General features: G+C 39.7%; 49 protein-coding genes and 2 pseudogenes (2 of these 51 cut by a window edge). 9 read left to right on the top strand and 42 right to left on the bottom strand.

What is annotated here, in order from left to right; all coding sequences use genetic code 11:
• The 9 genes and pseudogenes from NIES593_RS00755 to NIES593_RS00715 all read right to left on the bottom strand — a co-directional run.
• Positions 1 to 548 carry the 5' portion of a hypothetical protein gene (locus tag NIES593_RS00755; protein WP_139253596.1) on the bottom strand. It extends 121 nt beyond the left edge of the window, so the window shows 548 of its 669 coding nt (coding positions 1-548); it begins with the start codon at positions 546 to 548; the stop codon falls past the left edge of the window.
• A gap of 220 nt (positions 549 to 768) precedes the next feature.
• A pseudogene (locus NIES593_RS00750) lies at positions 769 to 1,266 on the bottom strand (transposase family protein); the annotation flags it as partial.
• Between the two features lie 179 nt (positions 1,267 to 1,445).
• A pseudogene (locus tag NIES593_RS24745) lies at positions 1,446 to 1,868 on the bottom strand (recombinase family protein); the annotation flags it as partial.
• A 393-nt stretch (positions 1,869 to 2,261) separates the two neighbouring features.
• Complete coding sequence (locus tag NIES593_RS00740) at positions 2,262 to 2,735, bottom strand: DUF2808 domain-containing protein (RefSeq protein WP_073597764.1); 474 nt, start codon at positions 2,733 to 2,735, stop codon at positions 2,262 to 2,264.
• Positions 2,736 to 3,087: 352 nt separating this feature from the next.
• On the bottom strand, positions 3,088 to 3,603 hold the full coding sequence (locus NIES593_RS00735; RefSeq protein ID WP_083602248.1) for a DUF2808 domain-containing protein: 516 nt from the start codon (positions 3,601 to 3,603) through the stop codon (positions 3,088 to 3,090).
• Positions 3,604 to 3,837: 234 nt separating this feature from the next.
• Positions 3,838 to 4,323, bottom strand: coding sequence for a DUF2808 domain-containing protein (locus NIES593_RS00730; protein WP_217651770.1), 486 nt, complete (start codon positions 4,321 to 4,323; stop codon positions 3,838 to 3,840).
• A 369-nt stretch (positions 4,324 to 4,692) separates the two neighbouring features.
• The gene (locus tag NIES593_RS00725) at positions 4,693 to 5,622 is read right to left on the bottom strand and encodes a hypothetical protein (RefSeq protein WP_073597763.1); all 930 of its coding nucleotides are present in this window, start codon (positions 5,620 to 5,622) and stop codon (positions 4,693 to 4,695) included.
• Between the two features lie 379 nt (positions 5,623 to 6,001).
• Complete coding sequence (locus tag NIES593_RS00720) at positions 6,002 to 6,505, bottom strand: hypothetical protein (protein ID WP_073597762.1); 504 nt, start codon at positions 6,503 to 6,505, stop codon at positions 6,002 to 6,004.
• A 160-nt stretch (positions 6,506 to 6,665) separates the two neighbouring features.
• Positions 6,666 to 9,797, bottom strand: a complete 3,132-nt coding sequence (locus NIES593_RS00715) for an efflux RND transporter permease subunit (protein ID WP_073597761.1) — start codon at positions 9,795 to 9,797, stop codon at positions 6,666 to 6,668.
• A gap of 222 nt (positions 9,798 to 10,019) precedes the next feature.
• On the opposite strand from NIES593_RS00715, the gene NIES593_RS00710 reads away from it, so the two are divergent.
• Positions 10,020 to 11,162: an acyltransferase family protein gene (locus NIES593_RS00710; protein ID WP_073597760.1), complete on the top strand. Its 1,143-nt coding sequence runs from the start codon at positions 10,020 to 10,022 to the stop codon at positions 11,160 to 11,162.
• A 110-nt stretch (positions 11,163 to 11,272) separates the two neighbouring features.
• Here NIES593_RS00710 and NIES593_RS00705 read toward each other — a convergent pair whose 3' ends face one another.
• The 4 genes from NIES593_RS00705 to rppA all read right to left on the bottom strand — a co-directional run bounded on the left by NIES593_RS00705 (position 11,273) and on the right by rppA (position 15,680).
• On the bottom strand, positions 11,273 to 11,950 hold the full coding sequence (locus NIES593_RS00705) for a tetratricopeptide repeat protein (RefSeq protein WP_073597759.1): 678 nt from the start codon (positions 11,948 to 11,950) through the stop codon (positions 11,273 to 11,275).
• A 60-nt stretch (positions 11,951 to 12,010) separates the two neighbouring features.
• Entirely contained in the window at positions 12,011 to 13,339 is a 1,329-nt protein-coding gene (locus NIES593_RS00700) for an Nramp family divalent metal transporter (protein ID WP_073597758.1), read from the bottom strand.
• A gap of 225 nt (positions 13,340 to 13,564) precedes the next feature.
• A complete protein-coding gene (rppB, locus tag NIES593_RS00695) occupies positions 13,565 to 14,965 on the bottom strand; it encodes a two-component system sensor histidine kinase RppB (protein WP_073597757.1) in 1,401 nt (466 codons plus the stop codon).
• Positions 14,943 to 15,680 carry a two-component system response regulator RppA gene (rppA, locus tag NIES593_RS00690; protein ID WP_073597756.1) on the bottom strand — a complete coding sequence of 246 codons (738 nt, stop codon included), beginning with the start codon at positions 15,678 to 15,680 and terminating at the stop codon, positions 14,943 to 14,945. Before rppA ends, rppB begins: the two co-directional genes overlap by 23 nt.
• 338 nt (positions 15,681 to 16,018) lie before the next feature.
• On the opposite strand from rppA, the gene NIES593_RS00685 reads away from it, so the two are divergent.
• The gene (locus NIES593_RS00685; RefSeq protein ID WP_073597755.1) at positions 16,019 to 16,504 is read left to right on the top strand and encodes a DUF2808 domain-containing protein; all 486 of its coding nucleotides are present in this window, start codon (positions 16,019 to 16,021) and stop codon (positions 16,502 to 16,504) included.
• 311 nt (positions 16,505 to 16,815) lie between these two features.
• On the opposite strand, the gene NIES593_RS00680 is transcribed toward NIES593_RS00685, so the two are convergent.
• From NIES593_RS00680 to NIES593_RS00665, 4 genes are read right to left on the bottom strand one after another with little or no spacing between them, the layout of a single operon-like run.
• Positions 16,816 to 17,730, bottom strand: coding sequence for a cation diffusion facilitator family transporter (locus NIES593_RS00680; RefSeq protein WP_073597754.1), 915 nt, complete (start codon positions 17,728 to 17,730; stop codon positions 16,816 to 16,818).
• 11 nt (positions 17,731 to 17,741) lie between these two features.
• Positions 17,742 to 18,101 carry a DUF190 domain-containing protein gene (locus NIES593_RS00675; RefSeq protein ID WP_073597753.1) on the bottom strand — a complete coding sequence of 120 codons (360 nt, stop codon included), beginning with the start codon at positions 18,099 to 18,101 and terminating at the stop codon, positions 17,742 to 17,744.
• 33 nt (positions 18,102 to 18,134) lie between these two features.
• Entirely contained in the window at positions 18,135 to 18,677 is a 543-nt protein-coding gene (locus tag NIES593_RS00670; RefSeq protein WP_073597752.1) for a hypothetical protein, read from the bottom strand.
• Positions 18,678 to 18,712: 35 nt separating this feature from the next.
• Positions 18,713 to 21,832: an efflux RND transporter permease subunit gene (locus NIES593_RS00665; RefSeq protein WP_073597751.1), complete on the bottom strand. Its 3,120-nt coding sequence runs from the start codon at positions 21,830 to 21,832 to the stop codon at positions 18,713 to 18,715.
• Positions 21,833 to 22,126: 294 nt separating this feature from the next.
• Here NIES593_RS00665 and NIES593_RS00660 point away from each other — a divergent pair, with 294 nt between their 5' ends.
• Both NIES593_RS00660 and NIES593_RS00655 read left to right on the top strand, forming a co-directional pair.
• Positions 22,127 to 22,771, top strand: a complete 645-nt coding sequence (locus NIES593_RS00660) for a hypothetical protein (RefSeq protein ID WP_073597750.1) — start codon at positions 22,127 to 22,129, stop codon at positions 22,769 to 22,771.
• Positions 22,772 to 22,796: 25 nt separating this feature from the next.
• Entirely contained in the window at positions 22,797 to 23,597 is an 801-nt protein-coding gene (locus NIES593_RS00655; RefSeq protein ID WP_073597749.1) for a hypothetical protein, read from the top strand.
• A 155-nt stretch (positions 23,598 to 23,752) separates the two neighbouring features.
• Here NIES593_RS00655 and NIES593_RS00650 read toward each other — a convergent pair whose 3' ends face one another.
• The 6 genes from NIES593_RS00650 to NIES593_RS00625 form a co-directional block, all read right to left on the bottom strand.
• Positions 23,753 to 25,399 (bottom strand): iron uptake porin, encoded by a 1,647-nt coding sequence (locus tag NIES593_RS00650; protein ID WP_073597748.1) that lies wholly within the window; start codon positions 25,397 to 25,399, stop codon positions 23,753 to 23,755.
• 305 nt (positions 25,400 to 25,704) lie between these two features.
• Entirely contained in the window at positions 25,705 to 26,703 is a 999-nt protein-coding gene (gene sigB, locus NIES593_RS00645) for a sigma-70 family RNA polymerase sigma factor SigB (RefSeq protein WP_073597747.1), read from the bottom strand.
• 91 nt (positions 26,704 to 26,794) lie between these two features.
• Positions 26,795 to 27,481: a SanA/YdcF family protein gene (locus NIES593_RS00640; RefSeq protein WP_073597746.1), complete on the bottom strand. Its 687-nt coding sequence runs from the start codon at positions 27,479 to 27,481 to the stop codon at positions 26,795 to 26,797.
• A 162-nt stretch (positions 27,482 to 27,643) separates the two neighbouring features.
• On the bottom strand, positions 27,644 to 30,835 hold the full coding sequence (locus NIES593_RS00635; RefSeq protein WP_073597745.1) for an efflux RND transporter permease subunit: 3,192 nt from the start codon (positions 30,833 to 30,835) through the stop codon (positions 27,644 to 27,646).
• Between the two features lie 280 nt (positions 30,836 to 31,115).
• Positions 31,116 to 32,795, bottom strand: a complete 1,680-nt coding sequence (locus NIES593_RS00630; RefSeq protein ID WP_073597744.1) for an efflux RND transporter periplasmic adaptor subunit — start codon at positions 32,793 to 32,795, stop codon at positions 31,116 to 31,118.
• A gap of 400 nt (positions 32,796 to 33,195) precedes the next feature.
• Complete coding sequence (locus tag NIES593_RS00625) at positions 33,196 to 33,588, bottom strand: ArsR/SmtB family transcription factor (RefSeq protein ID WP_073597743.1); 393 nt, start codon at positions 33,586 to 33,588, stop codon at positions 33,196 to 33,198.
• A gap of 133 nt (positions 33,589 to 33,721) precedes the next feature.
• On the opposite strand from NIES593_RS00625, the gene NIES593_RS00620 reads away from it, so the two are divergent.
• A complete protein-coding gene (locus NIES593_RS00620) occupies positions 33,722 to 36,232 on the top strand; it encodes a heavy metal translocating P-type ATPase (protein ID WP_073598027.1) in 2,511 nt (836 codons plus the stop codon).
• A gap of 57 nt (positions 36,233 to 36,289) precedes the next feature.
• On the opposite strand, the gene NIES593_RS00615 is transcribed toward NIES593_RS00620, so the two are convergent.
• From NIES593_RS00615 to lepB, 10 genes are all read right to left on the bottom strand, one after another.
• On the bottom strand, positions 36,290 to 36,988 hold the full coding sequence (locus NIES593_RS00615) for a phosphatase PAP2 family protein (protein WP_073597742.1): 699 nt from the start codon (positions 36,986 to 36,988) through the stop codon (positions 36,290 to 36,292).
• A 108-nt stretch (positions 36,989 to 37,096) separates the two neighbouring features.
• Positions 37,097 to 38,764 carry a bifunctional lysylphosphatidylglycerol flippase/synthetase MprF gene (locus NIES593_RS00610; protein ID WP_073597741.1) on the bottom strand — a complete coding sequence of 556 codons (1,668 nt, stop codon included), beginning with the start codon at positions 38,762 to 38,764 and terminating at the stop codon, positions 37,097 to 37,099.
• Positions 38,765 to 38,845: 81 nt separating this feature from the next.
• Positions 38,846 to 39,787, bottom strand: coding sequence for a lysylphosphatidylglycerol synthase domain-containing protein (locus NIES593_RS00605; RefSeq protein ID WP_073597740.1), 942 nt, complete (start codon positions 39,785 to 39,787; stop codon positions 38,846 to 38,848).
• 209 nt (positions 39,788 to 39,996) lie between these two features.
• Positions 39,997 to 41,832 carry an APC family permease gene (locus NIES593_RS00600; RefSeq protein ID WP_073597739.1) on the bottom strand — a complete coding sequence of 612 codons (1,836 nt, stop codon included), beginning with the start codon at positions 41,830 to 41,832 and terminating at the stop codon, positions 39,997 to 39,999.
• 48 nt (positions 41,833 to 41,880) lie between these two features.
• Positions 41,881 to 42,798 carry an alpha/beta hydrolase gene (locus tag NIES593_RS00595; RefSeq protein WP_073597738.1) on the bottom strand — a complete coding sequence of 306 codons (918 nt, stop codon included), beginning with the start codon at positions 42,796 to 42,798 and terminating at the stop codon, positions 41,881 to 41,883.
• An 89-nt stretch (positions 42,799 to 42,887) separates the two neighbouring features.
• The gene (locus tag NIES593_RS00590; RefSeq protein WP_073597737.1) at positions 42,888 to 43,271 is read right to left on the bottom strand and encodes a DUF1634 domain-containing protein; all 384 of its coding nucleotides are present in this window, start codon (positions 43,269 to 43,271) and stop codon (positions 42,888 to 42,890) included.
• Position 43,272: 1 nt separating this feature from the next.
• The gene (locus NIES593_RS00585; protein ID WP_083602245.1) at positions 43,273 to 44,145 is read right to left on the bottom strand and encodes a sulfite exporter TauE/SafE family protein; all 873 of its coding nucleotides are present in this window, start codon (positions 44,143 to 44,145) and stop codon (positions 43,273 to 43,275) included.
• Between the two features lie 85 nt (positions 44,146 to 44,230).
• Positions 44,231 to 44,608, bottom strand: coding sequence for a sulfite exporter TauE/SafE family protein (locus NIES593_RS00580; protein ID WP_073597736.1), 378 nt, complete (start codon positions 44,606 to 44,608; stop codon positions 44,231 to 44,233).
• Between the two features lie 95 nt (positions 44,609 to 44,703).
• A complete protein-coding gene (locus NIES593_RS00575; protein ID WP_073597735.1) occupies positions 44,704 to 45,702 on the bottom strand; it encodes an RNA polymerase sigma factor, RpoD/SigA family in 999 nt (332 codons plus the stop codon).
• Positions 45,703 to 45,824: 122 nt separating this feature from the next.
• Positions 45,825 to 46,385 carry a signal peptidase I gene (lepB, locus tag NIES593_RS00570; protein WP_073598025.1) on the bottom strand — a complete coding sequence of 187 codons (561 nt, stop codon included), beginning with the start codon at positions 46,383 to 46,385 and terminating at the stop codon, positions 45,825 to 45,827.
• Positions 46,386 to 46,777: 392 nt separating this feature from the next.
• Here lepB and NIES593_RS00565 point away from each other — a divergent pair, with 392 nt between their 5' ends.
• Both NIES593_RS00565 and NIES593_RS00560 read left to right on the top strand, forming a co-directional pair.
• Positions 46,778 to 47,545: a sulfite exporter TauE/SafE family protein gene (locus tag NIES593_RS00565; protein WP_073597734.1), complete on the top strand. Its 768-nt coding sequence runs from the start codon at positions 46,778 to 46,780 to the stop codon at positions 47,543 to 47,545.
• 142 nt (positions 47,546 to 47,687) lie between these two features.
• Positions 47,688 to 48,416 (top strand): PrsW family intramembrane metalloprotease, encoded by a 729-nt coding sequence (locus NIES593_RS00560; protein WP_217651768.1) that lies wholly within the window; start codon positions 47,688 to 47,690, stop codon positions 48,414 to 48,416.
• 44 nt (positions 48,417 to 48,460) lie between these two features.
• Here the strand turns inward: NIES593_RS00560 and NIES593_RS00555 are convergent, their stop codons facing one another.
• The 9 genes from NIES593_RS00555 to NIES593_RS00515 form a co-directional block, all read right to left on the bottom strand.
• A complete protein-coding gene (locus NIES593_RS00555) occupies positions 48,461 to 49,156 on the bottom strand; it encodes a VIT1/CCC1 transporter family protein (protein ID WP_073597732.1) in 696 nt (231 codons plus the stop codon).
• Positions 49,157 to 49,321: 165 nt separating this feature from the next.
• Positions 49,322 to 50,083, bottom strand: coding sequence for a COG4705 family protein (locus NIES593_RS00550; RefSeq protein WP_073597731.1), 762 nt, complete (start codon positions 50,081 to 50,083; stop codon positions 49,322 to 49,324).
• Positions 50,084 to 50,275: 192 nt separating this feature from the next.
• Entirely contained in the window at positions 50,276 to 50,755 is a 480-nt protein-coding gene (locus tag NIES593_RS00545; protein WP_073597730.1) for a universal stress protein, read from the bottom strand.
• A 247-nt stretch (positions 50,756 to 51,002) separates the two neighbouring features.
• Positions 51,003 to 51,515, bottom strand: coding sequence for a DUF1269 domain-containing protein (locus NIES593_RS00540; RefSeq protein WP_073598024.1), 513 nt, complete (start codon positions 51,513 to 51,515; stop codon positions 51,003 to 51,005).
• A 71-nt stretch (positions 51,516 to 51,586) separates the two neighbouring features.
• Positions 51,587 to 51,868: a peptidase gene (locus tag NIES593_RS00535; protein WP_073597729.1), complete on the bottom strand. Its 282-nt coding sequence runs from the start codon at positions 51,866 to 51,868 to the stop codon at positions 51,587 to 51,589.
• Positions 51,869 to 51,906: 38 nt separating this feature from the next.
• Positions 51,907 to 52,332, bottom strand: coding sequence for a DUF4363 family protein (locus NIES593_RS00530; RefSeq protein WP_062243144.1), 426 nt, complete (start codon positions 52,330 to 52,332; stop codon positions 51,907 to 51,909).
• 44 nt (positions 52,333 to 52,376) lie between these two features.
• Positions 52,377 to 52,952 (bottom strand): DUF3611 family protein, encoded by a 576-nt coding sequence (locus NIES593_RS00525; RefSeq protein WP_073597728.1) that lies wholly within the window; start codon positions 52,950 to 52,952, stop codon positions 52,377 to 52,379.
• Positions 52,953 to 53,144: 192 nt separating this feature from the next.
• Complete coding sequence (locus NIES593_RS00520; RefSeq protein WP_073597727.1) at positions 53,145 to 53,693, bottom strand: DUF1003 domain-containing protein; 549 nt, start codon at positions 53,691 to 53,693, stop codon at positions 53,145 to 53,147.
• Between the two features lie 233 nt (positions 53,694 to 53,926).
• Positions 53,927 to 54,727 carry a hypothetical protein gene (locus NIES593_RS00515; RefSeq protein WP_073597726.1) on the bottom strand — a complete coding sequence of 267 codons (801 nt, stop codon included), beginning with the start codon at positions 54,725 to 54,727 and terminating at the stop codon, positions 53,927 to 53,929.
• Positions 54,728 to 55,009: 282 nt separating this feature from the next.
• Here NIES593_RS00515 and NIES593_RS00510 point away from each other — a divergent pair, with 282 nt between their 5' ends.
• Both NIES593_RS00510 and NIES593_RS00505 read left to right on the top strand, forming a co-directional pair.
• Positions 55,010 to 55,558: a PepSY domain-containing protein gene (locus NIES593_RS00510; protein ID WP_073597725.1), complete on the top strand. Its 549-nt coding sequence runs from the start codon at positions 55,010 to 55,012 to the stop codon at positions 55,556 to 55,558.
• Between the two features lie 480 nt (positions 55,559 to 56,038).
• Positions 56,039 to 57,671, top strand: partial view of a BamA/TamA family outer membrane protein gene (locus NIES593_RS00505; protein WP_073597724.1) — the 5' portion only. It continues 452 nt past the right edge of the window; 1,633 of the gene's 2,085 nt are visible here — the first part of the coding sequence; it begins with the start codon at positions 56,039 to 56,041; its stop codon lies beyond the right edge, outside the window.

The following is a 57,671-nucleotide window of genomic DNA, read 5'->3' as shown; positions in this document are numbered from 1 at the left end:
GCAAGGGCGATCGCAGCTTCTATTTGTTTGCTTGCTTGATAAGCTTTAACAAGATAAGTCTGTCCTAGAAAATAATTTTTGGTACTAGAATCAGTGCCGCGATAAAATTCTTCGAGATCTCTAATTGCATCTACATAGCGTCCGCCTTTGAATGCTTTAGTACCATTGGCTAATAGTTCTTCTGACTGTTCTGGGGTTAAATAAGGCTGAGGTGATTCTAGCTCTGTAGGTTCTTCGGCCCGTGCTTCTGAGGACTTGGTTTCTTCAGCTTTCTCTGTCTGGTTCATAGAGTCTAGCATTTGTTGCGCCCAGGTTTGAACTTCTGGATCTTTATTGGCAACCAATTGTTGGCAAAGCCAGAAAGCTTTTTTTTGGTTTCCAGTACGATGATAAGCTTCGATTAACCCCTTTCGCACTTGTATGTACTGCTCGGATTGAGGATTACACATCAGTTGTTCATACATTTCGAGCACTTCAACGGCTTCGGTGTAGTGTCCTTGCTCGATCGCTTCTAGAGCAGATGTCAATGAGTCTGAACGGGGTGGCATAAACATCTCCGATGATGGCGAGCCGTCAAATTCTTTAGAAATCTAATCGAAGACCGCTCTATTCTATATGATTTATCGATTATTTTATACGCCTTGGTTCCTGAATTGAGAAACATCTCAAAAAATAGCAAAAATCTAATTTGCAAAATTGTTTCCCTGGGGTAGCTCCTATTGCATCTCCCGATACATGTTGGCAATAGTAAACCTTTACTCAAATAATGTACGGTCTTTCTACCTTCCCCTTAGAACGAGCTGTCACCCGTCGTCCATCCTTGCCATTCGGTAAATGGGTACGTACTTCAATCCCCAAATAACCCATAACTTTTTGAAATACTAAGCTCTTAGCAATGGGGCCATTGTCCATATACAGCATTTGGGGAATGCCTTCAAAAGGAAAGTCCGTCTCTTTTTTGGGTGACATGGCAGCAAACATAAACCGCAGTGCTGCTTCTACATCCTCGCCGTAAACACCGTGGTATTCTTGGTATGCAACACCACTCCGGTCATCCACGACACTATAAAGCATTAACAAGGGATGCCCCCGCCCCGGTTCTAGGAAGGCTGGTGCTTTCACTTGCTTGAGGTCTGATGGACTGAGGTCAAAATGCCAACATTGATTGCTATATTCTGCCTGGAAGCGAACAGCAGGCGGTTGTCGCACAAGGGTATCGCGGTCGTAGCCCCATTTGTTGAGATAACGATTTTGTCGTGGCGTGAGTGGAGATGTTTGCGTGACAACCAATCGTAGAGAGTGGAAGGTGAACAATCGACCAGTTTTGCAATTGAGCGTTTGCTGATTCCTTTGGCTAAATAACTGCGAATTTCTGCTTCCCTTGTGTCCAGTTTCAAATGTGCAGATTGTCGTCCTTTGGGTCGCCCTAACGTTTTTCCTTCAGCTTTACGTTTAGCTAGTGCTTCGGTTGTTCTGAGTACAATCAATTCCCGCTCGATTTCAGCTGCCAAGCCTAAAACCGTTGCTGTAATTCGGCTTTGCATTGAGTCATCCAGTACCATACCTTGTTTGGCGATATGGACGTTGATTCCCCGACGCACGCAACACTCCAGCATTTCTAATACTTGTAGGGTGGAGCGTGCCATCCGACTAACTTCTGAAAAAATAACTACATCGGATTCTTGTGCTGTTTGATTCAGTAGTTGTCCTACACCTCGCTCTAACCATTTCTCCCGTCCAGAAATTGTGTCCTCTATAAACTGGATGGGACTCAAAGCGTGGATGTTGGCATATTCTAAAATGCCATGTCGTTGGTTGTGTACATCTTGTTTGTCGCTGGAGACTCTCAGATAAGCATAAATGGCCATGACCAAACTAGCTGTCGGTTTAAACAGCTTGGGATATTTAATCGAACGGTATTAGTTCAAATTAAACCACGAAAAACGTACATATATGTCCGGTATAAAAGTTCGTATAAATTGGACACTTGTGAGCCAATAAATCCTGTATCTCAATTCCCATAGGGGTTACGGCTTATTTGCAGAGAATGTGGTTTCATTTGCAGAGAATGTGGTTTGTTTGCAGAGAATGTGGTTTCATTTGCAAATAATCTGGTTTTGAAACCCCCTTTATTTGCAGTTATTGTGGTTTCAAAAATGCCTTGTTTGCAGTTTGAAGTGTTTATGTTTGCAGTTCGCTACAGCTACCGATTAATTTGGTTGACAGCCAGCCACACCCAAAATTAACAGCAGTTACTCACCCTAGCCACCGTAAGTCTGAATCCGAGCTAAACCAAGTGGAATTGCTTCTTTCATACCAACCTTTTTGACAGATACGGGATAATGCCAAGTTTCCTTATAATCTGGAGTATTAACTACCTTCATACGAATTGATATAGTTGTACCAGGAACTATTGGTTCCGAAAAAGCTACAGTAGCTTTTTTGTTGTTAATGGAAACCGTTGTAGGAATTTTTTGACCTAATTTGTTTTGGACTTCAATTCCTTTATTAATACTTATTCCTTCTGGTAAATCAATCGCCAATTCTGAAAGTGCTTTACCTTGGACATGAACATCAAATTTATGAGTAGCATCTGGGATACGGGCAATATTAGGAACAGCAGCACTATTGCCTAGATGAGAAAATTTAGCATCATTTGGATTTTTAGCCCAAGCAGTAGTAACTGAAGATGCAAGAAATAAGGTGAAAGTAACAGTGTAAATCAGCTTTTTCATGGATATTCTCCTTATTTAGTTAATCAATGAAATATCTCTATAGGAATCCAACTTGAGTCTTGCTATGTATACTGAGAAGCCAAACCTTATTTGACAGGCTTTCAGTCAGGTTGACTTTTCAACAATCAAATGGGATTCTATATATTTATAATTATGAAAGCTATTGATGAAATAAAGATGAAATATTGTTATGCCAAGAGAAATTTAAAATGTAGTTGCTAAACGTAATTACTCAAAATTATTTATGGTTAAACTATCAAATATTCAAATTTTAAAATCAATTAAAAATTATCCTGATAGTTAACTCAAAAATCAGTTAACTATCAGGAGCTTTATTTGGATAGCAAAGATTTTAAGGACTAATACGAAATCTAGCTACACCTATAGGTATTTTTGCATCACTACCAATGAGATTAGCAGATAAATAATAAACAGGACCGTTACCAAGAAATGGTTGTTTGACATTCTTGATGTCAATCTCTAGCTTAGTGTTAGGAGCAACTGGTTCAGCAAAAGCTAGTAGTATAGTCTTACCATTCAAAGAAACATTAGTATTAATTTTCTGACTATTCTCTTTTTTTACAACAACATCATTAATATCATTGCTCCACCTTACAGTACTTGGAACTTCAATATTTAACTGCGAAACATCCTTGCTATTTTTAGGAACGTGTACTCGCAAAGTATGTCTAACAACCGCCCAGCGAGTCGGAGGAAATTGATAGTTACCCTCAACATGAGGAAGACTATCATTTTCTTCATTGGCACTTGCATAATTGGCAGGAATTAAAAATGCAGCAGCTAGAGTAGATATAGCAATGTAAGCTAGCAGTTTTTTCATATTTACTCCTAATTTAATCAGTAACATCAGCAAATATTCAGATTCGTGTTTAGTAAGCCGTTATCAACTAATACATAACAACTAGGTAAAGACAGAATTATCTATCTCCTACATTCACACAAGAATTAAGAGAAGTTAAAAGCCTTCTCATTAACTCGTTTACTGTTTTAAGTCAAAAAGGTCTACTACCTTTATTGATCAAGTTTGGCAGGTCTTAATGAAATCTGGATGAAATTTTTGATTAACATAAAAATCTAAATATTAAAATGTAGGGAATTTAGCTAAACCAATGGGAATCTCTACCTCACTACCAACAACTTTCACTGAAAAGCGGTATACAGAATCCGGGCCTGTAACTGGTTGTTGAACCTTATTAAAATTAACTAAGAGCTTAGTGTTAGAAATAACCTTTTCAGGGAACTCTATAATAATTTGTCTGCCATAGGCGGAAATATTAGTATTAATTTTCTGATCATTCACATCCAATACATCAATATCATTACTCACTGCTACAGTAGATGGAGTTTCAATAATAAGTTGAGAAAGAGCGTTGTTATTTTTGGGGATATTTAACCGAAAAGTATGTTTTACAAAACGCCAGCTATTAGTAGGATATTGCAAATTATTATCAACATTAGTCTCCTTAGCATTTGCCTTGGTCATGCAAATGAAAGCTATGGTGCCAAGAGCAAACACTGTACCTGTGTAAATCCATATTTTCTTCATCTTGAATTGTGAAACAGCCATTATGTAAAATAAGTTACAATTTTCTACTAAATAGACCTTTACATAATAAGTCTGACAGGTCAGGATGAAATTAGGATGAAATTTTGACTGGTTCAAAAAATAATTTGTTGATGTTGTGTTAGGTAGCCAGTCCGAAAGTAAAACTTTGATGAAGTAACGAAAGATCCAATAATTTTAATCTGAAAAATCAACTAAAAAACAAACTAGCTTTCGGATATAAAGTTTTTTTATTTCTTAATAAAAATCAGGCTTTTATTTGCACCATGACAGCACAGCCAAAAAGCCTGAATCTGCATTAAAGCATAAGTTTAAACGGCTAAATATTAGTATAAATGGAAGAGATGAAATCTATATGAATATTTAGCATAATTATTGAACATTTACGCCGAAATCAACTACAATAATTCTGCCATTGCGGTTAAATTGACCCCACATTTTATATGTACCAGGAGTCGGAAAGTTCGTCATAAAATTCACCTTTCCAGATGGAGTGTTTTTTAGCGCATGAGCATGAATATAATCGGCTCTTGTCAATGGTGATGACTGTTTGATAATTACTAAATGTCCTAATTCTCCCAGATATGGTTGTAAATTTTGAACCGGTTGATTATTAGACGTTTGTTTTAAATCGAAGCTCAAGGTGACTTCTTCACCTACTTTTAATGTTGGTTGAGAGAAGGTGAGATTAGCCTTAATATCACCAAAAGTCTTATTTAGTTTTAGGTCAATTGGTGGTGTGGATGGACTTTTACCCGGAAGTTGTGTTTTGAGTACGGAGATTTGTTCTGTGTTTCCAGTTGGTTTGTAATCACTGAAAAGCGTGTAACTACCTGGTTGAGGAAAATTAGCCTGGACTTCAAAGCGTCCATTGTTTTTATAAATAGGATGAATATGGTTGAAAAACTGGAGGTCATCACTAACCACAATCAGGTGCATCAGTTTTTCTTGAAATGTATCAAAATTGGCGATCGCTTTTCCATCTTTGTCTTGCACATTAATTACCAAAGGCACAGTAGTATTAGGCTTGATATCTTTTGGAGTTGTGAGTTTTACCTGAGTAGTTACCTTATTACCACTATGTTCTGAATGATCTATGCCACCCTTTTGATGTTCTGATTTACTTGTCTCATGCTCCTGATGATCCATACTACCCATTGGTTGTGCTGTAGTAAGCTTTTCTTTATCAGCAGCAGCTTCCTGAGATTTTACTCGTGGTGAGCAACCTTGAGCTATGAGCAGGGTTGTAAGGACAGCAATACCTATAGTGGATTTCACTAATACAGCAACAAAACGATTCATAAAGTTTGCTTCCAGTTAGTGCGTTTTAAGTGTTGAACAAGGGATAAACAAAGTAAGCAGAGTAGAGCTACTGCACTAACTACAACATTAGGTTGAAAAGATGAAATCAGAATGAAATCAACCACGACACTATTTACTATTCTTGGCGATCGCCCAGTATTTCATAATCAGGTAAATTACCAAAAGTGGTAGAATTATTCATTAGAGCAGCAGTAGCCAACTATCTCTACCCCTAGTACAAGCAAGACTAAAGCAACATAGAGTTTAGTCATCCCAACTCAATCAATTTCCGCGAGGTGTAAATCCAACCCAAAACTGTAAAGATTACAGTAAAAGCTGCTAGGAAATGATTGTTTTTTTAGAATTGCTTGCAGGTAATCTACTTATTAAAACTAAAACGACCGTCTACTTTTTTGCCATCAACATCCACAAGCATTTTCACTTGATACTGGCCAGAAGCTTTTTCTGGTAGCAAAACAGTATAGTGTTTACCTTCTTTATCGTATGTAAGATTTAGAGTTTTCTGACTACCATCAGGTATCTGAACTTGAGCTGTTACTTTGGCGTTAGGTATTGCTTCGTGATTATTGCCTTTCTGCACGTAGAAATCCATGTGCGTTCCATTATCTTCTTTCTCAGGTACAAACTCTAAATGATAAGCACCTGACTCAACAACTTGACCGCCGCGATTAGCTTTACTATGACCAGATGACTCAGTTTTGGCAGCGGTTTCTGATTTAGTTGTAGGTTCTATTTTAGTTGTGGTTTCAGAGGTTGGTACTGATGAATTACTATTAGATTCAGATGCTTGATTACCACAAGCTCCTAAAAATAATAGTCCTGTACTTGCTAAAATAACAAAACCTAGTTTGAGTGATTGCATTGATTTACTCCTCATCTGGATTAGTTAAAAATTGAAACAAACTTGGGTAGACCTAGTTCTTGCACCTATTTTTGAAAACCCCTTTTCCAGCTACCCTCTTTGATATTTGATAATCTTCATTAACTGATGCAAGATAGAAAACAAATAAAAACTTAAATTTTTATACAACTGAACCTTGAGTAACTTCAGGATTTTGTACTGGTGCAGTAGTTTTCGGAACCAAAAACTTCCCGAATTGGGAATACAAAGCTGGCAAAACTAACAATGTCAAAGCAGTGGAAGTAAACAAACCTCCTAACACCACCACCGCTAAAGGCTGTAGAATTTCTTTACCTGCACCAGAACCAATTACTAGGGGAACCATACCAAGTGCTGATGCAAGGGCTGTTAGTAGAATTGCCACCAGGCGTTCCATCGAACCCTCAACGATTACTTCATTAAGTGGTATTCCTTCCCTACGGGACGCTTCGCGAACAGCTAGGCGATTGTTATAGTTATCCACTAACAGCAATCCATTACGAGTAGCTACACCGAATAGAGTGATAAAACCAACCATTGAAGCAACGGAAATAATACCACCACCCAAGGCGACGGAGATTACACCACCAATTAATGCTAGTGGTAGGTTAACCATAATCATTACAGTGGCAGGAATTGATTTAATGGCAAAGTAAATCAGTACGGAAATTACTGCGATCGCAACTGCACCTGCAATAATTAATGTCTGTGTTGCTTCCTCCTGTGCTTGAAACTGACCGCCAAATTGTACATAGTATCCTCCAGATAGTTGAATTTGCTTAACCCGATCGCGTACATCTTTAATTACAGAACCCAAATCTCGTCCAGCAACGTTAGCAGAAACCACAATCAGCCGGGAAACATTTTCGCGGTTGATGGTACTTGGCCCTGTGCCATAATCAACTTTAGCAACCTGGGATAAGGGAATTTTCTGACCGTTGGGTGTATCGACTAACAAGTTGCCAATCACATCCAAATTGTTACGGGAGCGCTCTTGCAACCAGACAACCAGATTAAACGTTTGTTGCTTCTCCAATACTTGAGAAACTGCTTTTCCATTCAATCCAGTCTCTATAGTTTCTGCCAGTTCTCCCACAGTTAACCCATAACGAGCGGCTGCATCGCGGTCAAATTGAATTTGGATTTGTTTGACTGGAACTTGGGGTTCAAGTTGCAGATCCACAATGCCAGGAATACCACTCATAGCTACTTGTACCTGTTTCCCAAGGGTGCGGAGTTGTTCGAGTTCGGGGCCGTAGATTTTGACGGCGATCGCACTCCTCACCCCAGAAAGAATATCATCTATGCGGTGTGAAATAAATCCACCTATATTAGTCGCCACACCAGGAAGTTTTTCAAACTCTTTGCGGAGTACCTCAACAGTCTTCTGGCGATCTTTCGCTCCAGTTTCGCTAATCTGCACATCCAACTCACCAAAGTTGACTCCTGCTACTTCCGGATCTCCTTGAGCAAATCCAGAGCGAAACGCAATGGCATCGAAGCGGCGATCGTTTTTGAGGGCATCCATCACTGCCAAAGCTGCTTGGTCAGTTGCATCTAAGGATTCACCAGGTAAAAGAACTATTGAATTGACCAAAGAGCGGTCTTGGAACTCTGGCAAGAAGACTTTTCCTAACCCCGGTAGAATGATCATCGATGCCACAAAGCCTGCAAGCGCAACTCCCAAAATTATCTGAGGACGACGAATTGAGAAATTTAGTGCTGGACTATAAAGTTGATGTGCTTTGCGCTCTAGCCAACTTTCCGTATTCGGTAAACGACGATTTGCCAATAACAAAGCACATAAGGCTGGAGTCAGTGTCAATGCAACTAAGGTAGAAGCGAGAATCGATAGTAAATATGCCATTCCCATCGGCGTAAAAATGCGGCCTTCTACCCCAGACAGGACGAAAATCGGTGCAAAGACCACTGCAATAATGACAGTAGAAAATAATACACTGACACGCACTTCCACTGAAGCGTCAAACACGACCTGCAAAGGATTTTTCGGGTTGCCTGCTATTTGGTTTTCCCGTAAACGGCGGTAGACATTTTCCATATCAACGATCGCATCATCCACCACAGAACCAATAGCAACTACTAGTCCACCCAAGGTCATAGTATTAATACCCTGTCCAGTCCAGCTAAGAATAATCATCCCCAACAGTAGCGACAGAGGCAAGGCACTGAGGCTAATAATTACCGTGCGCCAGTTCATCAAGAAGATAATCAGGATGACTGAAACGATAATAGTGCCATCGCGCAGGGCTTCTTCAACGTTTTTGACCGAAGCTTCAATGAATAAATTTTGGTCAAAGGTCTTAGTAACCTTGACATCTTGCGGTAATCCTGGCTTAATCTCCTCCATTGCTGCTTCCACAGCTTTGACAACAGTAGGAGTATCTGCCGCAGGCTGCTTGGATACAGTTAAAATTACTGCTCGTTTGCCCTGAAATAGTCCATCTCCTCGTCTTAATGCTGGGCCAATTTTGACCTCTGCTACTTGTTCAAGTAATACGGGTGTACCCTGAACCGCCTTTATGACTGAACGCTTCAGCTGATCAATTGACTCAATGCGCCCAATTCCCCGAATCAACATTTCTTGGTCAGGAGTAATTAAAAATCCCCCCGGCACGTTGACGTTGGCATTCTGCACTGCTTTAGTAACTTCTGGCAAGGAGACACCATACGCTTTTAGCTTCTCTGGGTCAACCAAAACTTGATATTGCCGCTCATCGCCACCGTAGAGAAATACGTTACTCACGCCAGGAACAGCCAGCAAGCGATTTCTCACATCCCAATTGACAATGCGCCACACTTCCATCATGTCAGTGCTTTCAGCATCAAAAGCGTATTTGACAGCCCATCCCAAGGGTGAATTGACAGGCAGAATTTCTGGTTGTCCTACGCCTTGCGGTAGCTTTGCCCCTTGTAATCGCTCTGTCACCAGTTGACGCGCACGGTAAATGTCAGTGTCCCAACTAAAAACAGCTTTAATAGCAGAAATTCCAATAGCAGATGAAGACCGCAGCGATACCAATCCAGGCGTTCCGTTAACCGCGCTCTCAATCGGACGAGTGACCAAAGACTCGATTTCTTCTGGTGCTAAACCAGAAGCTTCGACTTGAACTTCCACTTGCGGGGGAGCAAAGGCAGGAAATACATCTAGCGGCATTCGCGTGAGGACGTGAAGTCCCCACAGACTAATTAATATAGAGATGATAACGATTAGCCACCGTTGCGCGATCGACCATTTGACAATGGTATTGAGCATTTTTGAGACCCCTCAAGGGTTTTTTACTTGACGATACAGTTAATCCATCTGGAATAATCTGTAATTATGACAATCTGGCACTGTATTTAATGTCTCAAATGAAAATGAAATCAAGATGAAATCAAGGTTGAAGATTTGTGATGTTGTGTAGCTAGGATTTTGTTGCACTCAATATCATCAAGACTTAAATGCTTTATGTGAAACTAAACAAGGAAAAAATTAGTGTCCGCTCTTAAAGAAAATTCAGTCAGGCGTTACGATTTAGATTCCTTGAGGATATTAGCGACTCTCCTGCTGATTCCTTACCATACTGCTCGAATTTTTAACTGTCCTCGCTTTGGTTGTTATTTTGTTCAGAATGATATTATTTCTCCTGTACTTAATCTCTTTGTTAGTTTTGTAGACCTGTGGTTTATGCCTCTTTTCTTTTTTATTGCTGGAGCAGCAGCAAAGTATTCTTTAGACAATAGAACACAAAAACAATATTGTTTAGAAAGGTTTAAAAAACTGTTGATACCACTTATTTTTGGAGTGTTATTTCTCATTCCACCTATTAGCTACTTTGGGTTTATTAGTCATAACAAAAATATTGATTTATTTTATTATGAATATTATCCTTCTTTCTTTAATTTTAGTCATAAAAACATTACAATATTTACAGGAGGTTTTTCACCTGCACATTTATGGTTTGTTCTATACTTATTTTGTTTTTCTTTGATCACTTTACCCATTTTCAAATACTTACAAATAAGAGATAAGCAACAGTTTATTAGCAATTCAGCTAAATATTTAGCTCAGAATCCTATAATAATTTTTTTATGTGTAGTTCCTTTAGCTTTAGCTAGGATGACAGTAATAGCATATTATAATCCTGTCTACTTTATCATATATTTTTTACTTGGATATTTATATCCCCTAGATCAAGAATTTCAAAAAGCTATTGATAAAAATAATTCAACTTCATTAATTTTAGCTCTAACAATCACATTATTTTATCTCTATTCAAAAAATGATTTTTTTCCTTTAATATGGGGATTTTCATTTAGAAGTATACTGGATCAATTATTGCTTAGTTTAAATACTTTATGTTGGGTTATTGTGATTTTAAATTTTGCAAAAAAATACTTAAACAGGAATCATTTATTCCTTGCATATTTAAATCAAGCTTCATATCCAATTTATATTATACATATGACATTTATTGTACCTATAGGCTTCTATATTGTGCAATGGAAGACTGCACTGATGCTGAAGTTTCTGTGTATTCTTCTGACTTCAAGTATTAGTATTCTTGTGGCTTACCATTTTTTGATAAAACGATTCAATCTGACACGAATTTTATTTGGGATGAAACTCAAAAAATAATCTTGTTACTCACAGAAATCTAAATCATTGTGTGCATTTAAATTTTTACGAACCCGATTCGCAAGGAAACCGGGTTTATTAACACTTATATCATTACCCTAAACAAATTACTAACGCTGAACTTGCTGAATCAGAGTTTGTGTTTGTTGATAAGCTTGGGTATCGCCTTGTTTAAGAAACAGTTTTGCAGCTTGCTGAAGGTCTGTAACAGCACTCTTACTGTCTCCTAAAGCATATTGTGCCAGTCCTCGGTTGCCATAGGCATCAGCTAGATTGGGATTGATTTGTAGTGCTTGATTAAAATCTGCGATCGCTTGCTGATGATTTCCCTGTCTAAAATGGGCCATTCCTAGATTGTAATAACCATCTTGTGAGTTTGGATCAATTTTCACTGTCTGGTTAAAGTCGGCAATTGCTTTCTGAAAATCTCCTAGTTCTACATAAGAAATTCCCCGACCATTATAAGCATCTGTATGCTTGGGATTTAACCGCAATGCTAAGTTAAAGTCAGAAATTGCAGCATTAAAGTCTCTCAATTGAGATTTAGCTAAACCTCGAAGGCAAAAACCCTCGTAAAATTTTGGATTCAGCTGTACTACAGAGTTAAAATCTGCGATCGCACCATTGAAGTTGCCTTGCTCAAGCTTTTGCACTCCTTGGTTATAGTACTCTTGGAAGTTCGTCGCCTTCAAAGGTATTTGTGCTTCTCGCGCAGAAACAGCAGCAGGCATTACACCCAGTAAACTCATTATTCCCAGAATGGCTATTGTTCGCTTGATATATTTCATGGCTTTACCCCTTCATTCTTGCAGCATGACATTGGATTGCCACGGATCTGTTCCTTTATTTTAACTGGGAACTTGTGATAACCATCCCCAAAGACTTTGTAATAGCAACCAAGCATTTAAGCCAACAATAACAATAGCGACTAACCAAGCTAAAGATTTTAACCACACGGGATTAACAAACTCACCCATCAAGCGGCGATTACTTGTAAACATCACCAAGGGAATTACTGCAAACGGTAACTGTAAACTGAGGATGACTTGACTGAGAACTATGAGGCTGCTTGTACTATTTTCACCAAACAGAATGATTGTAATTAACGCTGGAATGATGGCAAGCAGACGGGTTATTAAACGGCGTAACCACGACGGAAGGCAAAATTGCAAAAAGCCTTCCATAACAATTTGTCCTGCTAGAGTCGCAGTCAACGTTGAACTTTGCCCAGAAGCAAGTAATGCAATGCCAAAAATAGCACTAGCAGTACTGACTCCTAACAGTGGTGAAAGTAATTTATAAGCATCTTGAATTTCTGCCACATTCTGATTACCAGAAAAATGAAATGTTGCAGCAGACACAATTAAAATCGCTGAGTTGATGAATAGTGCTAATGACAAAGCAAAAGTTGAATCAATTGTGCCGAACTTAATCGCTTCCCATCTTTTTTCAGTACTAGGTTGCCAATCACGGGTTTGCACAATAGAGGAGTGTAAATACAAATTGTGAGGCATCACTGTTGCCCCTAAAATGCCAATGGCAATGTATAGCATCTCTGGGTTTTGTAAAATTTCTTTTTTAGGTAGATATCCCAATAAAATTCCCCCCACATCAGGTCGAGAGAACAGAATTTCTGCTGTAAAACAGATGCCTACAGTTGCTACTAGCATTATTACCAAAGCTTCTGTATAGCGAAAGCCTTTGTGTTGCAGGAATAACAACACCAGGACATCAAGTGCTGTGATGCAAACACCCCACACTAACGGAATCCCAAATAGAAGTTGCAGTGCGATCGCACTTCCCAATAGTTCCGCTAAGTCACAAGCAGCGATCGCAATCTCACACAGTACCCATAAACAAAAGCTTACCCTTGGTTTGAAATAATCTCGACAAGCCTGCGCCAAATCTCGCCCTGTAGCAACTCCCAAACGCACACATAGAGATTGCAGCAATATCGCCATCAGGTTGGACAGCAGGATTACTGTTAACAACGTGTACCCGAACTTTGACCCTCCAGCAATGTCTGTTGCCCAGTTGCCAGGGTCCATGTATCCGACTGAAACCAAATACCCTGGCCCTGCATAAGCCAGCATCTTGCGCCAAAAGCTGTTGCTGTTGGGGACTCTAATACTACGGTGAACCTCTGGTAAACTAGGTCTGTTTTCTGGAGGAGTCATTTACTTTGCTATAAAATATTCTCATATTCTTTTCATAATTTATTTTTTCATATTCTTCTCATTATTTGAAAAAATCTGGCATGAATATTAATCTCCTCAAGATTTCAAAAGTAAAAACCTTGTCTTACCACTTATAAATACAGTATTTTTTTATACTATATTTTTTAGGAGAGTATTCAATTCTCAATTGCTTGCGCGATAGCGAAGCGCTACGCCCTGGAATCGCTAACCCAAATCCAGATCCCTCAGTACAACACGAGCGATCGCTTCGTCTGTCAAGGGTAAGTGAACGATGAAAGTGCTACCTTTACCAATTTGGCTTTGCATCTGTATACTACCTCTATGAGCTTGAACAATTGCCTGAGCGATCGCTAGTCCTAATCCAGAGCCACCGGTACTACGCGAGCGATCGCTATTCACTCGGTAAAAACGGTCAAAAATCCGCTTTTGTTCGTGCGATGCAATACCAATACCTGTATCTTGAACTTCAATTACAGCATTACCGTTGCTGCGTTTGAGGATAACAGTTACATAACCGCCAGCAGGGGTGTATTGAATAGCATTGGCAATTAGATTAGAAAGCACACGCAACAGTTGATCTTCATCTCCCATCACGTATAAAAACTCTTGGCATAACACCAAAGATGTTAGCTGCAAAGAAGCCGCAGCCGCTAACGCTGAAAATTCTTCTATCAGGTCATTAATCAAAATATTCAGACAGCAATGTATTTGTTGTGTCGCTAACATTTGCTGTTCCAATCGAGACAGTAACAGCATATCCTGAACTAGTTCAGCTAATCGATGATTCTGACGTTGAATAGATGCCAAAATATCTCGCGCCTCCTCAGACAGATACTCCATATCAAATAAAGTTTCTACCGTTGCATTAATCGCTGCAAGAGGAGTACGCAACTCATGAGAGGCATCAGACGTAAACTGTTGCATTTGTTTATACGAAGAGTCAATTGGCCGCATTGCTAACCCTGCCAGCCACCAACTGGAACCGCCAACTAACAATACCGTAATTGGCAATCCCACCGCCAAAATTAACTTCAAAGCAGCCAGACGACTATCCAGGTCATTTAAATTACGCCCTACCTGAATATAGCCCCAATCTTGATTATCTTGAGTGTGCAGCAGTAGAGATTTTTGACTGTAACGATTACCTTGCAAGTCTTTGACTACTTGCCACACTTGGGTTTGTACAGTCGGTGGCAATTCATCAGGTTGGAAACCTGCCACTGCAATTAATCGTCCTGAACCATCTACAAAACGGATGTAATATTGCTTCTCTTTGTATACAGTACTAAAAATGCCGTGTTCATTATGGGTGCTTTGACTGTGACTCAGGATATTTTGGGTAGGACAACTAGACTGGGCTAAACAAATATTTGGTAAAACCTGCTGGAAAACTGGCTCTGTAATACCAGGTTGTTTCAAAGTTGGTTCAATTACATCATGTAGTGTACCTGCTACCGATTCCAGTTCCCGGTTGATAGAAGCCACATAAGCATCAATGATTACCTCGTAAACCACGAAACCGCATAAGGATAGAATCAGAGCCATAGCTACCGCATACCAGGTAGCCAATTGCCAGCGAGTCTTACGAAATAGTCGAATCTGCATTGCCAGGATTGAAACGATAGCCCATACTAGGAACAGTTTCGATTAGCCCATCACAACCATATTCCGATAATTTGCGACGCAAAAGTCGGATTTGAGCTGCTACTACATTACTAACACGCTCTGCACTAAAGGCGTACAGATGATTTAAAATTTGGTCGCGGGTAATAACTGTATTAGGACGTTTCATCAAGTATTCTAATAATTGAAACTCTTTTTTTGTTAAATAAATTACCTTATTTTCACCATTCGGGTACTGTCGAGAAACTGTACAATTACCGCAGTCCAGGATAAGTCCACCAACTTGCAATTGTAAAGGCTGGAACTGAGACGTAAGCGATGCGCCTCCAAAAGAAGCTCGCCGTTGCAAGGCACGCAACCGTGCCAGTAGTTCTGCCATGCCAAACGGCTTGATCAAATAATCATCTGCCCCTGCATCTAGTCCTGCTACCTTATCTGCCATGCTATCTTTAGCAGTTAGCATCAGCACGGGTAAAGCATCACCCCGATCCCGTAATCGCTTACATAGTTCTATGCCTGACATTCCCGGTAACAACCAATCAAAAATTGCCAGTGTATATTGAGTCCAATCATGTTCTAGATAAGTCCAGGCTTCATTTCCATCCAAAACCCAGTCAACAATATATCTTTCTTTACTCAACTTTCGCTGAATCGATGCACCCAAATCTGGCTCATCTTCAACTAGCAAAACTTTCATAAACAGTAAATTTACTTTAATAATTGGTTAATTTAATTACTCCATTATGCTATTTGATTACCAAAGTAATTTTGGTAGATGAAGTGACATCTTATATAGCATGACAAAGTGAGATGAAATTTGGGTGAAATTTTAGCCAGTTCAATAAATTTCTGAAAAATCAAAACAAATAAGTAGCTTCGGATACAAAGATAACTTTGTATTAAGAATATCAATAATCAAGATTAGTAGAACCAATAGATGAGTTTTGTGTCTTTTAGAGAAATTTCACCCAAATTTCATTTGCAGCAGCCAAAATTAATAATAGATAACGTCACAAAAGTCATTGGAAATCTATCATGAAAAAATTACTGCTTCTAATTCCTGCAATAACTTTACTCACCGTTTTATCTACTACAAACTTCCGTGCGAATGCTCATGATGATAGTGCCAATATTCCTCATATCGATTCTCACCATAATTTTCCTCCCACTCGTGCGGATATAGTAAGACATACTTTTGAAATACACGTTCCTAAAAATAGTAATCCACTAACACAAGTAATTATTCAAGTTCCAGAAGTTGTGAATTGGAGTAACAAAACTAAAGATTTAGTTGTAACAGATGGAAATGGTAAAAAAGTTACCCCCAATGTAAGCATTAATGGTAAAGTCATAGTCCTTAGTTTTGCTGAATCCATAGCACCTAATACGGACTTAGAAATTGATATCAAAAATGTCAGAAGAGTCACTCTGGGTAATGGACCTGTTTACCGTCTACTTGCCAAGCTTGAAGGTAGTGAAACACCAATACATTTAGGTACAGTAGGATTTCGTCTAAAATAATATGATTTTTAACTTATACCAATTTGAAAAAAGAATGCGACAGATAGCTTGGTAGGGGCGTACGACGTACGCCCTTACAGCTATTCATGTGTCGCAAAGATTAATGAAATTGGTATTATTTCATGAGCAATTAACATCAAAACATAAAGCCATCTATCATTACCTAAAAGTGTGATTAATGATTAATATGATCAATCATCTTTTTCTATGCTGTATAAGAAAAGATGATTTTTTGTCTGCCTTAAAAGTAAAAATATTTTGAAGATTAAAAATAGATTAAGCCAAGAACATTTTATTTGTACTAAATTGATTTAAACCACGTTTTCTTGAGCAAGAGGACATGGATAACTTGGATCGCCTGTTTCTATCTGAATTGTAGTGTGTTCGATACCAAAATGGTCGTGAAGTTGTTGATTTACCTCAACTAAAAAAGCATCATTAGGATTTCTAGTAGGCATAATTAAGTGAGCAGTGAGAGCTGTTTCTGTGGTACTCATTGCCCAGATGTGCAAGTCATGAACACTAGATACACCAGGAAGTTCAGCTAAGAATGTACGGACTGCAAGTGGTTCAATACCTGCTGGTACTGCATCTGTGACTAAGTTCAAAGATTCTTGGAACAATTGCCAAGTACTCACAATAATCACGACAACGATCATCAAACTTACAACTGGGTCAAACCATAGCCAACCAGTGGTAACAATCGCAATACCAGCCAGGACTGCACCCAAAGACACCGCCGCGTCAGCAACTAAGTGAATAAAGGCTCCCCTAATATTCAAGTCTCTTTCACGACCAGGCAGAAACATCAAGGCACTTCCCATATTGATGGCAATACCTACCGCAGCCACGCCGATAATTGTACTACCTGATACTGGACTAGGTTGAGCAAAACGCTGTATGGCTTCCCAGGCAACTGCACCAGAAGCTACAAGTACGAGGATAGCGTTTAATAGAGCTGCTAAAATCGAGGAGCGACGTAACCCGTAAGTGCGGCGTGGTGTCGGTTGGCGACGACCGAGGAAGCTTGCTCCCCAGGCAAGTAACAAACCTAGAACATCACTCAAATTGTGACCAGCATCGGCAAGTAAGGCAAGGGAATTGGCAGCTAACCCATAAATTACTTCAATGACAACAAATCCAGTGTTGAGAGCAACGCTAATAATGAAGGCACGGTTGTAATTAGTCGGTTCGTGGCTGTGTCCGTGACTGTGATTGTGAGACATGAATACTGCCCTTAAAGCGTTACTAATGGCGAAAGAATTTCTATGCTTTGACAAGTGACAAACTTATCTTTAAGCATATCTTTGACCAAGGAAAAAAATTCGGTTATTACACTTTCACTATCAATAACTGTAATGACAAGTGGTAGCACAGAAGACTCAATAGATGGATCTAGCTCGTTCATAGTGCGAAAAATTCCATGTTTGCCATATCCAGAAATTGCTCGCATCACCGTCATCCCTGTTATTCCCTGTTGGCGGGCGATTCCCAATAGAGTTTGGTGAAGTGGTTGGTGCTTCCAACTATCAGACTCACTGATATAGATTGTTAGCTCCTTCCATTTAATTGGTTCGTAATTGTACTGTTGAACCATAACTGTTATCCTATCGCTACCACTTGCTATTAATTATCGCTTGAAGGTAAAGCGACCGTTTACTTTTTCACCATTGACATCAGAAAGAATAGCAACTTTATATTCACCTGCTGCTTTTTCAGAAAGTACAGCATGGTAATGTTGTTCTTTAGCTTCATAAGTGAGGGGAAGCGATTTTTGACTACCATCAGGTAGCTGAACTTGAGCAGTTACTTTTGCATCCGAAACTGTAGTATGTTTTTCTCCTTTCTTTAAATAGAAATCTAAATGAGTTTCATTATCCTTTGCTTCAGTAACAAACTCCAAATGATACTGCCCAGACTCTAAAACTTGACCGCCATGTGAATGTTCACCTTTACCATCTTCGGAATGCTCAAGAGCATTATTTTTACTATGAGAATGACCATCATTTTCCGAGTGATTATCTTTCGCTGCGATTTCAGTTTTGGCAGCCGTTTCTGTTGTTAATGCCGATTTATTCTCTGAATTTATAGCTTGATTACTGCCACTACAAGCACCTAAGAAAAGCAAGCTTACACTACCTAAAATTACGAAGCTGGGTTTCAAAAATTTCATTGATTTACATTCCTCAATTTTTGGTCAATTAACAACTAAAAACTTGCCTCTCCTGCAATTTCTGGCTGAATAATTGGCTCAGTCTTTTTCGGCACCAAAAATCTACCAAACTGTACATACAAAGCCGGAAGCACTAACAGGGTTAAAGCGGTTGAGGTAAACAATCCACCTAACACTACAACGGCTAGCGGCTGGAGGATTTCTTTTCCGGCTCCGCTACCAATTACCAAGGGTGCCATACCCAGAGCCGATGATAGCGCCGTCATTAAGATAGCAGCCAACCTTTCTACTGACCCTTCCATCAAAGCCTGTCGCAGAGGTTGTCCTTCTGCCATCCTAGAATTGTAGTTCTCAACCAGTAATAGTCCATTACGTGTAGCAACGCCGAATAAGGTAATAAATCCTACCATTGAAGCTACAGAGAGAATACCACCAGTTAAAGCGATGGAAATGACTCCACCCACTAAGGCTAAGGGCAAGTTTATCAAGATCATGATGGTGGCAGGAATCGACTTGACAGCAAAGTAAATCAGAACTGCAATAGCGACAAAAGCTAATCCACCAGCCGAAAGTAAAGTTTTTGTAGCTCCTTCTTGTGCTTCAAATTGACCGCCGTATTCAATGTAATAGCCGGGAGGTAATTGTACTTCTTGCTTAACTTTGTCCCGGATATCTTTAATCACAGAACCTAAATCACGTCCAGCCACATTGCTGGAGACAACAATATAACGAGAGACATTCTCGCGGTTAATAGTATTGGGGCCTGTACCGTAGTCAATTTTTGCGACTTGGGCTAAGGGAATTTTTTGTCCGTTGGGTGTATCAACTAACAAATTACCGATAATTTCAATATTGTTACGGTATTTCTCTTGCAACCAAACCACCATATCAAAGGTTTGTTGTTGCTCCAATACTTGGGAAACGACTCGCCCATTCAGTGCAGTTTCTATTATCTCTGACAATTCGCCAATAGTTAAACCATAGCGGGCTGCTGCATTGCGGTCGAATTGAATTTGTACCTGTTTAATTGGTACTTGCGGTTCTAGTTGCAAATCTACTAGACCCGAAACACCGCCCATAGCTGATTGTACTTGTTGACCAAGGGTGCGGAGTTCTTCCAAATCGGGTCCAAAAATTTTCACAGCGATCGCACTCCGTACCCCAGAAAGCACTTCATCCATCCGGTGCGAAATGAACCCGCCGATATTGGGAACGACTCCGGGAATTTTATCAAATTCTTTACGAATCATTTCAATTGTTTTTTCTCGATCTTTTCCTCCCTCCTCGCTGAGTTGGACATCTATTTCCGCCCCGTTTACACCAGCTACCTCAGTATCCCCTACAGCCCGTCCAGAGCGCAATTGAGCCGTTTCAACCCCAGGATTTTTTTTCAGGGCTTCTTCGATCGCTATCCCTACTTGATTAGTCGCATTCAGAGATTGACCAGGCATTAAAACTGCGGCGATTACCAAAGAGCGGTCTTGGAATTCTGGTAAAAAAACTTGCCCTAACGAGAGTAGAATCATCGTTGAAGCCACAAAAGCAGCGATCGCACCTGTCAAAATAATCTTGGGGCGACGAATAGAAAATTTCAAAAGTGGACGATACAGGCGATGAGAAAGTCGTTCAACCCAAGTTTCTGTACTTGGTAAACGCCGATTTACTAGCAAAAGGGCGCACAGTGCTGGAGTCAATGTCAGTGCTACTAAGGTAGAAGCGCCAATTGACAGCAAATAAGCTACAGCCATCGGTGTAAAAATCCGACCTTCTACACCAGAAAGAGCAAAAATTGGTGCAAAGACGACTGCAATAATGATTGTCGAGAACAGTACGCTTACCCGCACCTCCACTGAGCCGTTAAAAACAACTTGCAGTGGTGGTACAGGATTGCCTGCTATTTGGTTTTCTCGCAAACGGCGGTAGACATTCTCCATATCGACAATTGCATCATCCACCACCGAACCAATCGCAACAACAAGTCCGCCCAAAGTCATTGTATTGATGCCTTGTCCCGTCCAATTCAGGATCATCATTCCCAACAACAAAGACACGGGAATCGCACTCAAACTAATAATCACCGTGCGCCAGTTCATCAGAAATAAAATCAAGATGACACAGACGATGATCGTGCCATCGCGCAAAGCTTCTTCAACGTTTTTGAGTGAGGCTTCGATAAAATCTTCCTGACGGAAAGTAGTTGTAATTTTGACATCTTTGGGCAGACCGACTTGAATTTCCTCTATTGCTGTCTCAACTGCCTTCGTTACTTTTGGCGTATCTGCTGCTGGCTGTTTGTTGACTGTCAAAATTACCGCTTTTTTACCCGCAAAACTGCCATCACCGCGTTTGAGTGCTGCACCGATTTGGACATCCGCCACTTGTTCCAACAGGATTGGCGTGCCATTTTTGGCTTTAATTACTGATTTCTTTAGCTGTTCAATAGATTCAATCCGTCCAACCCCTCGCACCAAAGTTTCTTGGTCAGGAGTAATTAAAAATCCCCCTGGTGCATTAGCGTTGGCTGCTTGTGCTGCTTTGGTGACATCATCAAGGGAAACATTAAACGCTTTCAGCTTATCAGGGTTTACCAGCACTTGATACTGACGCTCATCCCCACCAAATATGACGACATTACTTACGCCAGGGACAGCAAGTAGGCGGTTTTTCACTTGCCAGTTGACAATCCGCCAGACCTCCATCATCGGAGTGGTTTCAGAAGTAAAGGCATATTTGACAGTCCATCCCAAGGGTGAACTAACAGGCAGAACCTCTGGGTTTTCCACACCTTGCGGTAGTTGACTGCGTGCTTGTTGCAACCGTTCCGTTACCAATTGGCGGGCGCGATAAATTTCTGTATCCAAGCTAAAAGTCGCTCTCACAGACGAAAGACCGACAGCTGAGGCAGAACGCAATGTTTCTAGTCCGGGAGTGCCGTTAATCACACTTTCTATCGGTTGAGTAACTAGGGATTCAACCTCCTCTGGTGCAAGTCCTGGGGCTTCGGTCATAATTTCCACTTGCGGTGGAGCAAAGTTGGGAAATACATCGAGTGGCATTTGTGTCAGGACGAGAAAGCCCCAAACAGATATGAGGATGGAAGCAATAACCACTAGCCAACGTTGAGTGATCGACCATTTAACAATAGAATTAAGCATTAGTGAGAAAGATAAAGTTTTACTGAGGATGAGTCAGCATTAACTTTCTCTAGGATGACAGACTAGAATGAAATTCAGGTGAAATTTTTACAAGGGAGAGTTTAGGTGATAAACTACGCTCCATCGTAGGCGATCGCGATTCCTTTACTCCTTTTTTGAAATCCATAACTAATTATCATTGGGTTATTGAACATCAATGAGTTGCCGTAAATGAGTCAGCTAAACGTTAAAATAATGACGCTATTTGTGTAATTATCATATTTTTTGGATTAGGTTAAGCAGCAGAGGTAAGTGATGGCAAAAGTAAAACGTAGCGGGGGAAAAGGATTTGGTAAACCACCTAAGCCACCATATCTCAATAGCTCATTAGATTTTGAAGAATTAGTTAATGGCAATCAAATTTTGTTAGTGAACATAATCACCGACGATAATAAAGGGATTGGAGATGCCTTTACATTTATAAAATATAACGATCTTGCTAAAGAGTCATCAGATTTTAGGTCAGCTATTGCCACCGCATTTGACTCCTCATTGATTAGACTGGCGAAGCGGCGACGAAATGAAGAAGGTAAGGGTTTACTAACTCTAACTCCAAAACATTATCGTCAAGAATGGGGACTTAGTGATAGCTCTGACGGTGAAATAGTTTTTAATTGGTGGACTTTACCAGAGTTGAAAGTTGCTCAAGAACGAAGCTACATATTTGGTGGAACGCGAATTCTTGCCAGATTAACAGAACCTCTAATTATGTATTCTCAAGAAAGGTTTCCGGTTATCTATCATGCTGTTCCATATACAAGTGGAAATGACCAAGTAAATTATGTGCATCTCATGTTTACTGTTTCACTCAATTCGAGCAAAGCACAGGAAATTCTTAGTATCAACATAATTGAACGTGAAACCATACCTTTAACAGAACTTTTACCTCCTAGTTCCTAAAAAGTCATTTAAAAACAAAAACACTATGTCTAAAATCCGCATTGGCAATACTGTAGTTAAAAGTAATGAAAAATTAAGACAAATACAATCACAAGTTTTTACTAGTTATGGCTATCAAAGAGTAAACGATTTTTTGCTCAATGATAGCAGAGATTTTAGAGTTGTATTTGATATGTTATGGGAAAAATATCAGAATCAGCCCCAAAAATTTTATGATTCTACTCTGATAAAGGTACTAGAGAAATCGAAATCATTTAAAAAGTTTATATTAGCTGTTAATATGCAAACAATTTCTCAGATGAAAATCCCTTTTGATAAATTTTATATACCGTGTTTAAAACAATGTTATCAAGATTATGAAACTCATAAAGAAACGGGAGCGAGGGGTTGGGTAGTCGGTGTTATTCCTTTTCTCGGTGCTACTTACCCTGAACATCGAAAATTTTTATCAAATCTGATTGACTCTTTAGATATTACAGAAAATATTAATTCAGGAAGAATTATCTATTTAGATAAGCATCTAGCTCTAACTTATAAACAAGATGATGCAAAAAACCAAGCATTAGGAGAACTGTTGTTTGCGGCAAGACATTCTGAAGGTTTATGGTCTTTTAACCAAACAGATGTTTTTGTACCCGTAAGATCCTTACGTCAAGCTAAAATTGCTTTAGCTAATTACCACGGTAAGCCCCGAAAAGGAGAATTAATAGGAAACGAATCTGCACGTTTTTCTAGATTTTTAGGCTTAGATATTAAAGATAATTATGCCTATATGTCTGGATATGAAGAATTAGTTAATTATAGAGGAAAAGGATTCCAAAAATGATAATCGGCGTTCTTGAATCAAGAGTCATGTAGGTAGAGTGGGTATCCTGAAGCCTGGAAATAAAACACGTTATTAGAGTGCATCAAAATATTACAAACTAAAAACACCTAATTCATAATTGTTGAGTTGAGCTATGGTCAACCCAAACTTCTATTTTAGAAAGTGAAAGTTGTTCTCAATGTACCAATCACAGCATCATTGTTATTGTTAGCAGATTGACCAGGATTAGTTAACCAAATCACACCAGGAGTAATAGAAATGTTATCACTAATGCGATACCTGTAAAAGCCTTCAATGTGATAGGGTTTATCACCGTTGCTACTACCTAAATATGGTTGCGCGCCTGCAAAAATGCCTAAAAGATTGCCCTTCTTGCCAAAGTCGGGTAAAGCTACACCCAATCCATAGCTCCAAACTTCATCGTTATCGTTGGCTCCAAAGCCTGTAATATTACTGTAGAGTGCAAACCCACTAATTGACAGTTTATCGCTAGGTCTGAAAGCTGCTTCAAAGCCGTAAGAATTACTTACAAATGGATTGCCACCACCGACAAAATTAGCTTGTGAAGTCCCAACTACAGCAGCACTTACCGAACCAGCATCAAATAAAGCACTATTTGCACCATGATAACCGTGAACGTAGGTTGCAGCCAAGGTCAGGCGATCGCCAACGTTAAGATTCAACTGTGCTAAAGCTGCATAGTTACCATCGAATAAACCTGAGCCTGGACTAGGATTATTCGGTTCAGATCCTAGATAACCCAAAGTTAATGAAGGTTTAAAGGTACTACCACCACCAAATGGGACATTAACACCAATTCCTGCACCACCACCGATGCGATAGATAGGACTTTCGGAAGCAAAGGTAGATAAAGCACCGTTACCATTATCAAAGTCTTCAAAATAAGGGTTGACAGTGGGAACATAATCACTTTGAATACCTCCAGTAGCAGCTACATAAACTTGAGAGTTGCCAACAGGGAAGTAATACGCTAACCAATCAATAAAAGCATTATTATTACTACCAAGAAACAAGTTAAAAGTTTGAGTACCTTCAGTAGTACTATTAGGTAAAGATAATGGAGTAGCATTACCGGCTGCAATCCGAGTGTGTAGGGTATCTTTACCTGTAAAACTAGTTTGCAAGTCTAAACGCACCCGGTTTTGGAAAACGGTATTATTACTATCGTTGCTGCCAAAACTATCCGTAACCGCAAAAACCGCTTCACCTACTAGCTTTGTGGTGGTCGAAAACTGATTAGCTTCCAACTCAGCCGTCCGTGTTTCCAACGCATCTACTCGACCTCTGAGTGTCGCTAGTTCCGCAGAAAATTCTTCTTGTAAACGCTGTAGGGTAGCTAAATCCTCTTTTGTTACTAAATCAGTAGTTGCTGTAGCAATCAGTTCATTAACTCTATCCAAACAAGCATTCAAACCTGCTGCAAATTCATAACGAGTTAAGGCACGATTACCCCGGTAAGTACCGTTGGGATAACCTGCAATACAACCGTAACGTTCTACTAAAGATTGCAAAGCTTGAAAAGCCCAGTCTGTTGGTTGTACATCCGAAAATTGAGAAACGGATGTGACTTGAGATAGTGAAGTTTGATTATTGGCTTCAAGATTGTATTGGTTTATTTGTGAAAAAACGTTTTCGTCAGCGTTTGTTTGAGCAAGTAACGGCTGATGAGTTTGTGATGGCTGTTGTTGGCTGTCAGCAGCAATCGCACTAGCTGAAATAGCAAGAGTTACTCCCAAAAATACTGGGCTGAATATAAGTGTTTTCCACAATAGATTCGACATATTATTTTTCCTCACACCCTCTCGTAATGATGACGCAAACACTAATTTTAAACTGTACTATTTCATACCATAATGCAATCTTAATTTTATGTTGTGCCAGTATAGTCTAGAAGTAAGTTATTTTACTGTTAAGTTCTCATTTAGTTTACTAACTTAAAAATTTGCAACGATTTATCTGGGTTTACAAGCACTTGATACTGACGCTCATCTCCACCAAATATGACGATATTATTTAGACCAGTGACAGCAAGCAGGCGGTTTTTCACTTACCAGTTGACACTACAAGCTTTCAAAATTAAAGAGTATCAGTCAGCTAGATAGCTGCGTGAGTCAATTCCATATCTTCGTAGAAGCGTGAGAGCTTGTTTTTCCACTTGTCGTACTCGTTCCCGACTAATACCCATCCGTTGACTAATCTGTACTAGGGTCAGTTCGCATCCACCTGCTAAACCAAAGCGCAAGATTAAGACTTCCTTTTGCTGGGGAGTCAGCTTTGCTAATAGGTTGTGAATGTCTTGATAGAGCAATTCTCGTTCGGCGTAGCGTTCGGGAGACATACCATCATCCTTCAGCAGATCCTGTAATTGGGTATCCTGCTCAAACCCAATTCGCATATCCAAGGAAACAGGTTGACGAACAAGCTGCAAATATTCTCGAATCTGACTGGGTTCCAAATTGAGGGCTTGGGCGATTTCCGTTACGCCAGCAATGTAACCAAGCTTTTGAGATAACTCTCGCTGAACACACTTAATTTTGTTCAGTTTATCAGCCATGTGAATGGGTAAACGAATAGTGCGGGATTGTTGTGCGATCGCTCGTGTAATTCCCTGACGAATCCACCAGTAAGCATAAGTAGAAAACTTGTATCCAAGAGTTGGATCAAATTTCTCTACCCCTCGTTCTAGCCCCAATGCACCTTCTTGAATTAAGTCTAGAAACTCAAGATTGCGTTTCTGGTATTTTTTAGCAATAGACACTACTAACCGCAGATTAGCCTGAATCATCTTCTGCTTGGCAATTTGTCCTTGACTTAGTTGTTGCAGCAGCACATCTTCTTTCAACTGCATCTTGTCAGCCCATTCTTGCAGAGTGGGTTCACGCTGTAATTTTTCAGCTAGCTCTTCCTTCGCAGTAAACATCGCCATCATTTGCTGAACTTGTTGAGCAAAAAAAATTTCTTGCTCATGGGTTAACAGAGGGACACGTCCAATTTTATGAAGATAGATACTTACTGCATCTGCTGTAGATGAAAATTCGTTATTCTTGCTCTTAAGTTTAGTTACTTGGGATGTTGAATTAGGCATAAATATGTTAGCCTCAATTGAAGAAAATCAAATGTTCACATAAAAATAAATAAGCATAAAATAATCGAAATGATAAATTTTAAAAACTTCATCAATTAATTGGTTCAAACTGTCCTAAAAAAGTAGGTCGGGGACGGGTAATGTCAACTTCCCACAAAGCCTTGACATTCGCTAATGATTCCCGTAATAAATCGGGAATCATTCCTCGTAGTCCATAAATTTCTATATCTGGAGTTCCTAAACCAACTGTCTTTAGTCCTAATTGGCGACAGGTATAAACAGTGCGGGGAAGATGATAATTTTGGGTAATAACAACAGCTTTATGTACACCAAAAACCTTATGAGCGCGATAACAACTCTCATAAGTGCTGAAACCTGCATAGTCTAGGGTAATGTTTTTCATCGGTACACCCAGATCATGGGCATATTTCAGCATAGACCTGACCTCATTATAGGAAACTGTACTGTTATCTCCTGTCATCAAGAGTTTACTAATCTTTCCCATTTTATAAAGTTTGACAGCAGCTTCTACACGGTCTGACAACATGGGTGTGGGATTACCATTAGGAAGGATTCCTGCGCCGAATACTATTGCAACCTGTTCTTTTGGGACTGATTCTGGTTGAAGGTAGCGATCGCCATTCGTCATTAAACCTATATAAGCCGTTGCTATTAAAGGTTTTGCTAATACACTAATTACTAAACCTAGCAAAATCCATTGCAGGTAACGGAACAACTTGAAATATTTTCCACCTATACTTTTTTCAAAAAATCTCATAAAAGTGATATTGTACGAGTATTTTCTTGGATCAGCGATGCCCATTATTGGAAGTTTATATGTACCTATAAATTAATTCTTGTATTATCAGCCAGTAAAGAATTCACTGGCTGTACTTTAGCAAAATTACTGTCCCATCTGCGCTTAACTTAGTGATGCTAATTAATTCTCCAACACCACCCCAGCTACCTTCCCATTTTCCTCAACAGCCGTACTTCGCTTAGGTAATAAAAACCTACCAAACTTCGAGTACAAAGCAGGTAAAACCAGCAAGGTTAACGCTGTAGAAGTAAACAAACCACCCAAAACCACTATCGAAAGTGGCTGCAAAACTTCCTTACCTGGCCCCGATGCAATTACTAACGGTACTAATCCCAAAGCGGATGTAAAGGATGTCATCAAAATAGCATTGAGTCTTTCCATTGACCCGACTAGAAGGATTTCTTTTAATGACATTCCGCTAGAAAATTTAGTAGTGTAATTGTCTACTAAAAGTAGTCCGTTGCGAGTAGCTACACCAAATAAAGTCACAAAACCTACCAAGGAAGCGACTGAAACAACGCCCCCTGTTAGTGCTACAGCAATTACACCTCCGACTAAAGCGATGGGCAAGTTAATCATAATCATTGCTGTAGAGGCAATGGATTTGACAGAAAGATACATTAATACCGTAATCACTACAAAGGAAATAGCACTGAAAATTAAAATATTTTGTGAGGCTCTTTCTTCGGCTTCAAATTGACCGCCATACTGAATAAAGTAACCAGAGGGCAATTGCACTTGTGCCTTGACTTTGTTTTTAATTTCGTTGACTACCGATCGCAAATCTTTGCCCTGAGCATTAGCAGATACTACAATTAGACGCGAGACATTTTCCCGGTTAATGGTATTTGGGCCAGTGCCATAGGTAACTTTAGCCACGTTAGCTAAAGGAATTTTATTTCCCCCTTCATTTCCACCTTGGGAAGAGGTATCAACTAACAAATTTTCAATTGTTTGTAAATTATTCCGGTATTCTGACTGCAACCAGACAATTAAATCAAAACTTTGTTGCTTATCCAAAACTTGCGATACTACTTTGCCATTAAGCGCAGTTTCGACAAGTTCAGATAGTTGCCCAACTGTTAAACCATAACGTGATGCCGCAACACGGTCAAATTTTATTTGAATTTGTTCGATAGGAACTTGCGGTTCTAATTGTAAATCTACAAGCCCAGACACAGATGACATTGCACCTTCAACTTGTTGACCAATCCGGCGGAGTTCTTCTAAGTCTGAACCAAATATTTTTACAGCAATTTGACTTCTGACCCCGGATAGTATTTCATCAATTCTGTGAGAAATAAATCCACCAATATTTGCAGCAGCACCAGGTATTTTATTAAATTCTTCCCGCAACCATTCTACTGTTTCTTTACGCTTTTCCATTCCTTTGTCACTCAGACCAATATCGAGATGACCAAGATTTACGGGTGCTGCATCTGGATCGCTAGGGGCGCGTCCTGCCCGTAACTGCACATATTTTAACCTGGGATCATCTTTGAGTTTATTCTCCAACACAAAAGCGGCACTGTTAGTAGCTTCTAAAGATGAACCTGGATAAAGAGCTAAAGTATTGACCAAAGTTGATTCTTGAAATTCTGGTAAAAAAGCCCGTCCCAAAGCTGGAAAAATCACTATTGCCGCTATCATCCCCGCCAGAGCCACAGAGATAATGATCATGGGGCTGCGGATAGCAAAATTTAGACAACGATAATACAGCCGCTTGAAAATTCGGGGTATTAATGGTTCCTTTAACGGCATTTTTCCGTGTGGAAGTAAAATTGCACACAAAGCCGGACTTACAAGCAGCGCTTCTAAACTAGAAACTATAACTACCACCAGATAACTAAGACCCATCGGGCCAAAAATCCGACCCTCTACACCAGCGAGGGCAAATATTGGAGAAAAAACGACAATAGTAATTAAAGTTGCCCCAATCAGAGATTCCTGGACTTCCTCTACTCCTTCAAAGACAACTTTCAGTATTGGACTAGGATTAGGAGAATATTTATTTTGTCGCAACAAACGAAAAACATTTTCTGCATAGACAATGGCATCATCAATCGCTGTACCAATGGCGATCGCTAATCCTCCCAAAGTCATTGTATTCAGCCCCAAGCCCAAAAAAGATAATACTTGCAATGAAAATATAAAAGTCAGGGCAAAATTTAACAGCACAACTCCAAGAGTCCGCCAATTCATTAAAAAAGGGATGAGGATAACGGCTGCAATGATACTACCTTCTACCAAGGCTGATCTAACATTTTCTACTGAAGCATCAATATAATCAGCTTGACGGAAGGTTGCATTTACTTTAATTCCTTTCGGTAAACCTGCTGCTAGCTCAGATATTGCGGCTTCAATCGCACGGGTGACGGTGGGAGTATCAGCTAGAGGTTGCTTATTCACCATCACTACTACAGCATCTTTGCCATTTAAGCTGCCATCGCCTATCTTAATCGCACCGCCAATTTGAATTTCGGCAACATCTCCCAAGCGCACAGGCGTTCCTTGACGGGCAACAATTACAGATTGTTTTAAATCATCCAAGGATTCAATTCGGCCAATTCCCCGAATCAGAGTTTGCTTGTCAGGGCTGATTAAAAAGCCACCAGGAGCATTGACATTTGCTCCCTGTACTACCTCAGATACTTGCTGTAAGGATACATTAAAAGCTCTGAGTTTATTCGGGTCTACTAGTACTTGATACTGGCGTACATCACCGCCATACACTAGTACTTGACTAACGCCAGGAACTGCTAAAAGGCGGTTTGTAACTTGCCAATCAACGATTCGGCGTACTTCCATCAAGTCGATTTTAGATGTTGGGTTTTGGATGGATGTTTCTCCTTTCTGTCCCTCATCTTCCACTGTGAAAGCATATTTTAATACAGTGCCGATAGGTGAACTGATAGGAGCGAGTTTTGGTGTTTCAATTCCTTGAGGTAGCTTACTTACTACTTGTTGCAGTCGTTCCTGTACCAACTGGCGGGCTTGATAGATATCTGTTCCCCAGCCAAAAACAACTCTGACTACAGAAAGCCCTGCTGAGGAGGAAGAACGAACTGCGCTGATTCCTGGAGTACCGTTGATTGAGCTTTCAATTGGTAATGTCACCAGAGACTCTATTTCTTCAGGAGCGAGTCCGGGAGCTTCTGTTTCAATTTCGACCTGGGGAGGTGCAAAGTTGGGGAAAACATCCAACGGCATTTGCGGGATGGTATTAAATAATATGATTATTGTGGAAATAAGTGCCGCAATCACTACTAACCAGCGTCGAGAAATTACCCATTTAGCAACTGTACTAATCATTATCTATTTAGTTGTTAATTGTTGTTGGTTATTAGTTGTTAATTATTTAAAATCCACAACTTTATAAGGGAGAATTTAAAATTCCACATTAATTTTTTGGCGTTGCTGAATTGAAGTATGAAATAAAAAATCAAGGATTTAAAACTCCTACTCTCTGCGCCACCCTGCGGGTTCCGCCTTCCCTACGGGACTCTACGCGAAAGCGGTACTGCGTGTTAGCGTTAGCGAGGCGTAGTAGCCCGATAAATTCATACTCTTAATCAGCACCGCAAATTTTTTATTAGTAATTGGAATGAGTATCCTTGTCATTTTTCTCAACAGAAGTGGTGGGAGTAGAGGAGCTTGGTTGTTTGTGGTTGTCGATATAAACCTCGGTTTCATAATTAAAACCGTCACCTATTGGTATTAGACGGGAACGGTTACGACGGCTAGACCAGAAACTACCAGCTAGGAAAGCCAAAGTAGCAAGGGTCACTCCTCCTGCTCCAAATAACCACAGAGGTAGCGGTAAGGTGTTAGCCTTAGTATCCTCTGAATGTGCTTGTTCCTGTTCTTCTCTTTCGTTGGATTTACTACCACCCTTCAATGACTGTGCATAAAGTTGTGGCGCACGTTGGGTAACGACTGAATCTCCCTCGAATAAACCGCTTTTAATCTCAATTAAATCTCCAGAGGTTTGTCCTAACTCAACTTCAACAGATTGGAAGGCATTGCCGTTTCGGACATAGACCAATTTCTTATTATTTGCATCTACTACAGCAGACTGGGGAATTGCCAAAGTAGCTGTAGATGTCTGGTCTGTTACAACTTCAAGTTCGGCAAACATTCCGGGTTTTAGCTGCCCTCTAGCGTTATTGATTTCGGCTTGTACTGGTACTACTCGCGTTTCTCCTTCGACTACTGAGCCAATCCGTGTAATCCTGCCTATAAAGGTTTGATTAGGCACACTAGCAACCTTCATCCTTACCTGTTGACCTGTCCTCACTTTATCTAAATCTTTTTCATAGATATTCGCTGTGGCAAAAACCTGACTATCATCTGCGATCGTCATTAATTTACCACCCGCGTCCTGAAATGATTGACCGATAGTAACTTCCCTATAAATAACCTTGCCTGAAATTGGAGCCGTTACTGTTATTAGTCCCTTAGCATTAGCACGGTTTCCTAGTTGAGAAAGGCGAGTTTCATAAATAGCACTGCTGCGATTAATATTGGATTTTGCTAGGCTAACTGCTGCTTGAGCGCGTTTGAGTTGATTTTCAGCCGCAATGACATCGCGGCGGCTGTTGGCTGTGGTTAGTTTAGCTTTAGCTTCTGCTAGTTGGGTTTGAGATTCAAGAGCGTTGCGACGTGCTAAAGCACCTTCAGTGGCTAATACTTGATCTTTTTGGTACTTTTCTTGAGCAAATGCTACTTGGCTTTGGGCTTGGGCGATTTCTGCTGCGGCTATTTGTTGATAGCGATCGTAATTTTGTTGAGCCAGCCTCAAGTCAGCTTCAGCCTGCTGTAAATCAGCCTGACCTTGTGCTAATTTGTCTTGAGATTCCACGCGCAATGTCACTAAATCTGGACTGGTTACAACAGCGACAGGTTGACCTTTCTTTACTGATGCGCCTGGCTCTACCAGCAGTTCAACTACTTTTACCCCTTGAATTGGGGTGGTGACTTCCACTTTCTGGCTAGGTAAGGTTTCAATCTGTCCAGTAGTTTTAATGCCAATAGCTAATCGTTGGCGTTGCACTGGTTCGACCTTAACTCCTAGCAATTTTGCGGTTTCTGCGTCAACTTCAACAGAACCAGGTGCTTCGCTTCCACTACCCTGAAATGAACTTGCACCGCTATGGTCGTGTCCAGCACCAGCCAAAACAGTAGTAGGAGTATTTAGTAGTAACAAACTCAACATTGTCAACGAAACATAACGCAGTGGAGCAGAACATTGAAACAAATTAGAGATTCCCATCGCTTGTTGTGTCCTAAGTTAGTGAGAAAGCAGAATCGTTTTGGATGTTGGCATTTAATGTGCAAATTTGGACTACCGCTTTTTTTAGCTAGTTACATCGCTTTTGTGAGTAGTTTAAGGAGTTTGAATAGTAGTCTTTTTCCAGTGTTTCATATCAATATGAAATTTGGGTGAAATTTTTAGTTGGAATTTTTGTTAGGAATAACTATGATATTTAGGCTATATTAATGTTTATAATGTTACATTATTCATAACTACAAAATACCTCAAAAATATATAATACATATACGCTTTGGGATTGCTGTAGGCATACGCAAAGCATATATATAAATTTTTTTATGTATTTTGATTTTTATAGAATAAAATTGATAAACCAATAAGTTAAAACTTCAATATTTTATTAATTTAAGTTTTCCACTAAAGAGCGATATAAGTTAATAACGTGACTGTCAGCCAAACTATAATAAACATTCCGACCTTCTCGACGATAGCTGACTAAACGCATAGCTTTCAATAACCGCAGCTGATGGCAAACTGCTGATTCACTCATTTTGGTTAATGCAGCTAGATCGCAAACACACAACTCACTAGAAGCCAAAGCTGATAGGAGGCGTATACGGTTTGTATCTGCTAACACACTAAAAATTTCTGCCATTTGTTGTGCTTTATCTGTCGGTAAAATTTGCGCCTGAGATGAGCGTACATTATCTAAATGCACCAGATGAGTATCACAGGTAGGGGTGTCAGAACTTTGAATTAAGTCTAAGTCCTGCTTTTTCTTGTGCTTATTCATAGCAAGTTTTACTTAGCAATGGTTATCAATCTCAATAATACCTAAAATGATAACCATTGTACAATTGAATAGTTGTTCAATTGTTGTATTAGAATATTGGCAGTTAACTTTTCGCCTTGATTTTAAAGCTGCTATGACTCAAACTCCTTCCCCCAAAACCCAAACTTTGCAAGTTGGCGGTATGGACTGCGGAAGCTGCGCCAAGACAATTGAAGTCGCTTTGCAACAGTTACATGGTGTGACAGAAGCAACGGTAAACTTTACAACTGGTAAGGCTAGGGTTTCTTATGATCCAGAGGTATTGAGTGAAAAGAGTATCTATAACCAAATTAAAGGTTTGGGTTATACGATAGAACAAAGTCATCAGGCGCAATCCCATCAGCATACTCATTCCTGTGGCGGTGAACACGACCATGACCATCAAAATCATGACCATAACGTAGATGTAGTTTCTCTGCAAACGCTAGAGCTACAAATTGGCGGGATGGATTGTGGCAGTTGTGCGAAAACCATTGAGGTTGGGGTGCAGAAGATAATAGGTGTACAAGAAGCATCGGTCAGCTTTGCCAGCCAAAGATTGCATATATCCTATGACCCACAATTGGTGAATGAGAAAGCAATTTATGACCTGATTCAAGATTTAGGTTACACGGTTGAGGAGGGTGTTGAAACAAGTTCCCATCATCACGACCATGACTATAGCCATAACCACGAGCATTCTCAGCCAATAAACAAGTCCAAACAAAAATCCGACTTAACAAGCTGGAGATTCTGGATTGAAAATCGTCGAGGACAGAGTGTCATACTTGCAGGTATAGGTTTAGTTTTAGGTTTACTTACTCAATATCTAGTGCTACCCATCTGGATTGCACGAGCTTTTTATGGCATTGGTATAGTAATTGCTGGCTATCCGATCGCACGGGCTGGTTTGTTTGAGTTGCGCTTGCGTCGCGCCGATATGAATCTGCTGATGACTATTTCGGTGATTGGGGCAGTGATTTTAGGAGACTGGTTTGAAGCGGGGCTGGTTGTCTTTTTGTTCTCTTTAGGCACAACATTACAAGTTTTCACCTTTGGTCGTACCCGCAATGCCATTCGCTCACTAATGGATTTGACTCCACCTACTGCTACAGTTAAGCGCGGGAATCAGGAATTTACAGTTCCGGTCGAGAGTATTCAGCTAAGTGAAATTTTGACGATTCGACCAGGAGGGCGTGTGGCGTTGGATGGTGTGGTTGTTTCTGGTAACAGTGCCATTGACCAGTCTCCAATTACAGGAGAGTCAATTCCAGAAGATAAAGCCGTTGGGGATACTGTCTTTGCTGGAACACTAAATCAGACAGGTTTTTTAGAAGTTAAAGTTACGCACACTTCTAGTGATACAACCGTTGCCAAAATTATTAATTTGGTGGAACAAGCTCAAGAAAGCCGCGCACCTTCACAGCAGTGGGTGGATAAGTTTGCACAGGTCTACACTCCGATAGTGATTTTAGCAGCGATCGCCATTGCTCTAATACCACCCTTGGCATTTGCTCAACCTTTTAACGTCTGGCTTTACCGCGCACTGGTCATGCTAGTAATTGCTTGTCCCTGTGCCTTAGTCATTTCTACCCCAGTTTCAATTGTCAGTGCTATTGGTGCGGCAACTCGGCGGGGTGTTTTATTTAAAGGGGGTAATGCACTGGAAACTGCTGGACATCTGACTACCCTTGCTTTTGATAAAACTGGCACAATTACCCAAGGGCTACCCATTGTGCAGCAGGTTTATGATTTGGGGAAAGTAAGTGCAGATATGGTATTACAGATTGCCGCTTCCTTAGAACAACAGTCTGAACATCCCTTAGCAAAGGCTATTGTGGCAAAGGCTCAAGATTTAGGGCTGGAGTTAGCAACGCCTCTTGATTTTACCGCATTACCCGGTAAAGGAATTCAGGCAAACTTAAGTCAGATGTTGTATTTAGTTGGTAATCGACGGTTGTTTGCAGACCAAGGTATTTGCTTGTCTGATGAAGCTGAATCTTTGTTAACTGAAATTGAACAACTCGGTCAAATTCCGGTGCTAGTAGGGACAAACGGAGGGTTACTAGGAGCGATCGCACTCTCTGATGGTATCCGCTTGGAAGCCACCGAAGCCCTGCGACAGTTGAAGCAGGTTGGATTGAAGCGGTTGGTGATGTTGAGTGGCGATCGCACTGTTGTGGCCAAGCAAATTGCCCAACAAGTTGGAATTACAGAGTATCAGGCAGAACTGTTACCTGAAGATAAACTGCAAGCAATTCAACAGTTGCGTCGTCACGGAGTAGTAGGTATGGTTGGAGATGGCATTAACGATGCACCTGCTTTAGCTACGGCAGATATTAGTTTTGCTGTGGGTGGAATTGATATCGCTTTGGAGACAGCAGATGTGGTGCTGGTAGGTAGTGACTTGAGACAGCTTGCTTATGCAGTAGATTTAAGCCGACGTACTGTGTCATTGATTCAACAGAATGTGGTTTTTTCTCTGGTAACTAAGGCTTTATTTTTGCTATTGGGGACGTTTGGGTTTGTTGGTTTAGCGATCGCCGTCTTAGCTGATACAGGAACTTCCCTGCTAGTAACTGCAAATGGAATGCGGCTATTTAAAACCAAAACTTTGAAAAATTAAGTAAATGACGCATATTCTACTGGAATGAGTAAGGTTTAGCGAACGTTATTGAATGTTTTAGTCTAGTAATTGTCCTTGGCTTAATCTTTGTAGTTTCAGCATCGTGATACATATCATTAACCACAAAAATCCAACACCATACCCAGCAATTACATCTGTCGGCCAATGTACTCCTAAATATAGGCGACTGATGCCAATTGCCACAATTAGAATAACCGCTAAAACATAGATTAACCGCGAAAATTGAGGATAATAAGTAGCTAGTATATAAGCAATAAAACCATACAATACCATAGAGCCTAGTGCATGACCGCTAGGAAAACTAAAAGATTTTTCAGAGATTAGAAGTGTCCAAAGTTGCGGACGGGGTTTTGAGAAAAATAACTTTAAACCTGTATTTAGAATTAACCCTCCTAAACAAGTAAGCACAAAAACATATATTTCTACTCGGTAACGTCGCCACCAAAGTATTCCTAAAGTCACTCCTGCAACTACTACTACTGTCTTTGGATTACCAAGATTTGTTATAAATAACATTAAATTATCAAGACTCGGATTGGCAAATTGATGTAGCCATAATAAGAAAGTTGTATCAAATGCAAAAGCTTCTTTCTCTAAAACTTCTTCCGCAAGCTTGGCAACAACAAACAAAATTAGCAGACAAGCAGTAAGTCCAACTATACCAATCGTGGCAATTAAAGGAGCTAAACGAGGATATATATGGCGTAACCAAAAGGTAGAAATTTTTCGTATCATTGAGTTATATCTAAATCTGTTATGGACTTATAGCTTACAGAACAATAGTTAAGAACTTGAAAAGGCATTTTGAATCAAAAATTGAGTTATTTTGCTCAAACTAGGCTCCTAAGCACCTGGTTTAAAGTAATCGAGTAATCTATCCCCTGAATCTGCCCTTACCAGAGCTACCACTATATCGGGTAGTGCAACTAAATTGGGATATACTAGGTAACGAGGTTCCCAACGAGGACTAAACTTATCCTTAAATGTATGCAAACCTTTAAAGTTATAAAACTTATTTAAGTGTTCGTAGAGATATTTTAATGCTTTCTCCAAAGCGGGAGAATCTTGTGTTCCTCCAACTCCAGAAAGTGCAGATAATCCCAAATTGAAACCGTCATATTTGAGTTTCTGGAAATGCTGAAACATTGAGACAAATAAAAATTCCATTGTCCCTTTCTCAATTTCTGTACGTCGTCGCATCAAGTCGATAGTAATTTCATTTTTCTGATACTCCGATACCACATTTGCAAAGGCACTAATTGTTCCTTCTGGAGTATATACAACCACAATTTCGCATTCATGCAAGTAGTCATAATCAAACCAACCAACAGAAAACTTTTTCTCTGCTCCCTGCATCATTTTAAGCCATTCGTCACTTACTGACCTCAATTCTTTTAATAATTCATCTGCAATGGGTGGTTGATAAAATTTAACTTGATGACCCGACTTAGTAAGCCTATTAAGAGCATTTCTTAAGTTTTGGTTAGCTTTGCCTTGAAGAGTGAAGCTATGTAAGTCAACAATTGCCTCCTCACCAATTTGAACAGTACGGTAGCCTAAAGATTTATATATATCTAAATCATCTGGTAAAGTTTGATAAAATGCGGGATACCAGTCATTTTTCTCACAAAATAGCTGAAATCCAACAATTACTTCTTGTCTTTCTTCAAGAGGGCCAATGGGGTCGCCCAAAGCTATTGCACCTCTACCTTTTGCTACATAACCAATGAAGCTTTTTCCAGAAGGACTGAAATAATAAGTTTTATCATCAAAGAGAGTGAATCTTGCTAGAGAAGATTTTCCATATTGTTCTACAATTTCTTTTGCTCGTTTTCTTTCTACTTCTAAAGTATGATTTCTTAATAATACCGGACGCAAGAGCATGAATAAAGCATAAGCTAATGTAGAAGCACCTACGAAATATATTGAATCAGCGAAAAACTGTCCAAATCGGGTTGTAGGTTCTAACCCTGCATTATCAGCTGTGAAAAACATTGCCAAAGTTTGCAGCAACGCTTGTGGTAAGTCAAAATTAACCGTATATTGCCTATCTAGTAGAAAGAAACCTACAGTGCCGTAAGCTAATGTAAACAGCAATGCACCAATTAAAACTCGAATTCCTTGAGTAATAGAAGGACGATCTGATTGCGCTGTAAAAACATTACGCATTAAAATAAGTTGAGCTAGTAAAACTCCAGCTAACAAACTTTCTTCATAGTCCAAACCTTTGATTAAATGGCTAATAATAGTTACAATTAACAACCCAACTGTTAGTAACCAAGCTACTCGCTTACGTCGTAATAAATTAGCTGCCAGAGTTAACAATATAAATCCAGAAATGGCTGCAAAAAAATGTCCACCTACGCGGATATCAAAAGGAACAAATTGCTCTATTAATTCTGTGCGTCTAGGTGAATTAGGAGTAACCGCAGATATCAAATTAACAACCCCTACCATAGCGGTTAAAATAGAGGCTGTCCACAATCCAATCCGTTGACGTTTATTTAGCAATTGCTTTTCCTCACTTTGCTTAACTATTTGATTGTGTCGTGGAGCAAGTTTAATTTCAAGTTGGGTTAAACATAAATTAAGCTAGGAACGCGCTTTTAGCCGTTGATTAATTTCATACAAACCCAGCAACACCACTGCAACTGTCAAAGGCAGGATGTAGTAAACTCCTCGGTAAGCTATTAGCGAACCCAAACCTGCTGGGGCTGTTACTTCTGATGGCAGTAGCAAAAGTATTACGGTTTCAAACACTCCTAAGCCACCAGGAACATTGCTAACAATGCCTGCAATCATTGCTAATAAGTAGATACCAGCAAAGCCGAAATACGACAAAGGAATACTTGGGGGTAACAGAAGATAGAGAACAGCGATCGCCAATCCCCAATCCACTAAAGAAATTCCTATTTGCTTCAAGGAAAGTCGAAAGGAAGGAAAAGAAAATGTCTGTCCGCGAATTCTTAAGGGTTGATGATAAAAATAACTTCCCAGCAAATATGCTCCTACAAGGATTAGAAAAATAACTCCGATTGGATAAACAGACACAAAGGGTAAATTTAGTAGGGTAGGAATGGTGAGTGGTTCAAGGAGAAATATTATCCCACTTACGGCGAATAGTCCTAACCAGAAACTCAGGTTCTCGAAGGCAATTACTTGAGCGATCGCTCCTACTGATACCCCCCAATTTGAATAAAGACGGTAGCGGATAGCACCACCTGTCAAAAGAGCAAAGCCAACAGAATTACTGATAGCATGGCTGATAAAAGCTGTAAAAATAATTGCACTAGGAGGAAGCGAATGACGGATATAGCGGAAGGCTAGAAAATCATAACTAGTGAGTACTAGATAGCCTCCGATGGAGCATCCAATGGCTATAAACAAGCGATTTGAGGGAATTTCTGTCAAACTACGAAGAACATCACTAAGGTTATGCTGCCGCAGTTCGTTGTTGATTGTCCAAAGAGATAAAGCAAACAACAACAAGCCAAAACCAGATAAACTAATTTGAGAAAGGCGTTTTCGATTCATCTTTAAAGTCAAGAACAGTAATTTACTGTCATTAACAACTTATTCTGTTTTGGCTTATACATACTTAATACATAATTTATAGTAGAAGCATCCTGTCCTTAACTCATCTACCACGAGAAGGAAGGGTGTTGTAGCAATTGATGGAAATCGTATTATAAAGTCAAACTAATTATTATAATTTTCGGATTGTTTTCAACCTCTCCTATCTGTTACAAATAATACCTAACACTTGTAACTACGCTGCTGTGTTTATTGCGTAAAGCTCTGCGTAAAAACAAAGATGTTTGGTTGTGCAGTAAATCTTCCCACCAGTGACGCGTAATAAAAACGGGTATGACGACGGTAGTAAATACATTTGGGTGTTGTGTTTCATATTCACTTACGAATTCAGCCAGGGGAGTGACTATTGAGCGATAGGGAGAGTCTAAAATTACTAAAGGAATATCCGACTCTAACTGCTGCCACTGCTGCTGAAGTTGTTCTCGATCTGTAAAACCAATATCAACGTGAACTGCCACAATTTCATCAGCCATGCTGCGGGCGTAATCAAGAGCTTTTACAGTACCTTTGTGCAGTTGCCCAACAAGGATGACAGCAGGATGGGTAATAGTTTCTGCTTTTAATCTGGTTGGATAATTTCTAATTTGAATTCCTTCAATACTGAGACGATTAGCTACATATTGATAGTGACGGCGAATTAAGAGAAATAAACTGACAACCAGGGGAATAGCCAGAACTACAACCCAAGCTCCTGCTTGGAATTTTGTCACAATAATTACGACAGAAACAATAAAAGTAGCGATCGCCCCCATACCATTGATGATTGCACTAGTACCCCAACCTGAAGTTTGTTCCTTAAACCAATGACGTACCATTCCGGCTTGCGAGAGGGTAAAAGAGGTAAACACCCCAACAGCATACAGAGGAATAATCGCGCTGACTTCGCCTTGGAAAATAATGATGAGAATAGCAGCTAAAACACTCAGTAAAATAATACCGTTAGAATACACCAGGCGATCGCCCAACAGTAACAACTGCCGAGGTAGAAAACTATCTCTGGCTAACAGTGAGGCAAGTCGGGGAAAATCCGCATAACTGGTATTTGCAGCTAGTAGCAAGATTAATAATGTCGTAAACTGCAAAAAATAATATAGTATTCCGCCACCAAAGATTTGACGACCTAGCAAAGAAACTACAGTTTGATTAGATTCTGGGACAACATGATAAACGTGAACAAGGTAAGTAATACCCAAAAACATTGTGCCTAAAATTACGCTCATATATAACATTGTCATACGAGCATTTTTCCACTCTGGTTGTTTAAAAGCCATGACTCCATTAGAGATAGCTTCTACCCCTGTCATTGCTGTACAGCCTGCTGCAAATGCTCGTAAAATCAAAAACAAACTCAAAGGTTCTTTTACTGGAATTACTGGATAAGTTTGAGGAATTAATGTTGTAAATTGATGATAAATACCTAAGATTAGTAGGATAAATATGCAAATAATAAAAGCATAAGTGGGAGCCATAAATAAATTACCAGATTCTCGCAAGCCTCGTAAGTTAGCTAACATTAATAAAAAAATAGAAATCACGCAAAGCTCAACAGTGAAGCCTTGCAAAAGAGGGAAAGCAGAGATGAGAGCAGCAATCCCAGCTGCAACACTTACCGTTACCGTCAGGACATAATCTATTAGTAAGGAGGCAGCAGCAACTAAACCAGGGAAAAGACCCAAGTTTTCACTTGCTACCGTGTAAGCTCCGCCACCAGTAGGATAGGCACGAATCGTTTGCCGATATGAAAGCGTAACGATCGCTAACAGCAGACTAATGGCTAGAGCAATAGGAAGAGATAAGCCTAACGTACTACTACCTGTCAAAACTAGCACGGTTAAAATTTCCTCAGTCGCATAGGCAACAGAGGAAAGTGCATCAGACGAGAGAACTGCTAATGCAGCCGCATTGCTTAATCTTTCTGTAGAATGAGAGCTAGTTGGTAGGGATGATCCAATCAGCTGACGCTTAATTTTAGAGTAAAAAGACATAAAAACAACTTTTGAAAACGGTAGAACAACCCCAACGTAGAAAGCAGATTAATTCTTCTGCGCTGAGGCTTGCTGAAATTGCTTTCCCACATAAGTAAGTTGGTCTGCTAGATGTTTGTGCCAATAGTTCCAGCCAACATCTGCGCCAAAAATACCATGACCGCCAGGAAAAGCATGGAATTCGTTTGCAATTCCTAACTTATCTAGAGTTTGATGAAACTGCTGAGTTGAGGTAAGAAATTCTTTATCTTGCTCTCCAGCATCCAAATATGCTCTAATGCGTTTACGTTCTGCCACTGGTATTTTTTCAATAAAATCTTGGGGACTATTTGCCGTACCACTGATATCAGTAAAGTAGCCGCTAGAACTAAAGAAAATATTAAAGTTATTCAAGTGGCGTAAACCAATATTAAAAGCTCCCCAACCACCGCTTGACTGTCCTCCCATTGCCCAAAACTGCGGTTCATTCAACGTCCGATAACGAGATTTCACAATTTTGACTAACTCTGAACCAATCAAAGTGCCAACTTTACCATTGGGGCCATCATAGTAATCTGAATCCCAAAACGGACTTGTACCGCGCTTGTCGTTGCCATCTGGGGTAATAACTATTGAATAAGGTAATTTGTCACTTTTGTAAAGGTCATGTAGCACGGAGGTGACGGCTGCTTTATCCTGATAAGCACGAGCATCGCCATGTCCCCCGTGGAGTAGGAAGATTACTGGATAGCGCTTCTTTAGGTTCTTGGCATAATCGGGAGGGAGAATTAAGCCATATTGTCGCACTTCTCCCATTGCTTTGCTGTTGAAAGTCTTTAGCTCAAATGACAATCCTGTATTTTTCTCTACCTGCGGAGGGTCGAGTTGCGGCGCACCAGCAATGAATACATACCAATAGCCAGTTGCCAACAAGGTAGCAACTATAGCTATACCTGCTAGTAAAATATTTGACCATCGTAACTTCATCTATAATTTCCTTGGTTATTATCTCAAAATAATATTAAAATTAAACTTCTCTATAATTGCTCAAAATCAAAACAGTAGATAATTATTTGTTAACCACCTATAAAACTAATAATCAGCCCAGTCAAAACAATCAAAGTCAAAATAATATAGGTGATATCTCGCTGACGTATAAAAGCTAACAGAGAAAAAGCAACTCTAGCAACAGGAGTAGCAATTAATAACAACAATCCAAGTTGAATGATGCCACGACGGCGACCTGATAATGCTGAGGTTGCGACTCCTTCAGGAGAGCGAAAAGCTGGAGGTTCACCGCGAAAGATTTGATAATTAGGAGTTTCTTTGCCGTGATAAATTAGGTATAAAACTCCGCCAAACAAGACTACAGATGAAGCTAAAAGTACGCCATATCTTAACAAATTTCCAACCAAAAGTTCGACTTGTCTTTCACTCAAGTTGCGTCGATTTTGGGACATTTTAAATTCTCCCAGTAAAGCCGTTATAAATCATTTGAATTGCCAATAGCACAATGACTAAACTAAAAATATTTCTTAAAACGCCTACTCTTGCTTTTACCAATACCCTAGCTCCCAACAATGCGCCTAAAAGTACTCCTAACATGACAGGCATTGCTAGTCCAGGATCAATGTAACCTCGTTTTAGGTACACACCCGCGCTAGCTGCTGCTGTCACCCCAATCATAAAATTACTGGTAGTAGTAGAAACTTTAAATGGAATCCGCATGAATTGATCCATTGCTAGTACCTTGAGTGCGCCAGAACCAATACCAAGTAACCCGGAAAGCACTCCGGCGACAAACATCAGACTAAATCCTACGGGAACAGCATAGACATTGTAAGATTGTTCACCTGACTGTGTTGGGTAAGTGCTATTTAGCTTTAAACGAGTTGCTAAACGATCAGGTGGAGTATCAGCTGAGTGTTCAGGACGGGATTGACGCGAGAGATGGGCGCTGTAAAGTAAAACACATCCAAACACCACAGCGAGTATTCTAGTAGAAACAAAAGCGGCTAGGGTTGCACCTGCGATCGCTCCAAATGTCGTTGCTACTTCCAAGAACATTCCCAAGCGTAAATTAGTATAGCCTTCTTTGACGTAAGCAGAAGCAGCGCCGGAAGAAGTTGCAATTACGGATACTAGCGAAGCACCGATTGCGTAACGAATGTCAACACCAAAAACCAAAGTTAACAGAGGAACAAGCACCACTCCACCACCTAAGCCTGTCAACGCTCCCAAAAAGCCTGCCGTAGCAGAACTAATCCAGACTAGTAGGGTAAATTCTAAAACATTCAAGCGAACACCTCCGGTGGGCGCGTCACGCCAACGCACCCTCGCTTCTAAATTAAACGTTGCTGATTGAAAAACTCAATAGCAACGCCTGCATTATATGATAAACAAGTTAAGAAATAATTAATTATACGGAATCATTAGGGGTTGCAAATAAAACTCTAACAGCACTCATAATTAGTAGCAAGGCGAATATTTTAGTTAAAACCCCACTCGGTAAAATCGTTCCTATTTTGGCACCGAACCACCCACCTAAAATAAATCCTAGACAGAGAAGTGCAGCTACTTTTATATCTACATATCCTTGCTTGTAATAAGTCCATGCTGCTAATAAATCTATTGGTGGAACTAACAAAGCCAATGTTGTTCCTTGTGCTTGGTGCTGAGAGAATCCTAAGAAAAAAATCAAAGCAGGTAAGATAATTATTCCACCACCAATGCCTGTCATGCCACTAACAATTCCTGCTACCAATCCCAAAATTATGCAAAGCCAAATATTAGTCATGATTAAACTTATTCCTAATTAATGTACTTTTGCTAGTATCACAGAATTTTTTGTTAGCTGAAATTGATGTTGCTATTCGTATTATGCTCTCAGCATCAACTAGCCAGATAACTACGCACTTGTTCTTTATACCTGCGTAGGGTACTCAAAGCTTGTAGCTCTACCTGTCTTACTCGTTCTCGACTAACACCCATGCGTTGACCAATTTCCGCTAAGGACAGTTCATTTCCATCTACTAAACCGAAACGTAAAGTTAATATTTCCCGTTGCTGGGGAGTTAGTTTTGACAATAAATTTTGAATATTTTGTTGTAGAAACTTTTGATCGGTGTAAAATTCAGGAGAAACTCCTTCATCTTCCAACATATCTTGTAATTCCGTCTCTCTTTCTGCGCCAACTCGTAATTCCAGAGAGACAGGTTGACGTGCTATGAGTAAATATTCTCGAACTTGTTTGGGGTCTAAAGATAGTTCTTCAGCAATATCAACTGCTGTAGGAGTACGACCTAATTTTTGAGCTAGTTCTCGTTGGGTTCGTTTGATTTTATTCAGTTTTTCTGTAATATGAATAGGTAAACGTATGGCGCGTCCTTGTTGAGCGATAGCTCGTGTAATTGCTTGACGAACCCACCAATAAGCATAAGTTGAAAACTTATACCCTTTGCTAGGGTCAAATTTTTCAACTCCTCGCTCTAAACCTAAACTTCCTTCCTGAATTAAGTCGAGAAATTCTAGATTACGTCTTTGATATTTCTTAGCAATAGACACTACAAGTCGTAGATTAGCCCTAATCATTTTTTGCTTGGCTTGATGTCCCTGGTGTAGTTGTTGCACTAGTAATGCTTCACTGATATTTATATTTTCAGCCCATTCTTTTTGTGTAGGTTGACGCTTTAATTGAATAGCTAATTTTTCTTTGGCGACGAGTAAGTTCATCATTTGTTGAACTTGCTTACCCAAATCAATTTCTTGTTCATGAGTTAACAAAGGAATACGTCCGATTTCGTGCAGATAGGTACGCACAATATCAGCATTGGATAAGGATTTTTCATTTTTATCACTTACTTCTATAGATGGATGAGATATATTTTTCATAGTTTTTTGAACCTTCGTAAATACTGATTGACTTGGAGTAAATGATTTGTGACTCTGTGTAGTTAGTATGGCATCAAGAAATGAAATTAGAATGAAATAATGAATTTTATTCAATAAACAGTTTAATTGACAAATCCAATTCGGTTGAAGGGATAAAAGCGAACAATGGCTCGACCTATGATTTTATTGCGGGGAACAAAACCCCAATAGTGACTGTCATAACTGTTATTGCGATTGTCTCCAAGAACTAGATAAGAATTATTTGGTACAATTACAGGCCCCCATTGATAGTCTGGTTTAGCTTCAAGATAATTCTCTTTTAAAGGCGAACCATTAATATAAACTAGTCTATTATTAACTTCAACTTTTTCTTCTGGTAAGCCAATTACACGTTTAATGAAAGCTTCGTGATAGTTTTCAGAAAGCAGTGTTTTGGTCGGATTAAAAACAACAATATCACCTCGTTGAGGTGAGATAAAGTCATAGCTAACTTTATCAATAATTAAGCGGTCATTAATCTGGAGCGTTGGTTCCATTGACCCAGAGGGTATATAACGGGCTTCAGCAACAAAGGTGCGAACACCAAAAGCAAGAAACAAGCTTAAACCAATTGTTTTAATTGTTTCAAATAAAATATTTTCATTCTTTGACGGATGTGATTGTTGTTGACGAATACTAGACATAATGCTGACAATAAATAACAAGTATTAGACAGAGATAAACCCTAAAAGTTATTAGTGAGCAAATATGTTGGTGTTAGCTTTAGCCATCAATTAAGTCTTTGGGAGTAAAATTTTAAGAATTGCAGTCTAAAGTATTCATAGCTTTTAATTCCTGTAATCTCGTTTTGCAATTTCACATTAAGGGGTAAAAGTTAAGAACTCGGAAAGATTTCTCTGGTGGTGAGCAGATATGCTTAATTCAGCTAAAACTGATATTTTTTAAGTTAAGAGCTTAATGTTACAGGCTCTTGTCAAAGAGTTGAAAAAGTGATGTCTATCGAAATTAAATAACTACAATCACGCATTCAGTAAGCATACTCAGTCTTTATGAAAAATATCAGGTTCTATTTAACATGACTTCCTTACCTTGGTTTTTAGAAATATTGGTTGGAGTCGGCATGGGTTTCTGTTCTGGGCTGTTTGGTTTAGGCGGGAGTTCAATTGGTACGCCCATTCTACGGCTGTTAGGACTACCACCTTTAATTGCTCTGGCTAGTCCGCTTCCACTTACATTACCGAGTGGAATCGGAGGCGCGATCGCCTATCGAAAGGAACACCTCATTTACTGGCGTATTGCCTTATTAACTAGTCTTTGGGGCTTCCCTGGTGTCTTACTCGGAGCCTGGATTACTGAATTTCTTCCAGGGACAATCCTGATGCTTTTAACGGCAGGGTTTATCCTGTCCGTAGGAGTTTACGGTTTAAGTGGACTCCGAAATCGCAGCTTACCTGAAACGAAAGTACAACTGCATGAGGCAATCATTCCCTATTGGTCGCCTTTGTTGGGATTAATCAATGGCTTGCTTGCCAATGGTGGCGGACTTTTGTTAGTCCCTCTTTATCAATTGGGTATTGGGTTGGGGTTACGAGCAGCCTTAGCAACCTCCCTCGCAACCGTTACACTCATGGCAATCCCTTCAACAATAATTCATGCTTTCTTGGGACATATTGACTGGGAGTTGACTGGTTGGCTAGCCGTGGGAGTTTTTCCATCTACCTATTTGGGAAGTAAACTTGCCCTCCATTTGCCAGGTCTGATGTTGAGTCGCTTGTACAGCACTTTTTTAATTGTCTTAGCACTTTACTTTGGTTATACGGAGATTGCTAGTGTAATTAAGTAAATAAAATTATGTTGATATACTTATCTATCACTATATCTGATTTAATTAGTTAAGTTGTCAAAATATTGATCGTTTTAATATGGGTTTTATTAGACGCAAGTGGTTTCAAATATTCATTGGCGGGCTTGTTCTGCTATACGCAATGGAAAAAACGCTCATAGCAACCAACAACCTCAACTTTGTCCCCAGCGTCATTTTACTTGGGTCTTTTTTAATACCTATTACCTTTGTAACTTACCTCTACGAAACTCTACCAAATTGGGAAGTGTCTTTTCCTGCAATGGCTATCTGTTTTCTTTGGGGGGGAGCAGTAGGAACACTTGTAGCAGGAACCCTTGAGTACAATGTTCTAAAAACACTGGGGTTTTTACCAATGCTTGGCGTGGGATTAATTGAGGAAAGTGCTAAGTTAATTTTCCCTTTAGGATTTTATCTTAAAGGTCGCCTGCGTTCTGAGGCAACGGGAATACTTTTAGGAACTGCTTCTGCAATGGGTTTTGCTGCACTGGAAACGATGGGTTATGCCTTCGTTACACTTTTGCGATCGCAGGGGAATCTACTTGTCCTTGATGGGGTCTTATTTGCTCGCGGACTGTTATCTCCTGCTGGACACGCAGCTTGGACTGGGCTGGTCTGCGCTGTACTATGGAGAGAACGAGAGAAAGCAGGACGTGCGGTCTTAAATTGGCAAGTATTAGGAGCTTTTTTAACAGCTGTTTTACTCCATGCTTTGTGGGATATATTTAACGGTTTCAGAGGCGCTACATTTATTGCATCTATTAATTTAGAGTTGCTGAGTATGCTTGTTGCTTACACCAGCTTAACATTACTCAACAGGCGGATAAGTGAGGCCAAGTCTCCCCTCATCTAACTAGATATTATTTCTAACTTATCTTTATAGATGTATATTCAATACTATCCAATTATCCGAGCAATACCAAAAGCAACTGCTGCTGCTAGCCCTCCCACTAAAACTGTTTGCTGTCCGCTATGCAATGAATTTACTCCAGTAAAGTGTCCTTTTACATAACCAAAAGCAAATAATGCAACTAGTGTTGTTATCGTTGATACTTTGAGTGCTATTGTCAGGTCACTGATGAATATGTAGGGTGAAAGCGGTATTAATCCGCCAGCAATGTAGGAAGCTGCTATGGTAAAAGCACTTTGTCGCGCACGAATAGGATTGGGTGGTTCAAGTCCCAACTCGAAGCGCATCATAAAATCTGTCCATTGTGTAGGTTCAGCACGAATGGCTGCGACAAGGGGAGCAATAAGTTGATCATTTAACCCATATCGACGAAAAACTTGTGCAACTTCCTCCGATTCCTGTATTGGGGTTTCTCTAATTTCGCGTAACTCCCGCTTTCTTTCTGTCAGATAGTGTTCAAAGTCAGTTTTAGCAGCAAGGTATCCACCTAAACCCATTGCAATTGATCCTGCTGCAATTTCTGCCATTCCGGCTGTAACAACCACATTGGTAGATGACAAAGTACCTGATAAACCTGCTGCTAGTGCGAAAGGAACAGTCAGACCATCAGACATACCAATAACGATATCACGAACAATTTCCGATGCCGTAAAGTGCTTTTCAGTATGTTGTGTCGCGGGCATAGCTAATGTTATTCCTTTCTAACAATTACAGGACTTACGCAACTGGCATATAGTTGTTAACGCTGTCTATGAAAATTATGCGATCGCACAGTGGTCACACTAACCTAAGATAATTAAACCAGCATCCCACTGTTGAGCAATATGGCAAATCGTCGCCATCATCAATCAATCTTGTTGGTCAATCGGCGCTGGTTGCTTCTGCTTAAGGCTTAAGTAAATAACCAGACTTACGATTATAGAAAGAAAAAGCATACTAGTTTCGACTGTACCTAAACCAAAGCCACCATTTTTAGCAGGTTGAGATAGTAAATCACCTACAGATGCGCCAAGCGGACGAGTCAAGATATATGCTATCCAAAATGCCAAGACCGCATTCATTCTAAAGTAATAATAACCACCAGCTACTATCCCAATTAAAACACCAAATATTAGTGCTGATTGGGCATAACCTAGCTTCAAAGCCTCTGCTAGTAAGTCTCCCGTTGCCGTACCCAAAGCAAACGTAAATAAAATAGCCACCCAGTAGAACAGCTCTCTTTTAGCTGTGTTGATGGAGTGCATAGCTAATGTCTTTTCTTTTAAATACCAAAGCGCAAAAACTACTAGCAAGACAACACTAAAAACTATAGTAGTTGTCATCAAACTAACTCCAAGCTCGTCTACCAATCTATCAGTAATCAGTGTGCCAGTGATACTTGTAAAAACGACTACAACCCAGTAACTCACCGGGACATACCGTTTTAGCCTAAACTGATTCCAAAGCGCAATGAGTAACAAGCCACTCATAATATAGGATGTAATGCCTAAACCAAGGTTCAGAGTTACTGACAAATAATCAGCCGCAGTTTCACCTACTGTGGTTGCCAGAACTTTAATAATCCAGAAAGAACCTGTAACCTCTGGAACCCTGTTTAAAACTTTTTTCATGATATTTGTCCTACTTGATTTTTTTAGAGTAGTGATTTGGGCTTGTTTGACTCTAAACAACAAATGTCAAGAAATTGGAAAGTTTTGTAGGGTATGTGACGCAAAGACAGAACTTTGTACATAAATTCAAGAACTTATAGCATTTCTGTTTCTCCGGGGGTATGCAAAATCAAAAATAGTTTTCAATAAACTTTATACCTGTTTAACTACTAAGACTGAACAATGAGCATGATGGACAACATAATTGCTAACACTTCCTGTCAAAAGCTCTGTTAATTGATTATGATGTTTACGACCGACGACAATTAAATCTGCTCCCCACTCTTTAGCTACTTTACAAATTGTTGAATCCGGGTTTCCTGCCTGATGATCATATTGTGAAATTACCCCCTTATCTTGTGCTTTTTGGTAGTAACTTTGCAACCATTGTTTAATTCCTTCGATTTCTGTTTGCATAATTTCTGTTTCAAGAGGATGAAATACTCCTACATCTGGCTGATACCAATCTAATCCAGTTCCGGACTCAATTAGAGGTTCTAACACTACCTCTGTAAAGCAGTGAAATATCATTAGGCAAGCCTGATCTTTCTCAGCTAAATCCAAAGCTTGCTCAAATACCACAGATGTTAGATTTGAACGGTCAACTGCAACTAAAATCTTTTTGAACACCATAAATTTCTGAATTTTATTTAGTAAAACAAAGAAGTCTGGCTCTTGCGTTGGTTTTATGGTACGGCATTAAAATAGCCGTTTTATAGAAAGGCTCAAAAATTTAAAATCCAGTCATAGCAAGGAATATAGCCTCTGATTAGATTTTATTTATTATTCGACTCCATAAAAGGAACTGAAGAGCCAGATGTTTTTTGTTCTCAGATTGAGTTAAAAGCTATCCTTTGGTAATGTTAGTATTATTTTACTTTTACTCCGCAGATGTTACTTCCACCTCTTTAGCTTTTTCTAAAGCTGCCTTCAGACTATCTTCGTCTGCCTTTGATAATGATGTTCGCAGGACTTTACCGTCAAAAGGTTGCAGTTCTTCTATTACCTTATCTGGTGTCATTTTAAGCACTAACATAAATAGCGCAGAAGTACCCGGCTCCAAAGTGTCGCCAAGTTCTCTAATAAAATCGTCGTTAATACCAATATCGTCTAATGCACCTGAAAGCGCACCACCTATAATTCCGGCGGTTACGCCTAAAAGTGGATGCAGAAACAGTAAGCCAATTAATAGTCCCCAAAAACCTCCACCAGATGCGCCTACAGCAACTAAGTCTTGGGTTTGCTTGATTTTGACTTTGCCTTTCTGATTCTTGACGACGACTACCGCATCTTCTAAGTCAACCAGATGTTCTTTCTGCATTCTTGCCAGTTCGACAAGTACTTCATCAGCTTTAAATTCATCGTTAAAACCAACTACGATTAGATCGCTCATTTTTACCTCCATATATCTTGCGAAGACATAATACATTATTGCGATCGCTCTTGAGTAAACCTATATCTTTTCTAATCCTGCTTAGGTTTTGACTTTTTCCTACCAAACAAACTAGTCATACTTAACCCAGTCACCAACAACCCCAAAAGTCCCAGCCCGTTCAAAATTGGGTAAATTCCTTGTAAACCAAAGATTTCACCGCGATGAATTGAAAGCAATAGACTACGTGGAACCCCAAGGTTAGCTGACCACTCACCCACCAGCGTAGCTGCGATACCAGTTAACAATGTTACAAAAAGCGGTAAAGCTAGAATAATCGCCAGAGTGCGGTGGTACTTGCGAAATGAACGCATGATCAAAAATCTCCAGTGGAAATTATCTTAATGATTTCTCACCCCTTGGAAACAGTGGCGATATTTGAGTTAAGCGTCTGTAACCCCTCAAGAGCTTTTGCTTTATCTTTTGCTTTCAGCGCACCCTTCACCTGAGTTGCAGCATCTTCAATCGCATTATAGGTTTTGGAAGATTTAGTTTTGACACCATCCTCAACCTTAACCCAAGCGTTTTCAAACTTGTCAAACTCTTGTTGGGCTTTATCAAAATTCCCTGCTTCCACAGCAGTTTTTGTATTTGAAACAACACTGACCAAAGCATCAAAACCTCCCTGTGTAGCACCAGGATTTTTAGATACTGTTGTCCCTCCAGTCGTTTCAGTAGTAGCAGGGGTCTGGGTAGTAGATTGTTGAGAGCTATTGCAGCCTACCAATGTCAGTAAACTAATTGCAATAACAGGAATGATGTAAATAAAATTTTTCACGTTCAATCTCCGATAAATTATCTTAATAATTTCATTAATCAAAACTAATGTTGGTCAATACGAGTAGCTAACCAAAACGGAATACCAATCCCAACGAACTGAGCAACAATCATATTAATATTTGCTTGAACGACAAAAATATCTAAAGGTTCAATTAATTGACTTGACCTATAAATTGCTGCTCCTTGAGGAACTGATAATGTTTTTCCTAATAGGGTTCCAATTACGACCTCAACTCCTACCAGAATTAACAACATTCCTAGCAAATTTATTATTACTCCAGTTTGCAAAGTACGAACTGTCTCCTTTCGACTTGGATGTAAACTAGACTCAGGAGCTTCAAGTTGCCGAGAAAGACGAGTATAACGAAAAAACCAATAGATACTGGAACAAAGTATTAAGATTCCACCAGCTGCGGAAAATAAACCTAACCCAGACTTAACATTTATATTGAGATTAGGATCTGCAATAGCAAACAGCAAAACTAGTCCAGAAGCAACTGTTAAGACTAACTGTGTCCAAAACCCAATCCATCCAAAAGTACGAAGGTTTACAGCAGCTTGCTGTCTAACTGAGCTTGGCGAGTTTGAATTTGACTTTAACACATTCAATTTCCTCATAGGGCAATGTATTTTTAGCTTGAATTGCGCTTGTTATTAGCTTCAACAATTACTATTTATCTTCCATTTTGGAAATTTATTTCGGATAAAAAGGTATTCAAAAAGTAATATGCTATCAAGATATTATCAGCTATGTACTGTTTTTAAGTTTATTTTTTTTCTAAAAAGTCACATTTTTTAAACTTATTTATTTTAAATAGATAATAGATGATATGAATTATCAATTATCTGGGCAGATATTTCTGATAATTTACCTTCTATAAGTTGTAACTGTTCTTGATGGGCTTTCAGAAGTCGCATAATCTCAACAATTTCATCTTCCCGTAACAGATTCATTTTATCGTGTAGCAATTCAATTTCTAATTCCGCTTTTTTATTTACTTCATAGTCATATTTCGCATCTTGGCGATCAATGGTAGCTTGACGATTCTGACTCATCATAATGATGGGTGCAGTGTAAGCTGCCTGAAAGGACAACATTAGGTTAAGTAAGATAAACGGATATGAGTCCCAATGCTTGATGTAGGCTGTGACGTTAAGAATAATCCACAGTATGAGCAAAGCACTTTGAATGAGAATAAATCGCCAAGAACCGACGGTATCAGCTACTATATCGGAAAACCTGTCGCCTAGAGTCGCCGGAGGCTTAGGCGGATTCTGTGCGGGTTTGTGTTCACGTAGACGCTGTAATAGTCTATACTCCTCTGTACTAACGCGGGTGCGTAAAGGTTTTTTTTGCACGTTGGTGAGAGTTTTTGGTCGTGGGTTTACTAAAGTATATTAGTATTTTGCTGTGACTAAACGTTCAGTAATTACAGCAGTCCAAATCCAAAAAATTCCAAAAGTAGCCCAATCCTATCTATAATTAGTTGCTAATGTAATAGTCAACTAATTTGTGTATCTAGAGCTTGTTTTTGTAAATACCAATATCTCAAGCATTGAGCGTACTCAAGTACCAGAAAGTCTACGTATTACTATTTAAAGACCTTCTCTAGATTATCCACTTCATCTAGTACAGGGGTAGCAAGACGACCATAATCTTTAGATGATTTCGCAGCCTCAACACTAGCAACAAGTCCATCAAATTTCTGTACTTGTGCAGTTCCTCCACGTGCTAAGATAGATAGTCTGACTGCATTCCAGGTGCGGCGCATCTGTGACGCAGTTGTTCTCAGCTGGCTTGTATTTCCTGTTGCTGACCAAATTTCCAACTCGCGTCCATAGTAGTCAAGTAGCGTTATCTCAATTGGTACTTTTGGTTCAAATTCCTTGGTAATATTGGCAGCGATTAACGTCACTTGGTTAGCATCACGCATTGCAGATATGCGATTTTTAGCGGTGACAGTACCTTTGAGTGCTGCTATTTTAGAATCCAACTGTACTAATTGTGTTTTATTATCACCCTTGATTTCGGTATGTAGACTTTTTGCTGCATTTTCAAGCAAGGTAAGATTAGCTGTGGCTTTTGTCCAATCATTGGCTTTAGCCATATCGTAGATGCTTTCACCATATTCACCCACTTGACCCAGAGAACTTGGTACTTTATCATCATTTACCTCAGTATCATCATCGTTAGTTGCGTCTGACTGTTCTCTGTTTTCATCGATTTTCACATCTTTATCCTTACTAATAGTCATTTGAGTGCTACTGTGATGCTGCGGTATGATTACAACAGGTAACTGGGATTGATTTGTAGAGATAGCTTTTGCTAAACCACCGATACCTAAAGTACTAAGCAAAGAGCCGACAAGAATGATTTTTGTTGAGTTATTCATAAATCCTATATGTTTCAATCTGTATTTGTAGTTTTACTGTAGATTGCATTTGTCAAGAACTTGGAAAGTTTTGACTGAGTATACAAAACTTTTTCAATCCTTCTGTTACAACTCAGATACTGTTATCAAATTATTTTTTATAGTTTCAGCCAATCTTTTCAAGTTCTTGACTTTTTATATTTAAAGTAAAACTGTAGCAACTCAAAAACAGGTGTAAATAAAACAAATAATAATAACTGTTTTAGATTGCTCAAAAAACAAAATTTTCCAGGATTAACACACATGAAAACTTCAAAAAAAATCGCTTTAGCAGCTGCTTTAATGAGTATTTTAGGTGTTGGTGCAGTGATCAAAACTGTAAGTGCCTCTCCTTCTCAAAACAGTGTACAAGTAGCTCAGGCTAGTGATGGAGATGGCGAAGCTAATGACGCTACAGAAGCTCCTGAAATCATGAAGAATGGTGTTCATCACACTAAAATAGCTCAAGCAAGTGATGGTGATGGTGAAACTAATGATGACCAAGAAGAACAGCAAGAGGACAAAAAACTACAAGCTTTAGCTAAAATTACGGCAGAACAAGCTAAACAAGCTGCTGAAACTTCTGTCGGTGCTAAAGCTAGTAGTGTAAAACTCGAAAATGAAGATGGTAACTTAGTTTATGCTGTAGAAATTGGTCAAAAAGAGGTGAAAGTTGACGCTGGTAATGGTAAGGTTCTCTACACTGAGAATGCTAACCAGGAAAGTGATAAAGATGAAGCTTCTCGTCCAAAGAGTAGCATTCAAGTTACGGAGAATAATAACGAAGGGGAAACAAATGAAGGTAGTAAGTAGGGTTATTTATTACTAGTCATAAATGATGCGTAGCTGTAAATAGCTAAATACGAGGTTGTTGAATCAGCTATTTTCAACAACCTCCTTTATTTGTACGCAAATGATTACATTCATGTTTGATTGAGCAGGTGTATCAGTTGTATCATATTTTCTCTTGCGATCGCTCATAAATTTAAAAAATTATGCCGCGTTCGCTTTAGCTATAAAGTCATAAAAAAATTAAGTCATTCATCTGAATCTTTCCAAGTTCTTGACCTTTGCTGCTTATAATCACAAACCTATATTTCAGATAAATTTGCACATGAATATTTCAATTAATCTAGCTATGACTATAGCTTTCATCAACATTTTGGGCTTTGGTGGTCAGTTGCTTGCATAAGAGCATGATTGCTTTGCGATGGGCTACGCCCCGCCGGAAGCGATCGCTAAATGACTTTTATGGAGTACCGCGTGTGGTAACTATGAGGAATGTAAAGTAAAATGCGTCTATTCCCCGTATTAGTAGCAGTAGTGGTAATTGCAATTCCTTTAAGCGAATCCAAGAATGCAAATGCACAAACTGCTGACAGTTTAAAACAGACAACAAAGGTTTTTACACCAACAATTAATCAGCAACCGGAAAAAGACTCTGACACCACTCTCTCTCAAAAGAATGCGAACCCGCCTGCGACAATACCTGGATTTACCACAAGTCCAGGAAATACTCAAACCAACAAAGCCCCAGAAGTAAATGAACCTCGCGTGCTAGTGTCAGAAGTAGTTGTCAGACCTCAAGCAGGACAATTAACACCAGAACTAGAAAACCAAGTTTACAAAGTCATTCGTACCCAACCAGGACGAACTACAACGCGCTCCCAACTGCAAGAAGATATTAACGCTATATTTGGTACTGGCTTTTTCTCCAATGTTCAAGCAATGCCAGAAGACACTCCCAAGGGAGTAAAAGTAAGCTTTGTAGTGCAGCCTAACCCTGTTCTGACTAAGGTAGAAGTGCAAGCTAATCCTGGCACAGGTGTTCCCTCTGTATTACCTACTAATGCTGTCGATGAAGTCTTTCGTGAGCAGTATGGTAGAGTCTTGAATTTGCGTGACTTAAAGGAGAGTATCAAGCTATTAACTAAGCGGTATCAATACCAGGGTTACGTGCTAGCCAACGTGATTGGAACACCGCAAGTTGCTGAAAACGGAGTTGTCACCCTGCAAGTAGCAGAAGGGGTAGTAGAAAATATTAGAGTCCGGTTTCGCAATAAAGAAGGTCAGGAAACAGACGAAAAGGGACAACCAGTAAGAGGTCGAACACAGGAGTATATCATTCAGCGCGAATTGGAGTTGAAGCCGGGACAAGTATTCAACCGTAATACTGTGCAAAAAGACTTACAACGGGTGTATGGACTGGGGCTATTTGAAGATGTAAATGTCTCCCTCGACCCTAGTGCTGACCCCAACAAAGTAGATGTAGTAGTGAATGTGGCCGAACGTAGTGGCGGTTCGATCGCTGTTGGAGGTGGCATTAGTTCTGCTAGTGGACTGTATGGCACTGTTAGTTATCAGCAGCAGAACCTAAACGGAAGAAACCAAAAATTAGGTGCAGAAGTACAGGTGGGACAGAGGGATTTGTTGTTTGACTTACGATTTACAGATCCCTGGATTGCGGGAGATCCTTATCGAACTTCTTACACCACTAATCTTTTTCGCCGTAGCTCCATTTCGTTGATTTTTGATGGCAAAAATGATGATATTAAGACCTTTGAAGCGGGAAAAACGAATGGCGATCGCCCCCGTGTCCTCCGTCTAGGCGGCGGTATCACCTTTACCCGTCCCCTGAGCAATAATCCTGACAAAAATTCTGAATGGACGGCTTCAGCAGGTTTGCAATATCAACGAGTTTCCACCCGTGATGCCAATGGCAACATCAGAAAAGAAGGAACCGTGTTCAAGAATGGAATAGCTACTGAACTAGTTCCACTTAGCAAGTCTGGACAGGGTGAAGACGATTTGCTGTTGTTGCAACTAGGGGTACAACGCGATCGCCGTAATAATCCCTTACAACCTTCTAGCGGTTCGTATCTGCGCTTCGGAGTCGATCAGTCAGTACCAGTAGGACTAGGCAATA

This window comes from Hydrococcus rivularis NIES-593 (assembly GCF_001904635.1).
Taxonomy (GTDB): Bacteria; Cyanobacteriota; Cyanobacteriia; order Cyanobacteriales; family Microcystaceae; genus Hydrococcus; species Hydrococcus rivularis.
Note: the sequence above shows the minus strand (reverse complement) of the source record. Positions and strands in the feature narration are given on the sequence as shown.

Bases quoted from the DNA above. Each gene is read 5' to 3' on its own strand.
- NIES593_RS00590 (WP_073597737.1), bottom strand. From the start codon at position 43,271: ATGTCCCAAAATCGACGCAACTTGAGTGAAAGACAAGTCGAACTTTTG.
- NIES593_RS00560 (WP_217651768.1), top strand. From the start codon at position 47,688: ATGGAAAAAACGCTCATAGCAACCAACAACCTCAACTTTGTCCCCAGC.
- rppA (WP_073597756.1), bottom strand. From the start codon at position 15,680: ATGAAAGTTTTGCTAGTTGAAGATGAGCCAGATTTGGGTGCATCGATT.
- NIES593_RS00565 (WP_073597734.1), top strand. From the start codon at position 46,778: ATGACTTCCTTACCTTGGTTTTTAGAAATATTGGTTGGAGTCGGCATG.
- NIES593_RS00680 (WP_073597754.1), bottom strand. From the start codon at position 17,730: ATGTCTCACAATCACAGTCACGGACACAGCCACGAACCGACTAATTAC.
- NIES593_RS00675 (WP_073597753.1), bottom strand. From the start codon at position 18,101: ATGGTTCAACAGTACAATTACGAACCAATTAAATGGAAGGAGCTAACA.
- NIES593_RS00630 (WP_073597744.1), bottom strand. From the start codon at position 32,795: ATGGGAATCTCTAATTTGTTTCAATGTTCTGCTCCACTGCGTTATGTT.
- NIES593_RS00510 (WP_073597725.1), top strand. From the start codon at position 55,010: ATGAAAACTTCAAAAAAAATCGCTTTAGCAGCTGCTTTAATGAGTATT.
- lepB (WP_073598025.1), bottom strand. From the start codon at position 46,385: ATGTCTAGTATTCGTCAACAACAATCACATCCGTCAAAGAATGAAAAT.
- NIES593_RS00620 (WP_073598027.1), top strand. From the start codon at position 33,722: ATGACTCAAACTCCTTCCCCCAAAACCCAAACTTTGCAAGTTGGCGGT.
- NIES593_RS00635 (WP_073597745.1), bottom strand. From the start codon at position 30,835: ATGATTAGTACAGTTGCTAAATGGGTAATTTCTCGACGCTGGTTAGTA.
- NIES593_RS00715 (WP_073597761.1), bottom strand. From the start codon at position 9,797: ATGCTCAATACCATTGTCAAATGGTCGATCGCGCAACGGTGGCTAATC.
- NIES593_RS00665 (WP_073597751.1), bottom strand. From the start codon at position 21,832: ATGCTTAATTCTATTGTTAAATGGTCGATCACTCAACGTTGGCTAGTG.
- NIES593_RS00650 (WP_073597748.1), bottom strand. From the start codon at position 25,399: ATGTCGAATCTATTGTGGAAAACACTTATATTCAGCCCAGTATTTTTG.
- NIES593_RS00700 (WP_073597758.1), bottom strand. From the start codon at position 13,339: ATGACTCCTCCAGAAAACAGACCTAGTTTACCAGAGGTTCACCGTAGT.
- rppB (WP_073597757.1), bottom strand. From the start codon at position 14,965: ATGCAGATTCGACTATTTCGTAAGACTCGCTGGCAATTGGCTACCTGG.
- NIES593_RS00625 (WP_073597743.1), bottom strand. From the start codon at position 33,588: ATGAATAAGCACAAGAAAAAGCAGGACTTAGACTTAATTCAAAGTTCT.
- NIES593_RS00575 (WP_073597735.1), bottom strand. From the start codon at position 45,702: ATGAAAAATATATCTCATCCATCTATAGAAGTAAGTGATAAAAATGAA.
- NIES593_RS00605 (WP_073597740.1), bottom strand. From the start codon at position 39,787: ATGAATCGAAAACGCCTTTCTCAAATTAGTTTATCTGGTTTTGGCTTG.
- NIES593_RS00540 (WP_073598024.1), bottom strand. From the start codon at position 51,515: ATGAGCGATCTAATCGTAGTTGGTTTTAACGATGAATTTAAAGCTGAT.
- NIES593_RS00515 (WP_073597726.1), bottom strand. From the start codon at position 54,727: ATGAATAACTCAACAAAAATCATTCTTGTCGGCTCTTTGCTTAGTACT.
- NIES593_RS00580 (WP_073597736.1), bottom strand. From the start codon at position 44,608: ATGACTAATATTTGGCTTTGCATAATTTTGGGATTGGTAGCAGGAATT.
- NIES593_RS00595 (WP_073597738.1), bottom strand. From the start codon at position 42,798: ATGAAGTTACGATGGTCAAATATTTTACTAGCAGGTATAGCTATAGTT.
- NIES593_RS00535 (WP_073597729.1), bottom strand. From the start codon at position 51,868: ATGCGTTCATTTCGCAAGTACCACCGCACTCTGGCGATTATTCTAGCT.
- NIES593_RS00740 (WP_073597764.1), bottom strand. From the start codon at position 2,735: ATGAAAAAGCTGATTTACACTGTTACTTTCACCTTATTTCTTGCATCT.
- NIES593_RS00660 (WP_073597750.1), top strand. From the start codon at position 22,127: ATGGCAAAAGTAAAACGTAGCGGGGGAAAAGGATTTGGTAAACCACCT.
- NIES593_RS00735 (WP_083602248.1), bottom strand. From the start codon at position 3,603: ATGTTACTGATTAAATTAGGAGTAAATATGAAAAAACTGCTAGCTTAC.
- NIES593_RS00525 (WP_073597728.1), bottom strand. From the start codon at position 52,952: ATGAGGAAATTGAATGTGTTAAAGTCAAATTCAAACTCGCCAAGCTCA.
- NIES593_RS00640 (WP_073597746.1), bottom strand. From the start codon at position 27,481: ATGAGATTTTTTGAAAAAAGTATAGGTGGAAAATATTTCAAGTTGTTC.
- NIES593_RS00615 (WP_073597742.1), bottom strand. From the start codon at position 36,988: ATGATACGAAAAATTTCTACCTTTTGGTTACGCCATATATATCCTCGT.
- NIES593_RS00720 (WP_073597762.1), bottom strand. From the start codon at position 6,505: ATGCAATCACTCAAACTAGGTTTTGTTATTTTAGCAAGTACAGGACTA.
- NIES593_RS00545 (WP_073597730.1), bottom strand. From the start codon at position 50,755: ATGGTGTTCAAAAAGATTTTAGTTGCAGTTGACCGTTCAAATCTAACA.
- NIES593_RS00670 (WP_073597752.1), bottom strand. From the start codon at position 18,677: ATGAAATTTTTGAAACCCAGCTTCGTAATTTTAGGTAGTGTAAGCTTG.
- NIES593_RS00655 (WP_073597749.1), top strand. From the start codon at position 22,797: ATGTCTAAAATCCGCATTGGCAATACTGTAGTTAAAAGTAATGAAAAA.
- NIES593_RS00550 (WP_073597731.1), bottom strand. From the start codon at position 50,083: ATGAAAAAAGTTTTAAACAGGGTTCCAGAGGTTACAGGTTCTTTCTGG.
- NIES593_RS00685 (WP_073597755.1), top strand. From the start codon at position 16,019: ATGAAAAAATTACTGCTTCTAATTCCTGCAATAACTTTACTCACCGTT.
- NIES593_RS00555 (WP_073597732.1), bottom strand. From the start codon at position 49,156: ATGCCCGCGACACAACATACTGAAAAGCACTTTACGGCATCGGAAATT.
- sigB (WP_073597747.1), bottom strand. From the start codon at position 26,703: ATGCCTAATTCAACATCCCAAGTAACTAAACTTAAGAGCAAGAATAAC.
- NIES593_RS00730 (WP_217651770.1), bottom strand. From the start codon at position 4,323: ATGGCTGTTTCACAATTCAAGATGAAGAAAATATGGATTTACACAGGT.
- NIES593_RS00705 (WP_073597759.1), bottom strand. From the start codon at position 11,950: ATGAAATATATCAAGCGAACAATAGCCATTCTGGGAATAATGAGTTTA.
- NIES593_RS00600 (WP_073597739.1), bottom strand. From the start codon at position 41,832: ATGTCTTTTTACTCTAAAATTAAGCGTCAGCTGATTGGATCATCCCTA.
- NIES593_RS00725 (WP_073597763.1), bottom strand. From the start codon at position 5,622: ATGAATCGTTTTGTTGCTGTATTAGTGAAATCCACTATAGGTATTGCT.